Below are 45,434 nucleotides of genomic sequence, written 5' to 3' on the forward strand. Positions count from 1 at the left end.
GTTGCTTGCTCCTTCGTCGCCTACGCAACTGCCGCTGATCGGCGGGACGGCCGCGACCCGCCGCTGCGCGGCGGGACCCTCCTCGAGGTCGGGTCGTGCGGGGCTGGGTTGTCAGATCACGCCCGGGATCAGCGCCTTGCGGTGCGCCGGGTAGTCGACGAACTTCTCCCGGTACCAGCGGTGCGTCGCGAAGGCGCGCGGCACCAGGTTGCCCGCGGTGATCAGGAAGATCGCCACACCCGCCAGCGACCAGGTCAGCAGCGCGAACCCGGCCCAGGCGATCAGTTCGCCCAGGTAGGCCGGGCTGCTGACGAACCGGAAGCCGCCGCCGTACGGGATGCGGTACTCGGCGGCGCCGGGGTTGTCCTTGTCGCGCAGATTGCGCACGATCGCCTCGGACCGCACCAGCAGCGCGAATCCGCACAGATACACGACGAGCCCGATCAGGAACCGAGGGTCGGTGAGCCAGGCGGTGCCGTACTGGTTCTTGTAGTCGTTGCTGAAGAACGCGCCGTTGAGGTAGCCGTGCAGCGAGGTCACGAACACCCCGGCCGCGACCACCGAGAAGTTGAAGCTGCTCTTCTTGCCCGGCACCTGCCGGATCGAGAGCGGGAAGAACCAGCCGCGATTGCCGTAGTGCAGCAGCCAGATCGCCGCCAGCACCAGCGCACCGGTTCGAAACGATCGGGGCCGCTGAAGTAGAACACCGCGAAAACGACGGTAGCGGGCAGTTCCATCAACCACCAGCCCAGCTTGGGGTTGAGATTGAAGCCGATCGAGGTCGAGGCGAAGCGGCCGTAGGGACTCTGCGCGAACAGCCCGCCAACGATCACGAACGCGGCGAAGGCGAAGGCGATGGCCAGCACCGTGTCGTAGGTGGCGTTCCCGGTGTACCAGTCCATCGAGATTCCTTTGTCCAACAGCGCGCCGGGCACGATCGCCGACGCAAAACTAGAACACGTTCTATCATGGATCGGGCAGGGGAAGCGTGACTATGGAGGACCTACATGCCGTTGGATCGGACCGCTGAAGACCTGCTGGCGGCGGTGCAGGCGTCGCCGCGCGCGGTGGCAGCGCACGACAAGAACACCTGGGTCGGCCTGTTCGTCGACAACGCCGCGGTGCACGATCCCTACGGCGCGCGCGAGCACATCGGCCGGGAGGCGATCTCGCGGTTCTACAACGTCTTCATCGCGCCCAACTCCATCGTCTTCCGGGTCGAACGCGACCTCGTCGCCGGGCGCACGGTGGTGCGTGACCTGCACATCGAGACGACCATGTCGACCGGCGCCACCGTCACCGTGCCCATGCACCTGCGCTACGACCTGATCGAATCCGGGGGCGGCTGGCGGATCGCGCGACTGGCCGCGCACTGGGAACTGGCGGTGATGATCCGGCGGCTGCTCGGCACTGGCCCGTCCGGGCTGCTGGCCGGGTGCAAGCTCGGCCCGCAACTGGTCACCGAGCTGGGCACCGGTGGGGCGATGGGCATGATGCGTGGTCTGCGTGGTGTCGGCGCGACGGGCAAACGGGTCGTCGGCCGGTTGTTCGGCGCCGCCGCGGCGGGCGATGTGGCCGGTGTACGGGACCTGCTCGGTGCGCGCGCGGCGGTGGAGCTGCCCGCCGGGCATCCGGTCGACGCGGCGGAGTTCGCCGAGCTCGCGCGAGACATGGAGTGGGACAAGCTGATCGCCGCCGGGCGCACGGTCAGCGCCAGCGTGCGGATCGGCGCGGCGCGCGGCGTGGCCTTCGTCGACTTCGCGGCCGACGAGCCGCGGATCGTGGCCGTGACGGTCTTCCTCGACGGGCCGCTGCCCGGCCGCTAGCCGTTTTGTTCCGGCCGCCGGGCGCGAACCGAGGCGATGGCGGACCGGCGCGCCGCCTGACCCGGGTGCGTTGGCCGATCACCGGCGGTAGGTTGGGGCCAGGCCGAGGTCTGGAGGTTCGTGTGCATCTGCGTGGTGTGGTTCTTCCCGGCGACGAGGAACGTGATCTGTGGGTCGTCGACGGTGTCGTCACCTTCGAGCCGGTGCGCGGGGCTGAAACCCTCTGTCACACAGGGTGGATCGTGCCCGGCCTCGTCGATGCCCACTGCCACGTCGGCATCCGTTACGGCGGCGGCGACGAGACCCGCGACGGTGCGATCGAACAGGCGGAGACCGAACGCGACGCGGGCGCCCTGCTGCTGCGCGACGCGGGCTCGCCGATCGACACCCACTTCATCGACGAGCACGCCGAGCTGCCCCGCATCATCCGTGCGGGCCGCCACATCGCCCGCCCGAGGCGCTACATCCGCGAACTCGGCATCGAACTCGACGACGAACGCGACCTGCCCGAGATCGTCGCCGAACAGGCCCGCTTCGGCGACGGCTGGGTGAAGATCGTCGGCGACTGGATCGATCGATCCGCCGGCGACCTGCGCCCGCTGTGGAGCGACGACATCCTGAAGCAGGCCATCGACGCCGCCCACGCCAACGGCGCCCGCGTCACCGCCCACGTCTTCGGCGAGGACGCCCTGCCCGGCCTGATCAACGCGGGCATCGACTGCCTCGAACACGGCACCGGCATCACCGACGACACCATCGAACTGATGCTCGCCAACGGCACCGCCCTTGTCCCCACCCTGATCAATATCGACACCTTCCCCAGCATCGCCGACGGCGCCACCAAGTTCCCCGTCTACGCCGCCCACATGCGCGACCTGCATCGCCGGGTCCGCGACACCGTCGGCCGCGCCCACGAGGCAGGCGTCCCCATCTACGCGGGCACCGACGCGGGCGGCGGCATCCGCCACGGCCGCATCGCCGACGAGATCGCCGCCCTCACCGGCGCGGGCCTGTCCCCCCACGAAGCCCTCGGCGCCGCCTCCTGGAACGCCCGCACCTGGCTCGGCCGCCCGAGCATCGACGAGGGCGCCCCCGCCGACTTCGTCGTCTACGCCGACGACCCCCGGGCCGACCTGGCCGCCCTCACCGACCCGCAATGGGTCGTCCTGCGCGGCCTCGTCGTCAAAACCCCGAACCCCGTCACCGGCCACCGGTGATTGGTGGGGCGGTCGCGTTTGCGGAGTTGATGGGCGTTGCGCACGCACTACGCGCATCGACCTGGGCGAACTCTGTGTATTTCGCACGTGCTACGCACTCAGCCCTGGACAAGCTCTTATACAGTGGGGTCGAGCGGTACCGCTAACCAGTTTCCACGAGGTTCGTCGGTCACCGCGTACCTCCGGGTATTGCACGAGTTCGGTTCGAGCGAGCGCGACGCGAACGGGAGATCGGACGGAATGACCATGAGCGCCGAGGTTTCGATGTTTCACCCGCTGGGCCCGAATACTGTGGAAGATTGGCTCGTCGAAGAGCAGCCGGCCGATGGATCGCGACTCGAACTCATCTGGGGGTACCTGTACATGACGCCGCCGCCGGGTGGTCCGCATCAGTACGCCTCGTTCGAGTTGGCCGTGATGTTGCGAGATGCGCTGCGGGCAGCGGAACGGTTCGACCTCCACGTTCTTCCTGCTGTGGGTGTTCGTATCAGCACGCCCTTGCGTACCGCGTTCATCCCGGACATCTCCGTGGTGGTCGGTGGGATCAACCATGTCAGCTTCGCGGCCGAGAACATTCTCCTCGCGGTGGAGGTCTGGTCACCCGGAAACACTCGGGAAGAGCGCGATACCAAGATCGCGGCCTACGCCGCCGCGCGGGTGCCGTACTTGTGGATCATCGAGCTGCCCGACGGTAAGCCGGCTCGATTCTGGGGCTACAGCCTGGGGGAGACCGGCTATCGGCAAGAAGTTTTTGCCCGCGACGGGGAAGCCGTGAAAGTGCCCGGCCCGGTACCGGTCGTCGTCGACACCGCGCAGTTGCGCTGAGGCGGCGGCGGTCGAGCCGATTTCAGCTGCGCTCGACCCGTCTGGCACAATGGTCAACCGTCCTTCCTGGACAGTGTCAGCCCGTCTCCGGTTACGTACCGCGCGGCGGTCACACACTCCATGCGCGAAACCGGACCCGCAGACCATGCGGGTCGCCGAATCGCGTGGTGACCAACTATCGAAAGAGGCAGATCAGCATGGCTGTTCGCATCAAGCTCACCCGCCTGGGCAAGATCCGCAACCCGCAGTACCGCGTCGTCGTCGCCGACGCACGCACCCGTCGTGACGGCCGGGCCATCGAGGCCATCGGCAAGTACCACCCGAAGGAAGAGCCTTCGCTGATCGAGATCGATGCCGATCGCGTGGCGTACTGGCTGTCCGTCGGCGCGCAGCCGACCGAGTCGGTGCAGCGTCTGCTGGAGATCACCGGCGACTGGCAGAAGTTCAAGGGCCTGCCGGGCACCGAGGGCACCCTCAAGGTGAAGGCCGCCAAGCCGTCCAAGCTCGACCTGTTCAACGCCGCGCTGGCCGCCGCCGACAACGAGCCCGTCGCCGAGGCCGTCACCCCGAAGAAGAAGGCCGCCAAGAAGGACGAGGCCGCCGAAGAGGCCGCCACCGAGGCTGCCGAGTAATGACTGCCGTTGTTGCCGATGCCGTCGAACATCTGGTTCGCGGCATCGTCGCCAACCCCGATGACGTCCGCGTCGAGCTGATCACCGGCCGCCGCGGACGCACCGTCGAGGTGCACGTCCATCCTGAGGACCTGGGCAAGGTGATCGGGCGCGGTGGTCGTACCGCGACCGCGCTGCGCACCCTGGTCGCCGGTATCGGCGGCCGTGGGATCCGGGTCGACGTGGTCGACACCGACGCCTAGATGGAACTCGTCGTAGGTCGAGTCGCCAAGTCGCACGGCGTGCGCGGCGAACTCGTCGTCGAGGTGCGCACCGACGAGCCGGAACTCCGGTTCGCTCCCGGCGCCACCCTGCACGGCAGGATGCCGAAATCCGCGGCGACCCGTGACTACACCGTGAAGTCGGCCCGAGAGCACTCGGGCCGGCTTCTGGTGTTCGTCGACGGCATCGACGACCGCACCGCCGCCGACGCACTGCGCGGCCTGCTGTTCGTCGTCGACAGCGAGTCGCTGCCGCCGTCCGACGACGAGGACGCCTTCTACGACCACGAGCTCGAAGGCCTGCGCGTCGAACTCGGCGACGGCACCGTCGTCGGCGAGGTCACCGAGGTGCTGCATTCGGCCGCGGGCGAGCTGCTGTCGGTGCGCGCCGCCGACGACGGCCGCGAAATTCTCATTCCCTTTGTCACCGCCATCGTGCCGACCGTGTCGATCGCCGATGGACTGGTGGTCATCACGCCGCCCGAGGGCCTGCTCGATCCGGAGTAATTCGTGCAACTCGACGTCGTCACGATCTTCCCGGAGTATCTCGAGCCGCTGCGGACCGCGCTGCTCGGCAAGGCCGTCGACAAGGGCCTGATCTCGGTCGGCGTGCACGATCTGCGTGACTGGACCCACGACGTGCACAAGTCCGTCGACGATTCGCCCTACGGCGGCGGTCCGGGCATGGTCATGAAGCCCACCGTCTGGGGCGACGCGCTCGACGCGGTGTGCCCCGACGACGCCCTGCTCGTCGTCCCCACCCCGGCCGGTGTGCCGTTCACCCAGGCCACCGCGCAACGCTGGTCCACCGAGAAACACCTCGTCTTCGCGTGTGGTCGCTACGAGGGCATCGATCAGCGCGTGTTCGACGATGCCGCCCGCCGCGTCCGCGTCGAAGAGGTGAGCATCGGCGACTACGTCCTCATCGGCGGCGAGGCCGCGGTGCTGGTGATGACCGAGGCCGTGGTCCGGCTGATCCCGGGCGTGCTCGGCAATCAGCAGTCCCACCAGGAGGATTCGTTCTCCGACGGTCTGCTGGAAGGGCCGAGCTACACCCGTCCGGTCTCGTGGCGCGGCCTGGACGTGCCGCCGATCCTGCTGTCCGGCGATCACGCCAAGGTGGCCGCGTGGCGCCACGAGCGGTCCCTGGAACGCACCCGCGCGCGCAGGCCGGATCTACTGCCGGAGCAGTAACCGCCGGCCTACATCGACGCGGCGCGGGTGGTGATGGCGAACGGGTGCCCGGCCGGGTCGAGCAATACCCGCCAGCGCGGATCCTGTTGCACCGGAGCCGGTTTGGCGCCGATCGCCAGCGCGTGCTGCTCACACAGATCCAGGTCGGCGTCGGCAGCCAGCTCCAGCTGTACCGCGGCGCTGCCCGGCCATTGCGGCGGGAAGTAGTTCTCGACGCGTTGCGCCGCCAGGGTCAATCCCGACGGTATGCGGATACCCACGCTGTGGGCGTCGTTCCACAGCACACGGCCACCGAGCAGCCCGAGGTAGAAGCGGGCGAGGGACTCGGGGTCGTCACAGTCCAGCGAGACGCCGGCCAATTGAAAAGGCTCCGTCATCGGACCGACGGTACCGGTCGGGATGGACGCCGAGATTGTTTTGTCGTAAAGATGTTTGGGTATTCACCGGGGTCATTCGTTGTGTCATCGTCCATGGTGAGGATTACTCGTTCCATCCGGAATGTGTTCGGTGACCGCGGTACTCGGTGCGACGGACGCGGCCGACCGGTCACCGTGCCCATCTGCCCTGGACAGACCGTGCGCCCCTTGGTGATTCGGCGTCCCTGACACTCGGCGCGCTGCGCGCGAGCGAGAGGCGAAACGAGCAGCGGCCGGATCGCCGAACTCGTGCACGGGTGCTCACAGCGACGGAACTTCGCTCGAGAGCGTGACATATTCCACATCAGGGCAGCAGGCGATGACGCCGTGCCAGTGCCACGGCCTCGTGCCGGGTTCGCGCGTCGAGCTTGCTCATAGCCTGCCTCAGGTAGCTCTTGACGGTTTCCGCGCCGAGCGACAGCCGAAGCGCCGCTTCCTGATTCGTGCAACCGAGCGCGATCTGCGCGAGCACGTCGAGTTCGCGCCGCGACAGCCGGGGAACCTCGTCCGACGACTCGCCCGCCAGCACACCGGTCAGCCGATCGCACACACCCGAGAGCCGGTCGCGCATCGCCGCATCACCGGCGGCGGTCGCCATGGCCCGCAGCTCGGCGTGGATCTCGCGCAATTCCTCGGCGACCGCGGGGGTGGCGGCCGGGGCCGGAGCGGTGAGTTCGAGCATCCTGACCCGCCGATCCACCTCGTCGCGGATCGCGATCTCGGTCGCCAGCCGCCTGCCTGCCTGCACGATCACCTCGGTGGTGCGATCACCGAGCGGACCGGCGCCGCGGGTGGCCGCGTAGAGCACGGCACGGGGCCGGTCGGCGACCACGACCGGAACGGCGACCACCGACCGCAATCCCTCGCCGCAGACCGGTCCGTCGTAGTGGTGGGTGATCGAGGACGCGCCCCGGTAGTCGGCCACCGCGGCGGGTCGGTGGTGCTCCATCACCTGCCCGCCGAGCCCGGAGGTACGCAGTACCGACAGGCCGCGCAGCCCGGTGGTGATCGTGCCGACGAACTCGGTGAGCAGCAGCGTGTCCTCGTCGACCGGCCCGCCGAAGACCACCGGAACATTCGCCCGGCGCGCCACCCAGCGGATCTCGGCGCGCAGCGCATCGCCGTCGCGGGGACGCAACAGGGAAGTGGCCGGCATCGGTCACCCCTTTTCGGGGGTAGTGGCGAACGTGAGGTGTGCCACATTCTAGGACAGACCTGGTTACCCGTTGAGGAGAACTGCGATGAGTACCGACCTGGACGCGCGGGTGCGCGACCTGCTCGACTGTTACGACGGACCCGAGGCCTGCGCGGCCGAGCTGCTGTGCGACCGGCATCCGGCCGGTCGGGTCGCGTTCACGGTGGTCGAGTCCGATCTGAGCGCGCACGAGCTGACCTACGGCGAGCTGCGTGAGCGGTCGGCCCGTTTCGCGGCGGCGCTGGCCGAGCTCGGTGTCGGTCCAGGGGATCGGGTGGCGACGTTGATGGCGAAGTCCGCCGATCTGGTGGTCGCGCTGCTCGGTATCTGGCGCCGCGGTGCGGTGCACGTGCCGCTGTTCACCGCGTTCGCGCCGCCCGCCATCGGGTTCCGGCTCGGCGCGAGTCACGCGAAGGTGGTCGTCGTCGATGCCGATCAGGCGTCGAAACTGGCTGTGGGCGAAGACATTCCCGCCGACCCGGAGCGCCGGACGATCGTCGTCGGTGCGGCCGATATTCCCGGCGCGCTGTCGTTCGGCGATCTGCTCGCCACGCACCGGTCCGACGACCCCCGCGCGGCCCCTGTGGTGGTCGGCGGTGACGGCCTGCTGGTCCAGCTGTTCACCAGCGGCACAACCGGTACGCCCAAGGGCGTGCCGATCCCGGTGCGCGCCTTGGCCTCCTTCCACGCCTACCAGGAGTTCGCCCTGGATGTGCGCCCCGAGGACGTCTACTGGAACGCGGCCGACCCGGGCTGGGCGTACGGCCTCTACTACGCGATCCTCGCGCCACTGGCGACCGGCGTGCGCAGCCTGCTTCTGCACGCGGGCTTCTCCGCACCGCTCACCCTGGACGTGATGCGCCGCTTCGGCGTCACCAACTTCGCCGCCGCGCCGACGGTCTACCGCGCGTTGCGCGCGGGCGCGGCCCCCGAGGGGATCACGTTGCGCCGGGCGTCGTCGGCGGGGGAACCGCTCACGCCGGACGTCGTCGCCTGGTCGCGGCGCGCGCTCGGCGTCGCCGTCCGCGACCACTACGGCCAGACCGAACACGGCATGGTCATCTGCCACGCCTGGCACCCCGCCGTCGACCGGCCCGCGCCGCTCGGCTCGATGGGTTCCCAGCTGCCCGGCTGGACCTGCGCGGTCCTGGCCGAGGACGCCGACACCGAGGCCGCGCCCGGCGAGATCGGCCGCGTCGCCATCGACACCGATCACAGCCCGCTGCTGTGGTTCCTCGGCTATCTCGACGCTCCCGAGCGCACCGCGAGCCGCTACACCGCCGACGGCCGCTGGTATCTCACCGGTGACGTGGGCGCGCGCGATGCCGACGGTTTCTTCCGCTTCAGCTCGCGCGACGACGACGTGATCATCATGGCGGGCTACCGGATCGGCCCGTTCGAGGTCGAGAGCGTGCTGGTCCTGCACGATCAGGTCGCCGAGGCCGCCGTCGTCGGGATGCCGGACGAGCTGCGCGGCGAGGTGCTCGAAGCCTTCGTCGTCCTGCGTGACGGCGTCGACGGCAGTGCCGAGCTGGCCGCCGAACTTCAGCAACTGGTCAAGGACAAGTTCGCCGCGCACGCCTATCCGCGGACGGTTCATTTCGTCTCGAGTCTGCCCAAGACCCCGAGTGGCAAGGTGCAGCGATTCGTGCTGCGCGGCAAGGAGATCCGCTGATGACCGAACTGAGCTACACCTGTGGACTCGCCGACACCCCGCTGCTCGGTGACACCATCGGCGCCAATCTCGACCGCACCGTCGCGGAGTATCCCGACAACGAAGCGCTGGTCGACCGTCCGACCGGCCGTCGCTGGACCTATCGCGAGCTCGGCGCGGCCGTCGACGCCGTCGCGACCGGACTGGCCGCGAGCGGTATCGGCGCGGGCGACCGGGTCGGGATCTGGGCGCCCAACTGCGCCGAATGGTTCCTGGTCCAGTACGCCACGGCGAAACTGGGCGCGGTCCTGGTCACTATCAATCCCGCCTACCGCACCAGCGAACTCGGGTACGTCCTCGGTCAGGCCGGCGTTCGGCTGCTGATCGCCGCGCCGGAGTTCAAGACCTCCGACTATGTGGCGATGATCGAGCAGGTGCGGCCGAACTGCCCGGCCCTGGAACAGGTGCTGATCCTCGGCACCGACCAGTGGCAGCAGGTGGCGGCCACCGCGCCCGATGCCGCAGGACTGGCCGCGATCGCCGCGACCCTGTCCACCGATGATCCGATCAACATCCAGTACACCTCGGGGACAACGGGTTTCCCGAAGGGCGCGACGCTGAGCCACCACAACATCCTCAACAACGGCTACTTCGTCGGCGAGCTGTGCGGCTACACCGCGGCCGACCGGATCTGCGTGCCGGTGCCGTACTACCACTGCTTCGGCATGGTCATGGGCAATCTCGCGGCGACCTCGCACGGTGCGGCCGTGGTGATTCCGGCGCCGTCGTTCGATCCCGCCGCGACGCTGGCCGCCGTCGCCGCGGAGCGCTGCACCTCGCTCTACGGCGTGCCGACCATGTTCATCGCGATGCTCGCCGCACTCGACGCCGGTGCCACCGCCGACCTGTCGAGTCTGCGCACCGGCATCATGGCGGGCTCGCCGTGCCCGGTGGAGGTGATGAAACGGGTGATCGAGCAGATGGGGATGGCCGAGGTCGCCATCTGTTACGGCATGACCGAGACGTCGCCGGTGTCCACCCAGACCCGCCGTGACGACAGCATCGACCGCCGCACCGCCACCGTCGGCCGGGTCGGCCCGCATCTCGAGGTGAAGGTGATCGACCCGGCGAGCGGACGCACCCTGCCGCGTGGCGAGGCGGGCGAACTGTGCACCCGCGGCTATTCGGTGATGCTCGGCTACTGGGATCAGCCGGACAAGACGGCCGAGGCGATCGACGCCGCCCGCTGGATGCACACCGGTGACATCGGCGTCATGGACGACGACGGCTACCTCTCGGTCACCGGCCGGATCAAGGACATGGTGATCCGCGGCGGCGAGAACATCTACCCCCGCGAAATCGAGGAATTCCTCTACACCCACCCCGATATCGTCGACGCCCAGGTGATCGGCGTCCCCGACGAGAAGTACGGCGAGGAACTCATGGTCTGGCTCCGCCTGCGCGAGGGTGCCGCCGTCCTCGACGCGGCCGCGATCCGCGACTTCTGCACCGGTCGCCTCGCCCACTACAAGATCCCGCGCTACGTGCACGTGGTCGACGAGTTCCCGATGACGGTCACCGGCAAGATCCGCAAAGCGGAGATGCGGGAACTGGCCAAGGATCTGCTCGCCTGACCTGGGAGTCGGCCGGTTGTCGGGGAAGAGCTGTAGTCTCTGCGGTCGTGACGACAGCGCCCGAGACCGACACAACGACCATCCTCGCCAGCGTGGGCAGGCGGATCGCCGACGAGCTGGGGGTGCGCGAGACCCAGGTCCGCGCCGCCGTCGAATTGCTCGACGGCGGTTCGACGGTGCCGTTCATCGCGCGCTACCGCAAGGAGGTCACCGGCGGCCTCGACGATGCCCAGTTGCGCCAGCTCGACGAGCGGCTCGGCTACCTGCGTGAACTCGACGAACGCCGCGGCGCGATCATCGAATCCATCCGCGGCCAAGGCAAACTCGACCCGGCGCTGCACCAGCAGATCATGCTCGCCGAGACCAAGGCCCGCCTCGAGGACATCTACCTGCCGTACAAGCCCAAGCGCCGCACCAAGGCCCAGATCGCCCGCGAAGCCGGGCACGAGCCGGTGGCCGACGCCCTGATCGGCGACCCGGCCACCGACCCGGCCGGCTACACCGCCGAACAGCTCGATGGCGCCCGCGCGATCCTCGTCGAACGCTTCGCCGAGGACGCCGACCTGGTCGGTGAACTCCGCGAGCTCATGTGGAACCGCGGCCAGGTCACCTCGACGGTGCGCGCGGGCAAGGAGGAGGCGGGCGCCAAGTTCGCCGACTACTTCGAGTTCAGCGAGCCGTTCCACAAACTGCCATCGCACCGGATCCTGGCGCTGCTGCGCGGTGAGAAGGAAGAGGTGCTCACCCTGCACCTGGAACCCGACACCGAAGAGCCCGCGCCCGGCGAGCGCACCATCTACGAGGGCCGCATCGCGGTCGCCTTCGGCATCGCCGATCAGGGCCGCCCGGCCGATCCCTGGCTGCTCGACACCGTGCGCTGGGCCTGGCGCACCAAGCTGCAGGTGAGCATGGGCATCGACACCAGGATGCGGTTGCGGCAGGCGGCGGAGAAGGACGCGGTCGACGTGTTCGCCGCGAACCTGCGCGACCTGCTGCTCGCCGCACCGGCGGGCACCCGCACCACCATGGGCCTCGACCCCGGCTACCGCACCGGCGTGAAGGTCGCGGTGGTCGACGCCACCGGCAAGGCCGTGGCGACCGAGGTCATCTACCCGCACAAGCCGCAGGGCCAGACCGAGAAGTCCCTGGCCGTGCTGGCCGCGCTGGTCGCCCGGTTCGATGTCGATCTCATCGCCATCGGCAACGGCACCGCCTCCCGCGAGACCGATGCGCTTGCCACCGAACTGATCTCGCGCATCCCCGAGAACAAGCCGACCAAGATCGTCGTGTCGGAGGCGGGCGCCTCGGTGTACTCGGCCTCGGCCTACGCCTCGGCCGAACTGCCCGACATGGACGTGTCGCTACGCGGCGCTGTCTCCATCGCCCGCCGCCTGCAGGACCCGCTCGCCGAACTGGTGAAGATCGATCCCAAGTCGATCGGCGTCGGCCAGTACCAGCACGATGTCTCCGAGACCCTGCTGGCCCGCTCGCTGGGCGCGGTCGTCGAAGACGCGGTGAACGCGGTCGGTGTCGACGTGAACACCGCCTCGGTGCCGCTGCTCTCGCGTGTGTCGGGTGTGTCCGGCTCGGTGGCGGAAAGCATTGTGGCGCACCGCGACCAGAACGGGCCCTTCCGCAGCCGGACCGCCCTGCTCGAGGTTCCTCGCCTCGGCCCCAAGGCGTTCGAGCAGTGCGCGGGCTTCCTGCGCATCCGCGGCGGTGACGACCCGCTCGACACCTCCGCCGTGCACCCCGAGGCCTACCCGGTCGTGCGGCGCATCCTCGAGCACACCGGCCGCCCGATGGCCGAGGTCATCGGCAACACCGGCACGCTGCGCGCACTGCGGCCCGCCGACTTCACCGACGAGAAGTTCGGTGTGCCGACCGTCAGCGACATCATCGCCGAGCTGGAGAAGCCGGGCCGCGACCCGCGTCCGGAGTTCAAGACCGCCGAATTCGCCGCGGGCGTGGAGAAGGTCGCCGACCTGGAGCCGGGCATGGTGCTCGAAGGCGTCGTCACCAATGTGGCCGCGTTCGGCGCGTTCGTCGATGTCGGCGTGCACCAGGACGGCCTCGTGCATGTCTCGGCCATGTCGCACACCTTCGTCAAGGACCCGCGCGAAGTGGTCAAGTCCGGTGACGTGGTGAAGGTGAAGGTCCTCGAGGTCGACGTCGCCCGGCAGCGGATCGGTTTGAGCTTGCGGCTCGATGACGAGCCGGGCAAGCCCGCGCAGGGGGACAATCGTGGTGGCGGCGCACCGCGCGGCCAGGGCCGAGGTCAGGGCCGTCCGCAGGGCGGTCGTGGCCAGGGTTCGGAACGTGGCCAGGCGCAGGGTCGCAGCCAAGCTCAGGGGCGTGGCGGCAACCAGCGCAAGCCCGCGGCCGAGCCGAGTGGATCCATGGCCGACGCGTTGCGCCGGGCGGGATTCGGCAAGTAACTCGACGACAGGGCGGGCGGCATGGGACGGTGGTTCGAAGACGAAGTGATCGCGCGCGGCCGCCTGCCCCTGTTGTGCTTCCTACTCGGATTCATCCTCGGTTTCGTGGTCATCCGGATCAGCGTGCGGCTGATCAGGGCGCAGGTGCGGTGGTGGCCGGGCAACATCAAGGCGGGCGACACCCACATCCACCACATGGTGTTCGGCGTCATCACGGTGCTGCTCACCGGCATCGGGCTGATCGCGACCGCCGAGGACTCCACCCAGGTCACCTCGAGTGTGCTGGCCGCCCTGTTCGGGATCGGCGCCGCGCTGGTCCTCGACGAGTTCGCCCTGATCTTCTACCTGCGTGACGTCTACTGGGAGGAACAGGGCCGCACCTCGGTGGACGCGGTCTTCGTCGCCCTCGCCGTGACCGGCCTGCTGCTGCTCGGCGTGCAACCGGCGACGTTTCTCGACTACGACGACTTCCGGCAGTCGCGCGGGTTCGGCGTCCGGATCGCCGTGTTCGGCACCCTCGTACTGAACCTGCTGCTGGCCGGAGTGGTGATCGCCAAGGGCAAGATCTGGACCGGGCTGTTCGGCATGTTCTTCACCCCGCTGCTGCTGATCGGCGCCATCCGGCTCAGCCGCCCTGGCGCGCCCTGGGCTCGGTGGCGCTACGGCAACCGGCCCAAGACGATGGGCAGGGCGATCGCCAGGGAGCGGCGATACCGGCGCCCGGTCGTCCGAGCGAAGATCTTCATCCAGGACCTCATCGCGGGGAAACCCGACGTCGAGCACGCCCGCACCGCGGCCGAGGCAGAGTTGCAGCGCACGGTCGTCGCGGCCCCGCCCGCGCCGCCGCCACACCCGCATCTGCTGCCGCGCCGCCGGGCCGACGCCACGGCCGACACCTCGGCAGGCGAGTGAGGCGCGCCTCACCCGATTTCAGTCCGGGCTGCCGGGTCTGGCACAATAAACCGGTTGCCTTGGACGAGTCATGTCCGAGAGCACTCCTGTTCTGAGCATGAACCGGTCGAGCGCGCGAGTGCCGCCAGGTTCCTCTGTTCGCGCAAAGAATCCGAAAAGGTGGAAAATGAACACCCTTGATTTCGTCGACGAGAAGTCGCTGCGTAGCGATGTCCCCGACTTCCGTCCGGGCGACACCCTGAACGTGCACGTGAAGGTCATCGAAGGCTCGAAGGAGCGCATCCAGGTCTTCAAGGGCGTCGTGATCCGGCGTCAGGGCGGCGGCATCGGCGAGACCTTCACGGTCCGCAAGGTGTCCTTCGGTGTCGGTGTCGAGCGCACCTTCCCCGTGCACAGCCCCAACATCGACCACATCGATGTCGTGACCCGCGGTGACGTGCGTCGCGCCAAGCTGTACTACCTGCGCGATCTGCGCGGCAAGGCCGCCAAGATCAAGGAAAAGCGCTGACACAGCGGTAGCTGATTCCAGCACAGAGTTTTCCGGTAGCCCGGCGCTCCGACTTCGGTCGGGTCGCCGGGCTACTCTGTTCGGCGTGGCAGACGAAAGTGGGTCGGTGTCGGTGTCCGATTCGGGTGACGAAGGTGGACGGCGCAAGAGACAGCGCAGCGAGAAGAAGCAGCGCCCGTTCTGGCAGGAGCTGCCGATACTGATCGTGATCGCGGCGGTCATCGCCGCGCTGATGGTCACTTTCATCGGGCGGCCCTACGTGATCCCGTCGCAGTCGATGGAGAACACGCTGCTGATCGGCGACCGCATCTATGTCGAGAAGATCAGCTATTACGGCTCCGAACCCGGCCCCGGCGATGTCGTGGTCTTCGTCGGCCCGCCCTCGTGGAACGGGCACTACAAGTCGATCCGCTCCGACAACACCGTCGTGCGTGGCATCCAGAACTTCCTGTCCTACTTCGGCCTGGTCCCGCCGGACGAGAACGATCTCGTCAAGCGCGTCATCGCCGTCGGCGGGCAGACCGTGCAGTGCTGTGATCCGCAGGGCCGGGTGATGGTCGACGGCAAACCGCTCGACGAGCCGTACATCAAGAAGGACTACCCCTGGTTCACCGACCGCCCCAACGCGGTCTATCCGGCGGGCCGGGTGTTCGGACCGGTGAAGGTGCCCGAGGGCAACCTGTGGGTGATGGGCGACAATCGTAACGAGTCGGCCGATTCCCGCGCCCACGTCAGCGACGATCTGCAGGGCACCGTGCCGGTGGACAATGTGCGCGGCAAGACGGTGTTCAAGATCTGGCCGCCGAGCCGGATGGGCCCGGTACGCAGCCAGAACCCGCAGGAAAACTGACACGCGACGAGACACGGGGACAATCGAACTGTGGGGCAGGATCGGACCAACTGGCCGCCGCGGGTGGTGATGCGCAGGGCCGGGGGACTACGCACACTCGAGGCGGCGCTCATCCGCGGCGGCCTCGGCCCGGTGGCCGGCGTCGACGAGGCGGGCCGCGGCCCGTGCGCCGGGCCGCTGGTGGTCGCCGCGTGCCTGCTGGCGCCCAAGGCCTACGACAAGCTGTCCGGGCTCGACGACTCCAAGAAACTGACCGAGGCGGCCCGTGAGGAGCTGTTCCCGGTCGTCCAGCGGTTGGCGCTGGCGTGGAGCGTGGTGGTGGTGCCCGCCTGGGAGATCGACTCCATCGGCATCCATGTCGCCAATATCGAGGGCATGCGCCGGGCGGTCGCCGGTCTCGGCCGCGTCCCCGGTTACATCCTGACCGACGGTTTCAAGGTTCCCGGCCTGCCCGCACCGTCATTGCCGGTCATCGGCGGCGACGGCACGGCGGCCTGTATCGCCGCGGCGAGCATCCTGGCCAAGGTGACCAGGGACCGGATGATGGTCGAGCTCGACGGGCAGCTGCCCGGATACGGATTCGCCGCGCACAAGGGCTACAACACGCCCGAGCACACCGCCGCGCTGCGGCAGCTCGGACCGAGCACCGAACACCGCCGGTCCTGGCGCAATGTGCGCGAACTCGACGTGCCGGGCGGTAGCCGAGTGGCTTCCCGCGCCGCGCATGCGCGATGATGTCCACTATGAACGCGGCGCTGCTAGAAGGAGGACGGCCCACCCGATGAGTGCTGAGGACCTCGAGAAGTACGAAACCGAGATGGAACTGTCGCTGTACCGCGAGTACAAGGACATCGTCGGCCAGTTCTCGTACGTGGTGGAGACCGAACGTCGCTTCTACCTGGCCAATTCTGTCGAATTGCGGCCGCAGAACGCCGACGGCGAGGTCTACTTCGAAGTGCGGATGAGCGATGCGTGGGTGTGGGACATGTACCGTCCCGCGCGCTTCGTCAAGCACGTGCGAGTGATCACGTTCAAGGACGTGAACATCGAAGAGCTGGAGAAGCCCGACCTCCGTCTGCCGGAGTGAGGGCGCACCGCCGGCCTGGGGTTGTCCACAGGCCGGCGGTTGTCCACAGGTTTGTTGTCCGCCCAGGTCGGCGGGCGGCTGCCGACGGTGCGAGTCGGCATGCTTCGACTCGTGGCAGACAAACAGGCGCTCGGCGCATACGGGGAGAAGCTGGCCGCGCAGTACCTGCGTGAGTCGGGAATGGAGATCGTCGCCCGCAATTGGCGATGCCGGTACGGCGAGCTGGACCTGATCGTCCAGGACCCGACGATCACGGCCTTCGTCGAGGTGAAGACGCGATCGGGGCTGGGATTCGGGACACCGGCCGAATCGGTCACCTTCGGCAAACAGCAGCGGATCCGGCGGCTCGCGCTGCTGTGGCTGGCCGAGCAGGAAGGGCCGTGGCGGCGCATCCGGTTCGACGTGGTGTCGGTGCTGGTCCCGCGGGGGCACCGGCCGGTCATCGACCATCTGGCCGGGGCGTTCTGATGGCGCTCGGTCGGGCGTTGTCGGTGGCAGTGACCGGCGTCGACGGCCAGCTGGTGGAGATCGAGGCCGATATCGGTCAAGGTCTGCCTTCGGTGAATCTGGTCGGGCTGCCCGACACGGCGCTGCAGGAATCGCGCAATCGAGTGCGCTCCGCGGTCGCCAATACGGGGGAGAAGTGGCCGGACGGGCGGGTGATCCTGGCGCTGTCTCCTGCCACGCTGCCGAAGGTGGGCAGCGTCTACGACCTGGCGCTGGCGGTCTCGGTGCTCGACGCCTCCGGCGCCGTGCCGGGGGAGCGGCTGGCCAAGACGGTGCTGCTCGGTGAGCTGGCACTCGACGGCAGGGTGCGCCGGGTGCGCGGGGTGCTGCCCGCCGTCATCGCGGCGCGTACCGCGGGATTGCCGACCGTGGTGGTGCCCGCGGAAGCGGTGGCCGAAGCGGGGCTGGTCGAGGGGATCGAGGTGCTCGGCGCGACGAGTTTGCGGGCGGTGGTCACCTGGTTGCGTGGCGAAGGCAGCCTGCTGGAACCGGACGGGATCGTGCCGGGGGCGCAGGCGCCCAGCGGGGACCTGAGCGATGTGGTCGGCCAGGACGAGGCGCGCTGGGCGCTGGAAGTCGCAGCAGCCGGTGGTCACCATTTGTTGTTGACGGGGCCGCCCGGCATCGGCAAAACGATGCTGGCGCAACGGCTTCCGGGTTTGCTGCCGCCGCTGTCGGAGGTCGAGTCCCTCGAAGTCACCGCGATCCATTCGATGGCGGGGTCGCTGTCCGCGGAGCAGCCGTTGATCACCCTCGCGCCCTTCGTCGCCCCGCATCACTCGACCTCGGTGACCGCGATGATCGGCGGCGGTTCCGGCATGGCCAGACCAGGGGCGGTCAGCCGGGCGCACCGGGGCGTGCTGTTCCTCGACGAATGCGCGGAGATCGGCACGAAAGTGCTGGAGGCACTGCGCACTCCGCTCGAGGAGGGAGAGGTGCGGATCGCCCGGCGCGACGGTGTCGCGCGTTACCCGGCCCGGTTCCAGCTCGTGCTGGCCGCGAACCCCTGCCCGTGCGCGCCCGCCCGGGATGTCGACTGCATTTGCGCGCCGCTGGCTCGGCGCCGCTACCTCGGCAAGCTGTCCGGTCCGCTGCTGGACCGCATCGATATCTGGGTGCAGATGCGCGGCCAAGCGGGCGCGACTTTCGGCGACGAGCAGGCCGAGACCAGCGCCACCGTGGCGGCACGGGTGGCGCAGGCCAGAGCACTGGCCGCGCAGCGCTGGAGTGCCGACGGCTGGGCCACGAATGCCGAAGTGCCCGGACATATTCTGCGACAACGGTTCCGGCTGCCGCGCGAATCGATCGCGCCGATCGAGACGGCATTGCGGCTGGGCCGGATGTCGGCCCGTGGCGCGGACCGGGCGATCCGGGTCGCCTGGACGGTCTGCGACCTGCGCGGCGGAGAGCTCCCGACTGTTCAGGATGTGTTGTCGGCCTTGAACTTCCGGCAGCGGGGCGCGCAGTGAGCGGGCTGGGGGATCCTCGGACCGCAACGGTGGACCTCGACGTCGACGAGCGCAGACTCGCGTGGGTGTACCTGTCTCGGGTGGTGCAGGGGCCGTGTGCGCCGTTGTCGGCCTTGATCGCCTCGGTCGGAGTGTGCGAGGCGGCGCGGGCCGTGCGTGAGCACGAACTGCCGGAAGCATTGCGCGGACCGACGGCCGCCCGCCGTGAGATCGATACGGCAGCAGCGGATTTAGATGCGATAGCGCGGCTGGGTGGACGGGTCATCACGCCGGATGACGACGAATGGCCAGGCTGGCGGATGCTCGGACTGGATCAACTCGACACCGACCGCGATCGCGAAGGAGCGGTGCCGCTCGTGTTGTGGGCACGCGGCCCACTGTCGCTACAAGCCGCGTCCGAACGTGCTGTCGCCGTGGTCGGTTCGCGATGCAGCAGCGGCTACGGCGTCCAGGTGGCCGGCGAGATCGCCTGCGACCTGGCCGCGCGGGGCTGGACCATCGTCTCCGGTGCGGCATTCGGCATCGATGCGGCCGCACACAGGGCGGCCCTCGCCGTCGGCGGTTCGACCGTCGCCGTCCTCGCGTGCGGCGTCGACCGGCCGTACCCCGCCCAGCACGACCGCCTGCTCGCCGCCATCGCCGACACGGGCCTCGTCCTCAGTGAATATCCGCCGGGAACGAGCGCGCAGAAACACCGCTTCCTGGCCCGAAACCGGCTCATCGCGACGCTCGGCGACGGCGTCCTCGTCGTCGAAGCAGGCCTGCGCAGCGGTGCCCGCAACACCGTGAAATGGGCCCGCCGCCTCGGGCGACCCGCCATGGCGGTCCCCGGCCCTGTCGGATCCGCCTCGTCGGCCGGCTGCCACCGCATGATCCGTGAAGGTGAAGCGCTCCTCGTCACCCGCGCCGAAGACGTCATCGACGAGGCAGGCCCACTCCGCCTCCCGGTAGCCGACGCGACCGTCGACCCCGCGGCTCACCTGCGCGGCGCCGAAGCCGACGTCTACGCGGCCCTGCCCGCCATCGGCTCCCGCCTGCCCCTCGAGCTGGCCCAGCAATCCGGCCTCGATCTCGCCACGGTCCGCGCCGTCCTCCCCGGCTTGGAGCTTGCCGACCTGGTTGGCCGCGATTCCGGTGGATGGTTCCGGACTCGGGGCCGCGGCACCGAGCGCGATCGAACGATGCCGACCCGACCAGGGTGAGCTCTGGTGCCGGGACGTGCACCATCGGCGCGGGGTGATGGTGGGCTGTCTGGTGCGGCGTGGTGGGTTGCGTGGGGTGATGGAAAGGGTCACGGTGGGGGAATGGACGTGCTGCCCGATGATCTGACCGCGCTGCTCACGGAGTTCGGGCGGCATCTGCGGTTGGGGCGGAATCGGTCGGCGCATACGGTGCGGGCCTATCTCGGGGATGTGCGGTCATTGCTGGAGCATCTGTATGCGCGCTCGGCCGATTCGGCGGTGCGTGAGCTGGATCTGCCGTTGTTGCGTTCGTGGCTGGCCGAGCTCGCCGCGTCGGGGGCCGCGCGGACGACGTTGTCCCGGCGCGCTTCTGCCGCAAAGACTTTCACCGCGTGGCTGACCGAGACCGGACGCTTGGCCCTCGACCCGGGGTTGCGGTTGCAAGCGCCGCGAGCACATCGGGTGCTGCCCGCGGTGCTCGCACAGGGGCAAGCCGTGCAGGCAATGGATGCTGCGGAATCTGGTGCAGCCCAGCAGGATCCGATGGCCCTGCGGGATCGGCTGATCGTGGAGGTGTTGTACGCCACGGGAATCCGTGTCAGCGAGCTGTGTGGGCTCGATATCGACGACATCGATCGGGAACGCCGGCTCGTCCGGGTTCTCGGCAAGGGAAACAAGGAACGTTCGGTACCGTTCGGCGGTCCCGCCGACACCGCGCTCGACGCCTGGCTCCGTGCGGGCCGCCCAACCCTGGTCAACGAGCACTCCGGCCGAGCGCTCCTCCTCGGACAACGCGGCCGCCGCCTGGACCAACGCCAAGCCCGCACCGTCGTCCACGAGGTCGTGTCGGCCATCCCCGGCGCACCCGGCATGGGCCCGCACGGACTACGCCACACCGCCGCCACCCACCTCCTCGAGGGCGGCGCCGACCTCCGAGTCGTCCAGGAACTACTGGGCCACGCCAGCATGGCGACCACCCAGCTCTACACCCACGTCTCCGTAGAACGCCTCAAACGAGTACACGACCAGGCCCACCCTCGCGCGTAATCGGCGTACCCGCACGCGTGGCTGGTGCCGCCCGCGCGTGTGACTGGTGCCCTCGCGCGTGTGGCTGGTGTGCCCGCGCGTGTGGCTGGTGCCGCCCGCGCGTGTGGCTGGTGCCCTCGCGCGTGTGGCTGGTGTGCCCGCGCGTGTGGCTGGTGCGCTCGCACGCGTGGCTGGTGCGCACGCGCGTGTGACTGGCGCGCACGCACGCGTGACTGGCGCGCACGCACGGGTGGCCGGTGCGCTCGAACGGGTGGCCGGTGCGCTCGGGGCGCGTGACCGGCGTACCCAGGCGTGTGCGCGGTGCGATCCCGCGTGGGTGACCGGCGCGCCCGCGCGGTGGCGTTGCGGTTGTGTCCCGGGTCGGCACGGCAAGATGGGGAACGGAGGTGGTGGTGATGGCGTTGCCCGAGGTCGGGGGCGAATCCGAGGACGGTGAGGAAGAGGTCGACTATCGGTTCACCCTCGCCAACGAGCGAACGTTTCTGGCCTGGATCCGGACTGCGCTCGGCCTGCTCGCCGGCGGTGTCGCCGTGCACACCCTGGTCCAGCCACTGCGCCTGGCCGGGCTCGGCGGTGTCATCGCGGTGAGTTGCCTGGCGATGGCACTCGCGGTGGCGCTCGGCGCTTTCCGGCACTGGCGCCGGGTCGATGTCGCGATGCGGGTAGGGCGCCCGCTTCCCGGCACGATCCTGGTTCCCGTGCTGTCGGCAGGCGTGGCACTCGTCGCCGCGCTCGCCTGCCTGGCGGTGCTGTTGTCATGACGGCGCCTACCTTGGCCATGGAGCGCACCGCGCTGGCCTGGCGCCGTACCTCCCTCGGCGCGGCGGGCTGCGCCCTCCTGTTCGCCCACCAGATCACCCGCGACGGCTGGCCGACCACCACGCTCCCGTTGGCCGCTGCCCTGGCGGCCCTGTTGCTGAGCTTCCTCGGCTGGTCACGCGGTCGTGCACTCCATCACGGGCAGGTGACCGCGGGCGCCCGTGTTGTGGTGACCACAACGCTCGTGGTGGTAGTCATCGCGCTTATCGCCCTCAGCGGCGTGCTCGTCGACCGGCTGTTCGACTGAGCCGTCGCAGAACCATTCAGCCTGGCGACTGCACGAACGCAATCGCGTCGGTGCCGCCCGCGCCCAGCCTTGTCCCTGCAGCGTCGGTCGCCCTCATCGCCTGCCAGGACTCGCGCATGCAGTTGCTCGACGACGGCTTCCCCACCATGCCTACCGCGGTGAGAACTCGCTCGACGCTCACCGGACCGGCAATTAGGCTCGTCGAGCATGACTCCCGGAGTGTCGGACCAGCCCGATTCAGCCCTGCGCGAGCGGCTCCGCGCCGCCTTGAAGCCCGCGATGAGGGCCCGTGACCGCAGTGCGATCTCGGCACTGCGCTCCGCGCTGGGAGCGATCGACAATGCCGAGGCGATCGACGCGGCAGACGTGAAAGCCGGTGCGCTGGAAGACAGTGCGGTGGGCCTCGGCGCCGCCGAAGCCCACCGCCGCGACCTCACCGAAGCCGACATCGCCGACATCGTGCGCCGCGAGATAAGCGAAAGACGAGACGCCGCAGCCGAATACGGACGGCTCGGCGCCACCGACCGCCGCGACTCCCTTACCGCCGAAGCGGACACCCTCGCCGCCCTCCTCTGATCGCCGCGGTCGCGAGGAGTCATCGCCTTGATCAGGTGGGCTCAGTCGCCCGTGGGCAGGGTGTTCAGGTAGCGGTGGGCGAACCAGCGCTGGATCAGCCGGACGACGGGACCGCCCAGCCGCACATACCAGGTACCGGGTCGTGAGAAGGCGGTGACCAGTCCGTACACCGCGTCGTCCGTGGGGTCGTATTCGACAGCGAACAGTTCCTCACCCACCTCGGGATGTCCGGGGAGCGTGCCGTAGGCGAACCCCCGCCTATCTGGTTCGTCCAGAACGTAGACCACCCGGCAGGGCGCGACGATGCCGATCGGGCCGAGCCCGATCCGGACCGTCAATTCCGTTCCCGCCACCGCGGTTTCGGTATCCGCGCGATCGAAGACACCGGAACCCTTCTGTATCCCGAAGTCGAGGATGTGCGTGGCGGCCCGGTCGAACAGATCACGGCCGTGGCCCAGCGGCCGCCGATGCTCGAACCGGTGGTAGCCCGGCGGAAAGGTCGCACGGGTGGCGCCCACCTCGGGGTAGGTGAAAGGCGCTGATTCCTCTGACACACCCTGATTGTCGTCCCGCGATCGAGGTCGATGTACTCGGTGTGGCCGAGTGGTTCGTCACAGCACCGCCTCCAGCGGCTTCAACCGGACCGGCACCTCGTGCAGCAGACCCAGCGGATCGACATATTCGCGCCTGCCGTGCTCGCTCGCCTCCCGCCGCGCACCCCAATGCAAACACGCGGCGGCCGGACACCCCTCATGCCCGGCCGCCAACGTGCCGATCGGCGTACCCCTGCTCACCCGTCTACCCACCGTGACCTGAGCTTCCACCGGCTCGTAGGTCGTGCGCAGACCGCCGGGATGGTCGATGGACACCACCGGTTTGTCCGCGACCACCCCCGCGAACACGACGATGCCGTCGCCCGCGGCGAACACCACCTGCCCTGCGGTACCCGCCAGATCCACCCCGCGATGCCCGGGCAGCCAGTTCCGCTCCGGTTTGTCGAAGCGTCGTTCGACGGTCGGTCTCGGTCGCAACGGCCACCCGAACAACCCCACGTCCGCCGCACCGACCGGCGCAGCGCCCCCGAGCATCACCGCCACCAGCCACAGCGCCGCGACACCGTGCCCAGCCACCCGACCTTCGCCGGTGACGAACCGATGGCGTCCACCCCGCGAGACCCGGCGCCGCAGAGAAATGCCCACACCGCACTCAGCGATGCGGCCGAGGCGCGGGCACACGCTGTGGCGTGGCGAGCGTCCGCACGAGATCACGCAGCACGGCAGGCAACTCCGCCGCCGACCCGCTCCCACCGCCACGGATGACGATCTCGACCTCGACCGGTGCTGCCGGGCGCCCCGACTGCCCGCGCGCCGCGGACGGCGGCACACCGGTCAGATCGTGGACCGTCACCCGAACCGGAACCGGTGCGGGCACCGCACCGTCGCGCGGGGGAGCCCCGTGCCTCTCGGGCGCTACGGCACCACCGCCGCCCGAGCACACCGGCGTGACCGGCGCCCGATCACCGGGAAGCGCCGCCGCGGGCGCAGCCAGCACCCCCGCGGCGCACACCAGCGGAAACGTGGAGATCAGAGTTCGTGTGAAGGTGTTCATGCCCCTACTCTCGGTGCAGAACAACCCGCCCGGCGGCCCGGTTCGCCGAATGTGGACAACTCCGCCAGATGTGGATATCGCGCACTTCACCGCGGGTACGGGCGGTCCGCGCACGGGGCGATTTCGGCCCTGGCGCAGGTCCGCGTAGACTGATCAACGCGGTTTGTGCTCAGCAGCGAGTGTGTGCACAGCACGGACCGACTTCGCGCGCCACCCGTGCTCGTCCATCCGGTCGTCGCTCGCTATGCAGACGGTCCGCGAGGGCATGTCAGCGCGAGTTCTCCAGCGGATGAACAGTGAAATCGTCGGCTGGTCCCGGTTTTCCGATCGGGTCCGGCGGTTTCGGTGGCGCCAGGGCAGTCGATCGCCGATCGGCTGCGTCAACCGGCAACGAAAGAGAGATACGGGAGCTATGGCTGTCGTAACTATGAAGCAGCTGCTCGACAGCGGCGCGCACTTCGGGCACCAGACTCGTCGGTGGAACCCGAAGATGAAGCGGTTCATCTTCACCGACCGCAACGGCATCTACATCATCGACCTGCAGCAGACGCTGACCTACATCGACAAGGCCTACGAGTTCGTCAAGGAGACCGTCGCCCACGGTGGCACCGTTCTCTTCGTCGGCACCAAGAAGCAGGCCCAGGAGTCGATCGCGGCCGAGGCGACTCGCGTCGGGATGCCCTACGTCAACCAGCGCTGGCTGGGTGGCATGCTCACCAACTTCTCGACCGTCCACAAGCGCCTGCAGCGCCTGAAGGAGCTCGAGGCCATGGAGCAGACCGGTGGCTTCGAGGGTCGCACCAAGAAGGAAATCCTCATGCTGACGCGTGAGATGACCAAGCTGGACCGCACCCTCGGTGGTATCCGCGACATGGCCAAGGTGCCCTCGGCCATCTGGGTCGTCGACACCAACAAGGAGCACATCGCCGTCGGCGAGGCTCGCAAGCTGAACATCCCGGTCATCGCGATCCTGGACACCAACTGCGATCCCGACCTGGTCGACTACCCGATCCCGGGTAACGACGACGCGATCCGTTCCGCCGCTCTGCTCACCAAGGTCGTCGCCTCCGCGGTGGCCGAGGGCGTGCAGGCCCGCGCGGGCCAGGCTTCCGGCGACGCGAAGCCCGAGGCCGGCGCCGGTGAGCCGCTCGCCGAGTGGGAGCAGGAGCTGCTGGCTCAGGCGACCCCGGCCGCCGAAGCTGCCGTCGAGACGCCCGCCGAGGCCGAGGCCGAGGTCAAGGCCGACCCGGCGCAGCACACCCCGGCCGACTTCTGAGCTGATCGGTAGCTCTACGTTCACCTTGCCGGCCCTTCTGAATTCAGAAGCGGTCGGCAAGGTGGTGTAAACACCCAAGCACCCCACACACGAGGAGGCTCGCCCCCGATGGCGAACTACACCGCTGCTGACGTGAAGCGGCTCCGGGAGCTCACCGGCTCCGGCATGATGGACTGCAAGAACGCGCTGGCCGACTCCGACGGCGATTTCGACAAGGCCGTCGAGGTGCTGCGCATCAAGGGCGCCAAGGATGTCGGCAAGCGTGCCGAGCGCGCGACCGCCGAGGGTCTGGTCATCGCCAAGGACGGCGTCATGGTCGAGATCAACTCCGAGACCGACTTCGTCGCCAAGAACGCCGAGTTCCAGGAGCTGGCCGAGGCCGTCGTCACCGCTGCCGCCGCCGGTAAGCCCGCCGACCTCGACGCCCTCAAGGCGCTCAAGCTCGACAACGGCACCGTCGACGAGGCCGTGCAGGCGCTGGCAGCCAAGATCGGTGAGAAGCTGGAACTGCGTCGCGTCGTCTCCTTCGACGGCCCGGTCGCCACCTACCTGCACAAGCGTGCTTCGGACCTGCCGCCCGCCGTCGGCGTGCTGGTCGAGTACACCGGTGAGGGTGACGCCGCCGCCGAGGCCGCCCGCGCCGCCGCCATGCAGGTTGCCGCGCTCAAGGCCCGCTTCGTCACCCGTGACGAGGTCCCGGCCGAGCTGGTCGAGAACGAGCGTCGCGTCGCCGAGGCCACCGCCCGCGAAGAGGGCAAGCCGGAGGCCGCGCTGCCGAAGATCACCGAGGGCCGCGTCAACGGCTTCTTCAAGGACGTCGTCCTGCTCGAGCAGGCGTCGGTCACCGACTCGAAGAAGACCGTCAAGGCCCTCCTGGACGAGGCCGGTGTCACCCTGACCCGCTTCGCCCGCTTCGAGGTCGGCCAGGCCTGATCCGCCTGAACCAGAGCCCCTCGGGAGCAGCCTACGTCTGCACCCGAGGGGCTCTTGCCGATTCTTGACGGCAGCTGCCCCCGGTTCTGGGGTCTGCGCGTCGCGCAAGGGGGTCTTGTGCGGTGGCGGGAACCGGATAAGGCAGGATGGATGCCGCTCAGTGCGGCCGATTCGCGTGCCCGCAGTTCGACCGATCTCAACCTCGCCGAAGGAGACGAACACCCATGACCGACCCGGGTAACGACCGCCCTGGATACAACCGGGTGCTGCTCAAGCTGGGTGGGGAGATGTTTGGTGGCGGCGGGGTCGGTCTCGACCCCGATGTCGTGCAGACCGTGGCCGAGCAGATCGCCGAGATCGTCGAGACCGGTGTGCAGGTGGCCGTGGTGATCGGCGGCGGCAACTTCTTCCGCGGCGCCGAGCTGGAGGAGCGCGGCATGGAACGCGCCCGCTCGGACTACATGGGCATGCTCGGCACCGTGATGAACAGCCTTGCGCTCCAGGACTTCCTGCAGCAGCAGGGGGTGGACACGCGCGTGCAGACCGCCATCACGATGGGCCAGGTCGCCGAGCCGTACCTCCCGCTGCGCGCCAAGCGGCACCTGGAGAAGGGCCGCGTCGTGATCTTCGGTGCCGGTATGGGCATGCCCTACTTCTCCACCGACACCACCGCGGCCCAGCGCGCGCTCGAGATCGGCGCCGACGTGGTGCTGATGGCCAAGGCGGTCGACGGCGTGTTCGACGCCGACCCACGCGTGGAGAAGAACGCGAGCATGTACACCGAGATCACGTACAAGGAAGTGCTCGAGAAGGGCCTGAAGGTGGCAGATGCCACGTGCTTCAGTCTCTGCATGGACAACCAGATGCCGATTCTGGTGTTCAATCTGTTGACCAAGGGCAATATTGCCCGCGCAGTCGCCGGTGAACACATCGGCACCTTGGTTCGGTCCTGATCCCGCAACCGCGGAAGATGACGATGACGACGCTGTGGAGGAACCGGTCGTGATTGATGAAGCGCTCTTCGATGCCGAGGAGAAGATGGAGAAGGCCGTCTCGGTGGCGAAGGACGACCTCGGAACCATCCGCACCGGCCGCGCCAACCCGGGCATGTTCGCCCGCGTCGTGGTCGACTACTACGGTTCGCTGACGCCGATCACCCAGATGTCGAGCATCACCGTGCCGGAGCCGCGCATGGTGGTGATCAAGCCCTACGAGCAGAGCCAGCTCGGCCCGATCGAGAACGCGATCCGCAACTCCGATCTGGGCGTGAACCCGACCAACAACGGTGACATCCTGCGCATCACGGTGCCGCAGCTCACCGAGGAACGTCGCCGCGAGATGGTCAAGATGGCCAAGGGCAAGGGCGAGGACGCCAAGGTCTCGATTCGCAACGTCCGTCGCAAGGCGATGGACGAACTCGGCCGGATCCAGAAGGATGGCGAGGCGGGTGAGGATGAGGTCGGGCGCGCCGAGAAGGAGCTCGACAAGACCACCGCCAAGTACGTGGGCCAGATCGATGAGCTGGTCAAGCACAAGGAAGCCGAACTGCTCGAGGTCTGACGCAGATCTCGCCAGTCCCGCTCGTGCGGGGGATGAACGGAACGACGAGTTGAGCGACGGGACAATCGTGGCCGAAGACGCCGCCGCCACCGGAGCGGCACCGGAGCCGACGCCGGACCAGGTCGAGGAGACCGGCGCGGTGCCGCAGACATCGGACGACGCGGCGCCTGCCGAGCCGCAGGCGCCCACGTCGCGCGCGGGTCGCAACCTGCCCGCGGCCCTCGCGGTCGGGCTCGGGCTCGGCCTGTCGCTGATCGCGATCCTGCTGTTCGCCCCCAAGGTGTTCATCGGGGTGGTCGGCGCGGCGGTCGGCGTCGCGACCTGGGAGGTCGCCAAGCGGCTGCGCGAGGCCGATGTCCTTGTCCCGCGGATCCCGCTGCTGATCGGTGGCCAGGCGGTGTTCTGGCTCGGCTGGCCGTGGGGCGCCCAGGGCGTTGTCGGCGCGTTCGCCGCGACGGCGCTGGTCTGCATGGTGTGGCGGCTGTTCGACCATGGGCTGAGCACCGCGCCCAAGAACTTCCTGCGCGACACCGCGATCACGTTGTTCACGCTCACCTGGATCCCGCTGCTCGCCGCGTTCTCGACGCTGCTGCTGCTCGAACCCGACGGCAACCTGCGGGTGCTGACGTTCATGATCCTGGTCGTCTGCTCCGATGTCGGCGGTTATGTCGCCGGCGTGCTGTTCGGCAGGCATCCGATGGTGCCCGCGATCAGTCCCAAGAAGTCGTGGGAGGGATTCTGCGGCTCGCTGGTGTTCAGCGTGATCGGTGGTCTGCTGACCGTCACCCTGCTGCTCGAGGCGAACTCGATGATCGGTGTCGTGCTCGGTGTCGGCCTGGTCGTCGTCGCGACCTGCGGCGATCTGGTCGAGTCGCAGATCAAGCGGGAACTGGGCATCAAGGACATGGGGACGATGCTGCCCGGCCACGGCGGCATCATGGACCGCCTCGATTCGATGCTGCCCTCGGCCTTCGTGTCGTGGCTTGTGCTCAGCGCGCTGCTGTAGAGCGCCAGGTCAGGGCTTCTTGGCGGCATGGCGTAGCTGCAGGATGCGCACGCCACCGACCAGACCCATCACCAGCGCGCCCGCGATCACCGACAGCAGCACGGTGATGCCGATCGGGAGCGAGAAGTGCCAGAACAGCAGGTCGACCGTGACCTTTTCGAGGTTCTGGATGATGAAGATCAGCACGATGATGCCGATGAGCGCGGCCGCGAGCAGGGCGATCCAGGCGTAGCCGGTTTTCGAACCGTGGACCCCGGGCGGGGTGGCGCGTTTCGCGGGCGCCCGCTCGTCCCGGCGATGCTTGGCCTCGGTGTGCTCGGTCGTCGGTGCCGCGGGCTCCTGCTCGGCCGGTGACGCCCCTGATTCGGCATTGGTGGACATGGTTCGATCATTGCCGACAGCTATCACCCGTGCACGCATCTTCTCGATAACGGCGTTCGGCGTGGCGGCCCGCCGACCGGGCCCGCTGCTTCGTTTGGGACAATGGTCGAATTATGGCCATCTCCCTGCCCCTCGTGTTCGATGCCCCGCGTCGCGGTATGCCGCCGCGCCACCTCGCCGATCTCGACGCGGACGAACGCAAGGTCGCGGTGCAGGAGCTGGGACTGCCGAAGTTCCGGGCCGATCAGCTGGCCCGCCAGTACTACGGCAGGCTGCAGGCCGATCCGGCGCAGATGACCGATCTGCCCGCCGATGTGCGCGAGAAGGTCGGCGAGACGCTGTTCCCGCCGCTGCTGTCGGTGGTCCGCCATCTCGCCTGCGACGAGGGTGACACGCGCAAGACGCTCTGGCGTGCCCACGACGGCACCCTGCTCGAGAGCGTGCTCATGCGCTACCCCGACCGCAACACGCTGTGTATCTCGAGCCAGGCGGGCTGCGGCATGGCGTGCCCGTTCTGCGCGACCGGCCAGGCCGGACTGAACCGCAATCTGTCGACCGCCGAGATCGTCGACCAGGTGCGTGCCGCCGCCGCCTCGCTGCGCGACGGTGAGGTGCACGGTGGTCCCGGCCGGCTGTCCAACATCGTGTTCATGGGGATGGGCGAGCCGCTGGCCAACTACAAGCGGGTGGTGAACGCGGTCCGCCGGATCACCTCGCCCGCGCCCGACGGCCTCGGCATCTCGCAGCGTTCGGTGACGGTGTCGACCGTCGGCCTCGCCCCCGCGATCCGCAAGCTGGCCGACGAGGATATGTCGGTGCGGCTCGCGGTCTCGCTGCACACCCCCGACGACGAACTGCGCGACACCCTGGTCCCGGTGAACAACCGCTGGTCGATCGCCGAAGTGCTCGACGCCGCCCGGTACTACGCGGACAAGTCAGGGCGCCGGGTGTCGATCGAGTACGCGCTGATCCGCGACGTCAACGACCAGCCGTGGCGGGCGGACATGCTCGGCAAGAAGCTGCACAAGGCGCTCGGCCCGCTCGTCCACGTGAACCTGATCCCGCTCAACCCCACCCCGGGCAGCGAGTGGGATGCCAGCCCGAAGCCGGTCGAGAAGGAATTCGTGCGCCGCGTGATCGCCCAGGGCGTGTCGTGCACGGTGCGCGATACCCGCGGCCAGGAGATCGCCGCCGCCTGCGGTCAGCTCGCCGCCGAAGGCTGATCGGCTATTCGATGCTGATCGGCCGCACGAAGTCGTCGTAGGGCAGCGGGCCGTCGACGAAGGCCCGCACCGACATCGAGTTCAGGGTGATGTCGCCGCCGTGGTTGTCCAGGAAGGCGATATCGGAGGCGTCGCGGCCGGTGGCGATGCGGACCAGGCTCGAGCGCGGCGCGAGACAGGTCGGATCCAGGGTGCGCCACGCGCCGTCGACGTAGGCCTCGGCGACGGCGTGGAAGTCCATCGGCACGCAGCCGGGGGCATAGACCGCCGCCACCCGGGCTGGGACGCCGACCGCGCGCAGCAGCGCCACCACCAGGTGGGAGAAGTCGCGGCAGACGCCGGTTCCGGACAGTAGCGTTTCGACCGCGCCGTCGATCGGCGCGCTGCTGCCCGAGACGTAGGAGATGCGCCTGCCCACCCAGGCCGCGACGCGGGCGGGCATGTCCGGATCAACGATGCCGTAACCGAATTCGGCGGCGGCGAAGCCGAGGAGCTTGTCCGATTCGGCGTAGCGGCTGGGGCGTCGGTACAGCGCGATCTCATAGTCTGTCGCCGGTGCGGGAACGGCTACGCCGAACACCGTCGCCTGATAGTCGAGGCGGAGCGTGCCTGCGCGTGCCTCGAGCACATGGAGCCGGGAATGGTGCGGTCCGATCACCTCGCGCGGGGTGAGGAACTCCCCGTCGAGCACGCACGTCATGGACTCGACCAGGTCGATGCCCGGTTGCCGGGCGACGGCGATCTGCCATTGCAGGACCGTGTCGGCGTGGACCGCGATCTCCAGGGTGGCGGAAACGTCACGTTTCACCGCTCCAGCCTGCCAGGCGGACAGGCGCGGGGCGACTCGAACACGACCTCGTGCCGGATCGCGGCCCTGCTGGCCCGGCTCATGACGCCGGGACTGCGCACGGAGCTCGAACACGTTGCGGCCCAGGCGTTACCGGGGTGGGACCGGATCGAGGCCCGCGTCCGAGATGGTTGACTATGGCGCGCGGAACAGCCTCTGTCACAGTCACTCTCGAACTCGAGGCGGGCAATGCCTCCCTCATGATCCTCGGCAAGATGCTCGGTCCCACCGGCATCCCGCCGTTCGAAGTCAAACGCCGGTACGACGCGGCGACCGCGGATCGGCGTGGGGAGATCATCCCCGCGGTCATCACGATCGATGCCCGCAAACGCTGGACCATGCGGCTCAAGACGCCGCCAACCGCTTCGCTGATCCGCAAGGCCCTCGGCACGCCCGGTTCACCCCAGCCCGGCCACAAGCCGGTCGGCGCACTCTCGCGAGAACAGTTGCGGCGCATCGCGATCCGCAAACTTCCCGACCTGAACACCACCGACGTGGAGGCGGCGATGCGCATCGTCGCGGGGACCGCCCGATCGATGGGTGTGCGGATCGAGGACTGACCTCTGCCGCCGAACTCGATCCTGTGCTCGTCTGCGCGGGGACACAGATGCCCGGCGCGACCCGTCCAGACGTTAAGTTGGTGACGGCCGAAGCGGCGGATGCCCGCCGTCGGCGTGGAACCGATTCGGCGGGACAACGGGGGAAGCATGCTTGCGACGGGCGACGTCTTCGCCGGATACGCGATCGAACGCAGGCTGGGTCAGGGTGGCATGGGGTCGGTGTACCTGGCCCGCCACCCCCGGCTACCGCGGCAGACCGCGCTCAAGCTGCTGAATCCGGAGTTGTTCGCCGACACCGAGATTCGTGCGCGATTCGAACGCGAAGCCGATCTGGCGGCACAGCTGGAGCACCCGAACATCGTCACGGTATACGACCGCGGCGTCGACGACGGGCGGCTGTGGATCAGCATGCAGTTCGTCGACGGTGTCGACGCGGCGACCATCGAGCACCCCGTTCCCGCTGAGCGGGCCCTGCACATCGTCGAGGGCACCGCGGCCGCGCTCGACCACGCCCACCGCAACGGCGTCCTGCATCGCGACGTGAAACCCGCCAATATCCTGCTGGCCGGCGCGGACGGCAGGGACCGGGTCCTGCTCACCGACTTCGGCATCGCCCGTCCGCGCGACGACGTCCACCACCTCACCCAGACCGGCACTTTCACCGCCACGCTGGCCTATGCGTCGCCGGAACAGCTCACCGGTGCCCATCTGGACCATCGCTCCGACCAGTACTCGCTGGCTTGCACGCTGTACTCGTTGCTGACCGGCGTCGCGCCGTACGAGGCGACCAATCCGGTCCTGGTGATCCAGGGCCACTTGCAATCGCCGCCGCCGTCGGTGCGCGGGCACCGGCCCGAACTGCCTGCGGCACTGGACGCGGTGCTCGCCCGCGCACTGGCCAAGCGCGCGTCCGATCGCTTCGACTCCTGTGCGGAATTCGCCGCCGCGGCCCGTCGTGCCCTGGGCGGGACCGGTGCACAACCCACGGTCTTCGCCGGGTCGTCGATGCCGCAGTTCGCTCAGCCGAGTCCTTACGGTCCGGCACTCCCGGCACCGCAACACGCAGCGCCGCAACCCTATCCGGGGCTCGCTCGGCCGCCGTCGGGAAATCCGGCGCCGCCGTATCACGGCTACGCACCGCGGCCGGGCGCCGCTGGTCCGCGCCCGTATCCGCAGGGCCAGGCTCCGCCGCCGCGCAGGCGCACCGGTCGACTGGTCGCCCTGGCGATCGTGTGCGTGCTCCTGCTGGGCGGCGGCGTCTGGGCATGGCAGGACGACACCGGATTCGTTGCGCAGCAACTCGAGCGATCCCGCGGCCACCGCGACCTGACCGCCATGTCCGAGACGTTCCCCGGAATGCTGCCTGCGTCGTCGGACAAGAACGACGGATACGGGGGCACCACGTGCAAGGGCGCGCCGGTGTGGAAATCGTTCTACGCGATCGACAAAGGCGCGGAGCGGAGTTTCAACGGCTGGCAGGCTCGATGGGAGTGTCTCGGCCCCGGCGACGACACCTTCGCCTACCGCTTCTACAGTTTCGGCACCGTCGATGCCGCCCGGTCCGCGGTGAGCGCCTTCACCGCGGCGTCGACCGATCGAGGTACGGTCACCGTCGGCACGCGGCAGGAACATCGACTCATCTGCACCGACCGGTACGACGGCGAGAAGGCCACGGTCATCTCGACTTTCACCAATCCTGACCATGCCCGTTTCGTGCTGCTGGCGATGCCGGCGGCGCGCGGCAACAAGGGCGACAACCAGCGGTGGCTCGACGATCTGGTCACGCGGATGGCCAAAGCCCCCCTGTGACAGAGGGCGCCGTTTGGTAGGGTCCACACCCGTCGGACGACGAGCGAGATTCGGGGGTCAGAGTGGTTTCTGACGGGACGGTATTCGCCGGATACACGATCGACCGGCAGCTGGGCCGTGGCGGGATGGGGTCGGTGTATCTGGCCAGGCATCCGCGGCTGCCGCGGTGGACCGCGCTGAAGCTGCTGAATCAGGAGCTGTACTCCGACTCCGAGATCAGGGCCAGGTTCGAGCGGGAAGCCGACCTGGTCGCCCAGCTCGACCATCCGAACATCGTGACCGTCTTCGACCGCGGCGTCGAGGGCGATCAGCTGTGGATCAGCATGCAGTACATCGACGGGGTCGACGCCTCCACGCTGGACCCGCGGACCTTACCGCCGGACCGGGCGGTGCAGATCATCGGCGAGACCGCCGCCGCGCTGGACTACGCGCATCGCGCGGGCGTACTGCACCGCGACGTGAAGCCGGCCAATATCCTGCTGGCACGGTCCAACAGCCAGGAACGGGTGTATCTCACCGATTTCGGGATCGCCCGGCTGCGCGACGACTCCGGGCACCTGACCGAGACAGGGTCGTTCACCGCCACGCTCGCCTACGCCGCGCCCGAGCAGCTCACCGGCGCCGCCCTCGATCACCGTGCCGACCAGTACGCGCTGGCCTGCACGCTGTTCTCGCTGCTGACCGGCACCGCGCCGTACGAGGCCGCGAGCCCGGCCGCCGTCATCACCGGGCATCTGCAGGCCCCGCCCCCGCCGGTGAGCCCGCGCCGGGCCGGGCTGCCGCCGGTGCTCGACGCCGTGATGGCGCGTGCGCTCGCCAAGCGGCCCGCCGACCGGTTCACCTCGTGCGAGGAGTTCGTCGACGCCGTGCAACGGGCACTGCGCACCGGGACCACCGGAGCGCGGCCGACGGCGGCACCCACGTCGGGGGCGCACGCCCAGCCGTTCGTCGGGATGACGCCGATGAGCCCGGTCAACGTGCCGGGCGCACCGCGTCCGGCGCCGGTGAACCCGTACCAGCCGATGGCCCCTCGCCCCGTCGCCCCGGCGGCCTGGCAGCAGCGGCCGCCGATGCGGCCACCGGCACCGTATCCGGCACCGTCGCGTGGCGGGTGGGGATCGATGTTCGGCACCTTCCTGATCTGGATCGCCGTCATCGGGTCGGTCATCGGCGTGGTCTGGTTGCTGTCGAACCTGTGATCGGGCGGCAGGCCGCCGCGGCGGGTGCCATATTCTGGTCAGAATGAGCGACTTCGATGTCACCGCCGCCGACTCCGTCGACCTCGCCCGGCTGCGTCGCTTCGTCGCGGTCGCCGAGGAACTGCATTTCGCGCGGGCCGCGAAGGGCTTGCGGATCTCCCGGCAGGCCTTGAGCGCCACCGTCATCGAGCTGGAGAACGAGCTCGGGACAAAGGTTTTCGTGCCGGGTGCCTCGCCGACCCAGCTGACCGAGGACGGCGCCGCGCTGCTGAACCATGCCAGGGCGTTGATCAGCGCGCAGGAGCAGGCCGAGCGCGAGCAGAAGCCGGAAGCGCCTGCGAGTCTGCGGGTCGGGTTCGTGCCCGGTGTCACCGTGTCGAAGTGGGCGCGGATCTGGGGTGACCGGCTGCCGGAGCATCCGCTCGAGGTCGTCGGGGTCGCGCAGGGGGAGCAGGAGTCCGCGCTGCGCGAGGGCCGGATCGATCTGTGCTTCGTGCGGTTGCCGATCGACCGGACCGCGATGAACGCGATCCCGCTGTGGCAGGAGACGCCGGTCGCGGTCGTGCAGAAGGACGACGCGCTCTCGCTGCTGGAGACGATCAGCCCCGCCGATCTGGCCGAGGAACGCGTCCAGGACGGCAGCGACATCGACCAGGCCGTCGACACGCTCGCGCTGGTCGCCGCCGTCGGCGGCGCGACGATCGTGCCGCAGTCGATCGCGCGCCTGCATCACCGCCGCGATCTGGTGTACCGCCCCATCAGCGACACCGAGTTCACCGAGATCGCCCTGGCCTGGCCCGCGGGCACCGACAGCGCACTGCTCGAGGAGTTCGTGGGGATCGTGCGCGGCCGCTCGGCGAACAGTTCCCGCGGTGTCGCCGCCGCGGAACCGGAGCGGCGCGCCGCGGCGAAACCCGCGCGCAAGAACACGCCCAAGAAGCCGGCGGCCAAGCAGCAGCCCACGCGTCAGGCCAAGGGGCGCAAGCCGGGCGCCCGGCGCGGTCGCTGACCTGCGGATACACGAAAACGCCTGCGGCGCAACGATGTTGCGGCCGCAGGCGGAGGTTTCGTGCCGGAGTGCTACCTCGGGACGCGCCGGGTGAGCGAGTCGACGACCATGATCCCCGCGAGCAGACCGGCCAAGCCGATGAGGAAGATGTCCTCCACGTGGCCCTGGTGGTTGCCGATGGTCATGCCGAGCAGGGCCACGACGACGACCCAGCCCGCGATGCGGAAGGTCTTGCGCGACTCACCGCTCCAGCCCCATGCGGCCGAGGGCACCTCGGCGGGGTCGACGCTGGTGGCGACGGCGCGCTCGGTGCTGGCTTTTTCGAGGTCCGTGGCGGCCACGATCGCTCCTTAGGGCTCGAGTTCTGGTTGGGCGAGTGGTCATATCGTGGCATACGACCGTCCGTCGTAGCCAGCAGCCCTGCCACAATGGGGCCGTGTCCCACCCAGCAACGCGTGCCGCACAAGGCCGCTCCACGTCCGCCGACCGGGTGAAGGTGCTGCTCCTCGGCAGTACCGGTTCGATCGGTACCCAGGCGCTAGAGGTGATCGCCGCCAACCCCGACCGCTTCGAGGTGGTCGGCCTCGCCGCGCGCGGTGGCAACACCGCCCTGCTCGCGGAGCAGATGGCGGCCACCGGCACCCGCAATGTCGCCGTCGCCGATCCCGCCGCCGCGCGGGCGCTCGACCTCGAGCTCGGCGGCCCCGAGGCCGCGACCGAACTCGTGCGCCGCACCGACGCCGATGTCGTGCTCAACGCCCTGGTCGGCTCGCTGGGCCTCGGCCCTACCCTGGCCACGCTGGAAGCGGGGACCCGGCTCGCGCTGGCCAACAAGGAATCTCTCGTCGCCGGCGGTTCGCTGGTGACCCGCGCGGCCGCGCCCGGCCAGATCGTCCCGGTCGATTCCGAGCACTCCGCGCTCGCGCAATGTCTGCGCGGCGGCCGGGCCGAGGAAGTCGCGCGTCTGGTTCTCACCGCTTCGGGCGGGCCGTTCCGCGGCTGGACCGCCGAGATGCTCGAATCGGTGAATCCCGCCGAGGCCAAGACCCACCCGACCTGGTCGATGGGCCCGATGAACACCCTCAACTCGGCGTCGCTGGTGAACAAGGGCCTCGAGCTGATCGAGACCCACCTGCTCTTCGGTGTCCCCTACGACCGCATCGACGTCACCGTGCACCCCCAGTCGATCGTGCACTCCATGGTCACCTTCACCGACGGCTCCACCCTCGCCCAGGCCAGCCCGCCGGACATGAAGCTGCCCATCGCCCTTGCTCTCGGCTGGCCCGACCGGGTCCCCGGCGCGGCCGCCGCGTGCGACTTCGGCACCGCGTCGACCTGGACGTTCGAACCGGTCGACGACAAGGTCTTCCCCGCCGTGCGCCTGGCCAGGCAGGCGGGCGAGGCGGGTGGCAGCGTCACCGCCGTCTACAACGCCGCCAACGAGGTCGCGGTGCAGGCCTTCCTCGACGGCAAGATCAGCTTTCCCGCGATCGTGCGCACCGTCACACAGGCGGTAGAGGCCGCCGACCGCTGGCAGGCGGAACCCGATACCCTGGACGACGTCCTCGCGGCCGACCGCTGGGCACGGCAGTACGCCACGGAAATCATCGCGTCCTGACACGACGCGAATCGACACAGGAGCCAGATGGTATTCGCGCTGGGGTTCGCGCTGTTCGCCCTCGGTATCACGATCTCGATCGCGCTGCACGAGTGCGGGCACATGTGGGCGGCGCAGGCCACCGGCATGAAGGTGCGCCGCTACTTCATCGGTTTCGGACCCAAGGTGTTCTCGTTCCGCCGTGGTGAGACCGAGTACGGCCTCAAGGCACTGCCGCTCGGCGGCTTCTGCGACATCGCGGGCATGACCGCGCTAGACGAGCTCGAGCCCGAAGAGGTCGACCGGGCGATGTATCGCCAGTCGACCTGGAAGCGCCTGGTCGTGATGTTCGGCGGTATCGCGATGAACTTCCTGCTCGGCTTCGTGCTGCTGGTCGTCCTGGCGATCGGCTGGGGTCTGCCGCAGCTCGAGCAGCCGCCCGCGACGTCGCTGGGCTCGATGAGCTGCGTCGCGCAGCAGAATCCCGATCAGACGATGCAGCCGTGTGCCGGCGCGGGTCCGGCGCAGCGGGCCGGTCTGCAGCGCGGTGACGTCGTGACCGCCGTGAACGGTGTGCCGGTGACGACCTGGGTGCAGTTCCAGGCCGAGACGCAGAAGCAGACCGGCACCTTCACCTACACGATCGAGCGCGACGGCAAGACGCTGACGGTGCCGGTGACCCCGGAGCGCACGATGCGGTACCCGAAGGAGGGCCCCAGCCGCGAGGTGAGCGCGGTCGGTGTCGGCCCGGACTTCGCGGAGCCGCAGCAATACGGCCCGATCGCCGCGATCCCGGCGACCATCTCGTTCACCGGCGACTTCTTCATCGAGACGGTGAAGTCGCTGGCGAAGATGCCGCAGAAGGTGTCGGCGCTGTGGGAGGCGGTCACCGGCGGTGAACGTGATCCGGAGACCCCGGTCAGCGTCTACGGCGCCAGCCGCATCGGTGGCGAGACCGCCGAACGTGGCCTGTGGGGCATGTTCATCCTGGTCCTGGCCAGCCTGAACTTCTTCCTCGGCGCGTTCAACCTGCTGCCGTTGCTCCCGCTGGACGGCGGGCACATCGCGGTCGTGCTCTACGAGAAGGCCAGGGACACGATCCGGTCGTGGCGTGGCAAGGCCCCAGCCGGTCCGGTGGACTATCTGAAACTGCTCCCCGTGACGTATGTGGCGGTGGTGATCGGTGGTGCGTTCATGCTGCTGACCCTGGCCGCCGACATCGTCAACCCGATCCGCCTACCCTGATCCGCGTCAGCCCGTTGTCGTGCCCCTCACAGGGCGCCCCTGGTACCGGCGCGACTAAGCTCGGCAGCAACAATCCCGGTCGAATCGACACACGTACGAAAGAAGGCAGCCGAACGTGACCAGCACAATCGGATTGGGGATGCCCGCCGCCCCCGTTGCTGTTCTCGCACCGCGGCGCAAGACCCGCCAGCTGAAGGTGGGCAATGTCGGCGTCGGCAGCGACTCGCCGATTTCGGTGCAGTCGATGACCACCACCAAGACCCATGACATCAACGCGACGCTGCAGCAGATCGCCGAGCTGACCGCGTCGGGCTGCGACATCGTCCGGGTGGCGTGTCCGCGCCAGGAAGACGCCGACGCGCTCGCCACGATCGCGAAGAAGTCGCAGATCCCGGTGATCGCCGACATCCACTTCCAGCCGCGCTACATCTTCGCCGCGATCGACGCCGGGTGCGCCGCGGTCCGGGTGAACCCGGGCAACATCAAGGAGTTCGACGGCCGGGTCGGCGAGGTCGCCAAGGCCGCGGGCGCCGCGGGCATCCCGATCCGCATCGGCGTCAACGCCGGTTCGCTGGACAAGCGGATGCTGGAGAAGTACGGCAAGGCCACCCCGGAAGCGCTCGTCGAGTCGGCGCTGTGGGAGGCGAGCCTGTTCGAGGACCACGGGTTCGGCGACATCAAGATCTCGGTCAAGCACAACGACCCGGTGATCATGGTGGAGGCCTACCGGCAGCTGGCCGCGCAGAGCGATTACCCGCTGCACCTCGGCGTCACCGAGGCGGGCCCCGCGTTCCAGGGCACGATCAAGTCGGCGGTGGCCTTCGGCGCGCTGCTCAGCGAGGGCATCGGTGACACGATCCGGGTCTCGCTGTCGGCGCCGCCCGCCGAGGAGGTCAAGGTCGGCGGCCAGATCCTGCAGTCGCTGAACCTGCGCCCGCGCAAGCTCGAGATCGTGTCGTGCCCGTCGTGCGGTCGCGCCCAGGTCGACGTCTACACCCTCGCCGACGCGGTCGCCGCGGGCCTGGACGGGCTCGAGGTGCCGTTGCGGGTCGCGGTGATGGGCTGCGTCGTGAACGGTCCCGGCGAGGCGCGTGAGGCCGATCTCGGTGTCGCCTCGGGCAACGGCAAGGGCCAGATCTTCGTCAAGGGCGAGGTCATCAAGACCGTGCCGGAAGCCCAGATCGTGGAGACGCTGATCGAAGAGGCGATGCGCATCGCCGAGGAGATGGGCGAGCAGCCCGGCGGCGAGCCGGTCGTCACCGTCGGGTGAGACGGCGGGCCGGAGGCGGTAGCGCAGCGTTACCCCGTAGGCCCTCGCGAACCCGACGATTCGATGCAGCCGGGTGACCTAGCCGCGCTTTCACGGTCGGGTGTCGGATTCCGCGGACCCGTACCACTCGGCGTGCTTTCGTGGCAGGCTGGTGCCGTGCGGAGTCTGCTGGAGCCGACGCGACGGTCCAAAACCGCGCCTGCGCGCCCGGTGTCCGTCCGAGATCTGGCCGAGGTGCTGCGTGTCCTGGACGCAGACCCGGTGGCCTCCTGCATGATCGCCGCCAGGGTCCAGGAGTTCGGTCTGGACGCGCGCTCCGGTCTCGGCGAGTTGTGGAGCCGCGGCGGGCCCGCGGATTCGCTGTGCTTCTCCGGCGCGAACCTGATGCCGCTGCGCGGTGACCAGCAGGCCCTTCGCGCGTTCGCCGAACGCGCGGCGCGCTGGCCGCGGGTGTGTTCCTCGGTGGTCGGCAGGCAGGAACTCGCGCTGCCGCTGTGGGAACTGCTGCTGCCCAAGTGGGGGCCCGCCCGGGATCTGCGTGCCGATCAGCCACTGCTCGCGCTCGCCTCGCCCGCGCTGGCCAGGCCCGACGGCGGAGTGCGCCGGGTCAGGCCCGACGAGATCGATCGCTACCTGACCGCCGCCATCGCGATGTTCATCGAGGAGGTCGGCGTCGACCCGCGCGCGGGCGACGGCGGCCGCGGCTATCGGCGGCGGATCAAGAGCCTGATCGAATCAGGAAGGGCCTGGGCACGTTTCGAGGACGGCGTGGTCGTCTACAAGGCCGAGATCGGCGCGCTGTCGCGGCGGACCGGCCAGATCCAGGGCGTGTGGGTGCATCCCGAGTTCCGTGGCTCCGGCGTCGGCACGGCGGGCACGGCCACGGTCGCGAATGCTGTTGTCGCGACGGGACGTACGGCCAGTCTGTATGTCAACGACTACAACCAGATCGCCCGACGTGCCTACAGCCGTGTGGGTTTCCGCCAGATCGCCACCTTCGCCACGGTGCTCGTCGACTGAATCCTCCGCGCGTGTACGGCGCCGTCATCCGGGGTTTGCCGCCCGGTCGCCGCTACGATCGGTGCCGATGAGGACACGGATGGTAACCACGTTCGCGGTGGCCGCCCTCGCGGTGGCGGCGACCGCCTGCTCCTCCGGCCCGCAGGGACCGGTGCCCGCCGCCGACGCCTTCGCCGAGGCGTTCGCCGACCGCGATCTCGTCGCGGCCGCCGGGCTGACCACCTCGCCCGAGAAGGCAACGGCCGCACTGACTTCGACGTGGCAGGCGCTGCAGGCCGAGAAGCTGGAGATCAGGACCGGCGACGCCCGCGTCAGCGGTGACACCGCCACGGTCGACTACACCTACGCCTGGACCCTGCCCAAGGGACGCCAGTGGACCTACACCGGCGAACTGCAGATGGGCCGCAGCGGTGGCCGCTGGCTGGTCCGCTGGACCTCGGCCGACATCCACCCCAAACTCGGCGACACCCAGGCGCTGGAACTGCGCACCGCGCCTGCGCCGCGCGCGCGGGTCAACGAATCGGCGGGCAGCGATGTCCTGGTGCCGGGCAAGGTGTCCCGCGTTCGCTTCGACGTGGCGAAGGCCGCCGACCCGGACCGGGTGGCCGGGGCACTCGCCGCGGCACTGAGCCGGATCGATCCGGTCGCCTATACCCCGCAGTCGATCCTGACCGCCGCGCGCAAGGCCGAGGGGCCGCATTCGGTGATCCTGCTCAACGAGTACGAGGCCGAGACCATCGGTGGTGAACTGATCGGGTTGCCCGGGGTCACCCTGACCCAGGAGTGGGACATGGTGCCCACCGATCGCAAGTTCGCGCCCGACCTGCTGACTCAGGTCCGCAAGACGGTGATCGCCGAGGTCGACGGCAAGGCGGGCTGGAGTGTGGTCACCCGCAATGCCAACGGCGCCGATCTCGATGTGCTGCACGAGGTTCCGGCCCAGCCCGCACCGTCGTTCGCGCTGAGCATCGACCGGTTCGTGCAGAACTCCGCGCAGCACGCGGTGGACCTGCGCACCGAGCAGACCATGATGGTGGTGATCCGCCCGTCGACCGGTGCGATCCTCGCGGTCGCCCAGAACAAGTACGCCGACCGGGACGGTCCGGTGGCCACGAGCGGTCAGTATCCGCCCGGCTCGATCTTCAAGACGGTGACGGCCTCGGCCGCGATGGCGACGGGCATCGCCACGCCGGAGACCGTGCTGCCGTGCCCGAGCCACACCACCATCGGCGAGCGCACGATCCCCAACTACAACCTCTTCTCCGTCGGCGAGGTGCCGATGGCGACCGCCTACGAACGATCCTGCAACACCACCTTCGCGCGACTGGCGAGCAGGCTCGACAGCACCGCCCTCACCGAGGCCGCCGCCCGTCTCGGCATCGGCCAGGATTACCAGGTGGAGGGGCTGCCGACCATGTCGGGCTCGGTGCCACCCGCCGAGGAACTCGTGCAGCGTGCCGAGGACGGCATCGGCCAGGGCCGGGTGGTGGTGAGCCCGTTCGGGATGGCGGTGATGGCGGCGACGGTCGCGCACGGGTCGGCGCCGGTGCCGTATCTGATCGCGGGCCGGCCGACCGAGATCACCGGTGACCGGCCCGCGATCGACCAGGCCGTGGTTGACGGCCTGCGCTCGATGATGCGCATGGTGGTCACCGGCGGCACCGCCGAACGGATCAGGGATCAGGGCGAGGTGTATGGCAAGACCGGCGAGGCCGAGGTCGACGGCGGGTCGCACTCGTGGTTCGTCGGCTACCGCGGGGATATGGCGTTCGCGACGCTGCTGGTCAAAGGTGGCAGCTCCGACAATGCCGTCGCCGTCACCCGGGACATGTTCGCCGCGCTGCCACCCGGCTACTGAGCGGGGGTCTCGGTCGCCAGCCGCACCACCGCGAGGGAACTGCTCTCGGAATGGGCTGTCGCCATGTTGTGCGAGACGTTGTAGCTCGCAGCGGGTTCGGGTGCGGCGTTGGTGCCTGCGCCCTCGAGAAGGTCGATGGCGGCCGCGCCGCCCAGAATCATTCCGGCAGTGGTCAAGATCAGGGTGGAACGCCTCATGGTCCGTCTCCCTCGTTCAGGGTTTCGACGTGCTTTCCCGGGCAGCCTTTCGATTGTCTAGCGGTTAGCTGTTGCTTGAACCGTAGAACGGTGATCACAGCCGCAACAGGCGGCGAGAGCAAGCGACACCTAATTGTTGCGTTATGTGCGGGCGTGTTCGAACACAACCGGTATGTGACCGTGATGAAACGGTGAATGATCGGTATCGATCGCGCGAATGCGCAGTTCAGTGGCCGTGTCTGGGTAATATTTCGAATTCGGCGGCGGTCACCCGCGTTGCAGAGTTGCGGCCAGATGATGTTGCAGGGACTCACCGACGGCGGCCATTCGCAGCGTGTAGTCGATGGTGTCGCCGGTCACGTGGAATGAGCGGCCGAGGGCGGTAACCGATTTCGCCGATCCGGAGCGGCCGATATTCGTCGAGTTCAATTCGAGGCGAATTCCGTCGACGGTTTCGGTGATCGTGCCCTCGCTGATCTCGGTGATCCCGGTGGGGTGGGCGAGCATCAGCTCGACCCGGCCGGGCGCTGGACAGCGCAGGTAGCCGGTCTCGGCGTGCATCGGCCTGCCGTCGGACGCCGACTTGGTTCGCTGCCGGTAGGTGATGAACGGCTTGCCGAGATGCCCGAAGATGATCTCCTCGACATAGTCGAACGGTTCGATGGTCGGGTACTCGCCGTGGCCGCGGCCACGCCAGCTGCCGAGCAGCGGTGCCAGGGCGGCGATGTCGGGGTGCGGGGCGACGGGGGCGGAGGGTTCGACCACGGGCGACAGCTTAGACCTGGCACGGGTGCGACGGTCACGGCACGCCGAGGCCGCCGTCAGGCTAAGGTCAGCCTCGCCTGAAACGCCGTCCGGCGGAGGCGAAAGGATAGAACGTGAACGGACATGTGAGGGGTACCCGCGGGGTACGGTCCGGGCTGGTGCGCGGTGTGGTTCTCGGTGCGGCCCTGCTGCTTGCCGCGGCGTGCTCGAGCAGCGAGACCGCCGGCGACGATGTCGCCGCGCTCGACGGCAACCGGTACAGCCAGACCAACCTGGCGGCCAACAAGGACTCCTACCACGCCCAGTTCACTTTCCCTGACCTGGTCAACGCCTGGGGCCTGGCCGATCGCCCCAAGGGCGCGGGCGGTCACTTCTGGGTCGGCGCAGGCGGCAAGTCCTACCAGTTCGTCGGTGACGTGCACGCGGCGTCGGACCCCAAGCTGCAGAAGCTGTTCCAGGATCAGCTCAAGCTCGTCGGCGTGCCCGGCGCCGACGCCGACACCTCCGACAAGAGCGCGGGCAAGACCACCGGCGTGGTCTTCAATCCGGCGCCGATCACCTCCGACCTGTTCGCCGTGCGCGACCAGTGGGTCGATGTCGACGGCATGCCGCTCCCGCTCGGCGGCTCCTCGCGCTTCATCTTCGCCACCGACTCCGGCAAGCTCTCGGCCTGGACCGAGCAGGCACCCGACGGCGCGATCGTGCGCCGCGACGGCGGCGCGAACCAGGTGTTCGACGGATCGGCGCAGGGCATGGCGTTCTTCGGCATCGCGCTCGCCCCGTCCGGTGACAAGCTGCTCGCCGCCGACTTCGGCACCGACCCGCAGGTCCGCACGTTCGACAAGTTCTGGCAGCCGGTGGCGACCACCGGTTTCGCCAACCCCTTCGCCACCGGCGACGTGATCGACCCGGCGACGCCCGAGAAGGGCAAGAAGGTCAAGCCGGGCGACCCGGCGCCGTTCAACATCACCACCCTCGGCAGCCGCGTGTTCGTGTCCTACGCGGTGACAAAGCCCGACGAGAAGGATCCGAAGAAGTTCGACAAGGCCGAAGAGGACGCCCTCGACGCCGAGGCCGACAAGGCCTCGAACGGCAAGCCGGACAAGGGCAAGGTCGCCGAATTCGACGCCGCGGGCAAGCTGGTGCGGATCATCGACGACGGCGGCAGGCTCAACGCGCCGTGGGGCGTCGCGATCGCGCCGTCGAACTTCGGCGCGCTCTCGGGCAAGCTGCTGATCGGCAACTTCGGTGGCCTCGGCCGCGTGCTGGCCTACGACGACACCACCGGCACCTTCGTCGACTACCTGCGCGACGGTGACGCGAAACCGGTCGAGATCGCCGGGCTGTGGGCGCTGATGTTCGGCAACGGTGAGAGCCTGGGGGATGCGAACGCGCTGTACTTCACGGCGGGACCCGAGGACGAGAAGGACGGCCTCTTCGGCAGCCTACGAGTGCAGTAGGGCGGACAATTCGAGTGTCCGGTGGGTGATCGCTTCCGTCCTGGCTTGTTGTGCGGGACAGTGGAGGCGGAATGATTGCCGGGTGTGCGCCATCGCGTGCGGCGGTGTCTTCGTTCC

Annotated in this window: 48 protein-coding genes and 1 pseudogene; 38 read left to right on the forward strand and 11 right to left on the reverse strand. The window is 69.0% G+C overall.

All coding sequences use genetic code 11. The features are described from left to right. Positions 1-111: 111 nt before the first annotated feature. Positions 112-902: pseudogene (locus tag ACWF9G_RS30880) on the reverse strand (3-oxo-5-alpha-steroid 4-dehydrogenase). 105 nt (positions 903-1,007) lie between these two features. Between ACWF9G_RS30880 and ACWF9G_RS30885 the strand changes: the two are divergent. The 7 genes from ACWF9G_RS30885 to trmD all read left to right on the forward strand — a co-directional run bounded on the left by ACWF9G_RS30885 (position 1,008) and on the right by trmD (position 5,954). Continuing rightward, on the forward strand, positions 1,008-1,826 hold the full coding sequence (locus tag ACWF9G_RS30885; RefSeq protein WP_452519631.1) for a nuclear transport factor 2 family protein: 819 nt from the start codon (positions 1,008-1,010) through the stop codon (positions 1,824-1,826). Positions 1,827-1,948: 122 nt separating this feature from the next. After that, complete coding sequence (locus ACWF9G_RS30890) at positions 1,949-3,043, forward strand: metal-dependent hydrolase family protein (RefSeq protein ID WP_452519632.1); 1,095 nt, start codon at positions 1,949-1,951, stop codon at positions 3,041-3,043. A gap of 246 nt (positions 3,044-3,289) precedes the next feature. Next, on the forward strand, positions 3,290-3,868 hold the full coding sequence (locus tag ACWF9G_RS30895) for a Uma2 family endonuclease (RefSeq protein WP_379304660.1): 579 nt from the start codon (positions 3,290-3,292) through the stop codon (positions 3,866-3,868). Positions 3,869-4,065: 197 nt separating this feature from the next. Further along, a complete protein-coding gene (gene rpsP / locus ACWF9G_RS30900) occupies positions 4,066-4,500 on the forward strand; it encodes a 30S ribosomal protein S16 (RefSeq protein WP_379030953.1) in 435 nt (144 codons plus the stop codon). Further along, positions 4,500-4,742, forward strand: a complete 243-nt coding sequence (locus ACWF9G_RS30905) for an RNA-binding protein (RefSeq protein ID WP_019048210.1) — start codon at positions 4,500-4,502, stop codon at positions 4,740-4,742. The genes rpsP and ACWF9G_RS30905 overlap by 1 nt, the downstream gene beginning before the upstream one ends. After that, positions 4,743-5,267, forward strand: a complete 525-nt coding sequence (gene rimM / locus ACWF9G_RS30910) for a ribosome maturation factor RimM (protein WP_379304661.1) — start codon at positions 4,743-4,745, stop codon at positions 5,265-5,267. Positions 5,268-5,270: 3 nt separating this feature from the next. Further along, positions 5,271-5,954, forward strand: coding sequence for a tRNA (guanosine(37)-N1)-methyltransferase TrmD (trmD, locus tag ACWF9G_RS30915; RefSeq protein WP_452519633.1), 684 nt, complete (start codon positions 5,271-5,273; stop codon positions 5,952-5,954). A gap of 8 nt (positions 5,955-5,962) precedes the next feature. On the opposite strand, the gene ACWF9G_RS30920 is transcribed toward trmD, so the two are convergent. After that, positions 5,963-6,331, reverse strand: coding sequence for a VOC family protein (locus tag ACWF9G_RS30920; protein WP_189024392.1), 369 nt, complete (start codon positions 6,329-6,331; stop codon positions 5,963-5,965). 343 nt (positions 6,332-6,674) lie between these two features. After that, a complete protein-coding gene (locus tag ACWF9G_RS30925) occupies positions 6,675-7,526 on the reverse strand; it encodes a response regulator transcription factor (protein WP_452519635.1) in 852 nt (283 codons plus the stop codon). A gap of 85 nt (positions 7,527-7,611) precedes the next feature. On the opposite strand from ACWF9G_RS30925, the gene ACWF9G_RS30930 reads away from it, so the two are divergent. From ACWF9G_RS30930 to ACWF9G_RS31000, 15 genes are all read left to right on the forward strand, one after another. Continuing rightward, a complete protein-coding gene (locus ACWF9G_RS30930) occupies positions 7,612-9,240 on the forward strand; it encodes an AMP-binding protein (RefSeq protein WP_379304667.1) in 1,629 nt (542 codons plus the stop codon). Then, complete coding sequence (locus ACWF9G_RS30935) at positions 9,240-10,853, forward strand: AMP-binding protein (protein ID WP_452519637.1); 1,614 nt, start codon at positions 9,240-9,242, stop codon at positions 10,851-10,853. The genes ACWF9G_RS30930 and ACWF9G_RS30935 overlap by 1 nt, the downstream gene beginning before the upstream one ends. Before the next feature lie 47 nt (positions 10,854-10,900). Next, positions 10,901-13,291: a Tex family protein gene (locus ACWF9G_RS30940; protein ID WP_452519638.1), complete on the forward strand. Its 2,391-nt coding sequence runs from the start codon at positions 10,901-10,903 to the stop codon at positions 13,289-13,291. Between the two features lie 21 nt (positions 13,292-13,312). After that, positions 13,313-14,203: a hypothetical protein gene (locus tag ACWF9G_RS30945; protein WP_379304673.1), complete on the forward strand. Its 891-nt coding sequence runs from the start codon at positions 13,313-13,315 to the stop codon at positions 14,201-14,203. 166 nt (positions 14,204-14,369) lie between these two features. After that, positions 14,370-14,711, forward strand: coding sequence for a 50S ribosomal protein L19 (gene rplS / locus ACWF9G_RS30950; RefSeq protein ID WP_019048201.1), 342 nt, complete (start codon positions 14,370-14,372; stop codon positions 14,709-14,711). Between the two features lie 85 nt (positions 14,712-14,796). Further along, positions 14,797-15,561 (forward strand): signal peptidase I, encoded by a 765-nt coding sequence (gene lepB / locus ACWF9G_RS30955; protein WP_452519640.1) that lies wholly within the window; start codon positions 14,797-14,799, stop codon positions 15,559-15,561. A gap of 30 nt (positions 15,562-15,591) precedes the next feature. Further along, positions 15,592-16,296: a ribonuclease HII gene (locus ACWF9G_RS30960; protein ID WP_379304677.1), complete on the forward strand. Its 705-nt coding sequence runs from the start codon at positions 15,592-15,594 to the stop codon at positions 16,294-16,296. Positions 16,297-16,342: 46 nt separating this feature from the next. Then, the gene (locus tag ACWF9G_RS30965) at positions 16,343-16,648 is read left to right on the forward strand and encodes a DUF2469 domain-containing protein (protein WP_011210678.1); all 306 of its coding nucleotides are present in this window, start codon (positions 16,343-16,345) and stop codon (positions 16,646-16,648) included. Between the two features lie 111 nt (positions 16,649-16,759). Then, positions 16,760-17,116, forward strand: a complete 357-nt coding sequence (locus ACWF9G_RS30970; RefSeq protein WP_379304679.1) for a YraN family protein — start codon at positions 16,760-16,762, stop codon at positions 17,114-17,116. After that, positions 17,116-18,624, forward strand: a complete 1,509-nt coding sequence (locus tag ACWF9G_RS30975; protein WP_452519642.1) for a YifB family Mg chelatase-like AAA ATPase — start codon at positions 17,116-17,118, stop codon at positions 18,622-18,624. The genes ACWF9G_RS30970 and ACWF9G_RS30975 overlap by 1 nt, the downstream gene beginning before the upstream one ends. A 29-nt stretch (positions 18,625-18,653) precedes the next feature. Then, positions 18,654-19,826 (forward strand): DNA-processing protein DprA, encoded by a 1,173-nt coding sequence (gene dprA / locus ACWF9G_RS30980; protein WP_452519643.1) that lies wholly within the window; start codon positions 18,654-18,656, stop codon positions 19,824-19,826. Between the two features lie 102 nt (positions 19,827-19,928). Beyond that, a complete protein-coding gene (locus ACWF9G_RS30985) occupies positions 19,929-20,852 on the forward strand; it encodes a tyrosine recombinase XerC (RefSeq protein WP_379304685.1) in 924 nt (307 codons plus the stop codon). A gap of 395 nt (positions 20,853-21,247) precedes the next feature. Further along, complete coding sequence (locus ACWF9G_RS30990; protein WP_452519645.1) at positions 21,248-21,613, forward strand: YidH family protein; 366 nt, start codon at positions 21,248-21,250, stop codon at positions 21,611-21,613. Beyond that, positions 21,610-21,918: a DUF202 domain-containing protein gene (locus tag ACWF9G_RS30995; RefSeq protein WP_452519646.1), complete on the forward strand. Its 309-nt coding sequence runs from the start codon at positions 21,610-21,612 to the stop codon at positions 21,916-21,918. The genes ACWF9G_RS30990 and ACWF9G_RS30995 overlap by 4 nt, the downstream gene beginning before the upstream one ends. Before the next feature lie 207 nt (positions 21,919-22,125). Beyond that, positions 22,126-22,494 (forward strand): GatB/YqeY domain-containing protein, encoded by a 369-nt coding sequence (locus tag ACWF9G_RS31000; protein WP_452519648.1) that lies wholly within the window; start codon positions 22,126-22,128, stop codon positions 22,492-22,494. A gap of 41 nt (positions 22,495-22,535) precedes the next feature. On the opposite strand, the gene ACWF9G_RS31005 is transcribed toward ACWF9G_RS31000, so the two are convergent. The 3 genes from ACWF9G_RS31005 to ACWF9G_RS31015 form a co-directional block, all read right to left on the reverse strand. Continuing rightward, entirely contained in the window at positions 22,536-23,048 is a 513-nt protein-coding gene (locus tag ACWF9G_RS31005; protein ID WP_452519650.1) for a DUF1990 family protein, read from the reverse strand. Between the two features lie 57 nt (positions 23,049-23,105). Beyond that, positions 23,106-23,582 carry a M23 family metallopeptidase gene (locus ACWF9G_RS31010; RefSeq protein ID WP_452519669.1) on the reverse strand — a complete coding sequence of 159 codons (477 nt, stop codon included), beginning with the start codon at positions 23,580-23,582 and terminating at the stop codon, positions 23,106-23,108. Between the two features lie 118 nt (positions 23,583-23,700). Continuing rightward, positions 23,701-24,102 (reverse strand): hypothetical protein, encoded by a 402-nt coding sequence (locus ACWF9G_RS31015; RefSeq protein WP_452519652.1) that lies wholly within the window; start codon positions 24,100-24,102, stop codon positions 23,701-23,703. 412 nt (positions 24,103-24,514) lie between these two features. Here ACWF9G_RS31015 and rpsB point away from each other — a divergent pair, with 412 nt between their 5' ends. The 5 genes from rpsB to ACWF9G_RS31040 all read left to right on the forward strand — a co-directional run bounded on the left by rpsB (position 24,515) and on the right by ACWF9G_RS31040 (position 28,877). Beyond that, positions 24,515-25,378, forward strand: a complete 864-nt coding sequence (gene rpsB, locus ACWF9G_RS31020; RefSeq protein ID WP_189024364.1) for a 30S ribosomal protein S2 — start codon at positions 24,515-24,517, stop codon at positions 25,376-25,378. 108 nt (positions 25,379-25,486) lie between these two features. Further along, entirely contained in the window at positions 25,487-26,311 is an 825-nt protein-coding gene (gene tsf / locus ACWF9G_RS31025; protein ID WP_379304697.1) for a translation elongation factor Ts, read from the forward strand. 224 nt (positions 26,312-26,535) lie between these two features. Then, positions 26,536-27,264, forward strand: coding sequence for a UMP kinase (pyrH, locus tag ACWF9G_RS31030; protein ID WP_378852259.1), 729 nt, complete (start codon positions 26,536-26,538; stop codon positions 27,262-27,264). Positions 27,265-27,313: 49 nt separating this feature from the next. Further along, positions 27,314-27,871: a ribosome recycling factor gene (frr, locus tag ACWF9G_RS31035; RefSeq protein WP_030202900.1), complete on the forward strand. Its 558-nt coding sequence runs from the start codon at positions 27,314-27,316 to the stop codon at positions 27,869-27,871. A 49-nt stretch (positions 27,872-27,920) separates the two neighbouring features. Beyond that, the gene (locus tag ACWF9G_RS31040; RefSeq protein ID WP_452519654.1) at positions 27,921-28,877 is read left to right on the forward strand and encodes a phosphatidate cytidylyltransferase; all 957 of its coding nucleotides are present in this window, start codon (positions 27,921-27,923) and stop codon (positions 28,875-28,877) included. Between the two features lie 9 nt (positions 28,878-28,886). Here ACWF9G_RS31040 and ACWF9G_RS31045 read toward each other — a convergent pair whose 3' ends face one another. Further along, entirely contained in the window at positions 28,887-29,258 is a 372-nt protein-coding gene (locus tag ACWF9G_RS31045; RefSeq protein WP_379304700.1) for a LapA family protein, read from the reverse strand. Positions 29,259-29,371: 113 nt separating this feature from the next. Here ACWF9G_RS31045 and rlmN point away from each other — a divergent pair, with 113 nt between their 5' ends. Continuing rightward, on the forward strand, positions 29,372-30,481 hold the full coding sequence (gene rlmN / locus ACWF9G_RS31050) for a 23S rRNA (adenine(2503)-C(2))-methyltransferase RlmN (RefSeq protein WP_379030882.1): 1,110 nt from the start codon (positions 29,372-29,374) through the stop codon (positions 30,479-30,481). A gap of 4 nt (positions 30,482-30,485) precedes the next feature. Here rlmN and ACWF9G_RS31055 read toward each other — a convergent pair whose 3' ends face one another. Next, positions 30,486-31,289, reverse strand: coding sequence for a transglutaminase-like domain-containing protein (locus ACWF9G_RS31055; RefSeq protein WP_452519656.1), 804 nt, complete (start codon positions 31,287-31,289; stop codon positions 30,486-30,488). A gap of 176 nt (positions 31,290-31,465) precedes the next feature. Here ACWF9G_RS31055 and ACWF9G_RS31060 point away from each other — a divergent pair, with 176 nt between their 5' ends. The 4 genes from ACWF9G_RS31060 to ACWF9G_RS31075 all read left to right on the forward strand — a co-directional run bounded on the left by ACWF9G_RS31060 (position 31,466) and on the right by ACWF9G_RS31075 (position 35,905). Next, positions 31,466-31,888, forward strand: a complete 423-nt coding sequence (locus ACWF9G_RS31060; RefSeq protein WP_379030876.1) for an uL11 family ribosomal protein — start codon at positions 31,466-31,468, stop codon at positions 31,886-31,888. Between the two features lie 147 nt (positions 31,889-32,035). Then, the gene (locus ACWF9G_RS31065) at positions 32,036-33,697 is read left to right on the forward strand and encodes a protein kinase domain-containing protein (protein ID WP_452519657.1); all 1,662 of its coding nucleotides are present in this window, start codon (positions 32,036-32,038) and stop codon (positions 33,695-33,697) included. A 62-nt stretch (positions 33,698-33,759) separates the two neighbouring features. Next, entirely contained in the window at positions 33,760-34,896 is a 1,137-nt protein-coding gene (locus tag ACWF9G_RS31070) for a protein kinase domain-containing protein (protein WP_452519658.1), read from the forward strand. Between the two features lie 43 nt (positions 34,897-34,939). Then, positions 34,940-35,905, forward strand: coding sequence for a LysR family transcriptional regulator (locus tag ACWF9G_RS31075; protein ID WP_452519660.1), 966 nt, complete (start codon positions 34,940-34,942; stop codon positions 35,903-35,905). A 71-nt stretch (positions 35,906-35,976) separates the two neighbouring features. On the opposite strand, the gene ACWF9G_RS31080 is transcribed toward ACWF9G_RS31075, so the two are convergent. Next, positions 35,977-36,246: a DUF2631 domain-containing protein gene (locus ACWF9G_RS31080; protein WP_379304711.1), complete on the reverse strand. Its 270-nt coding sequence runs from the start codon at positions 36,244-36,246 to the stop codon at positions 35,977-35,979. Positions 36,247-36,341: 95 nt separating this feature from the next. Between ACWF9G_RS31080 and dxr the strand changes: the two genes are divergently transcribed. From dxr to ACWF9G_RS31105, 5 genes are all read left to right on the forward strand, one after another. Beyond that, complete coding sequence (dxr, locus tag ACWF9G_RS31085) at positions 36,342-37,523, forward strand: 1-deoxy-D-xylulose-5-phosphate reductoisomerase (protein ID WP_452519661.1); 1,182 nt, start codon at positions 36,342-36,344, stop codon at positions 37,521-37,523. A gap of 27 nt (positions 37,524-37,550) precedes the next feature. After that, a complete protein-coding gene (locus ACWF9G_RS31090; RefSeq protein ID WP_452519662.1) occupies positions 37,551-38,747 on the forward strand; it encodes a M50 family metallopeptidase in 1,197 nt (398 codons plus the stop codon). A 115-nt stretch (positions 38,748-38,862) separates the two neighbouring features. Next, positions 38,863-40,017: a flavodoxin-dependent (E)-4-hydroxy-3-methylbut-2-enyl-diphosphate synthase gene (gene ispG, locus ACWF9G_RS31095; RefSeq protein ID WP_452519663.1), complete on the forward strand. Its 1,155-nt coding sequence runs from the start codon at positions 38,863-38,865 to the stop codon at positions 40,015-40,017. Positions 40,018-40,173: 156 nt separating this feature from the next. Next, on the forward strand, positions 40,174-41,037 hold the full coding sequence (locus ACWF9G_RS31100; protein ID WP_379304719.1) for a GNAT family N-acetyltransferase: 864 nt from the start codon (positions 40,174-40,176) through the stop codon (positions 41,035-41,037). Between the two features lie 67 nt (positions 41,038-41,104). Then, on the forward strand, positions 41,105-42,895 hold the full coding sequence (locus ACWF9G_RS31105) for a penicillin-binding transpeptidase domain-containing protein (RefSeq protein WP_379304721.1): 1,791 nt from the start codon (positions 41,105-41,107) through the stop codon (positions 42,893-42,895). Here ACWF9G_RS31105 and ACWF9G_RS31110 read toward each other — a convergent pair. Both ACWF9G_RS31110 and ACWF9G_RS31115 read right to left on the reverse strand, forming a co-directional pair. Then, positions 42,889-43,092 carry a hypothetical protein gene (locus tag ACWF9G_RS31110; protein ID WP_379304723.1) on the reverse strand — a complete coding sequence of 68 codons (204 nt, stop codon included), beginning with the start codon at positions 43,090-43,092 and terminating at the stop codon, positions 42,889-42,891. The two genes, ACWF9G_RS31105 and ACWF9G_RS31110, sit on opposite strands and share 7 nt — an antisense overlap. A gap of 267 nt (positions 43,093-43,359) precedes the next feature. After that, entirely contained in the window at positions 43,360-43,857 is a 498-nt protein-coding gene (locus ACWF9G_RS31115; RefSeq protein WP_452519666.1) for a peroxynitrite isomerase, read from the reverse strand. Between the two features lie 113 nt (positions 43,858-43,970). Between ACWF9G_RS31115 and ACWF9G_RS31120 the strand changes: the two genes are divergently transcribed. After that, on the forward strand, positions 43,971-45,317 hold the full coding sequence (locus ACWF9G_RS31120) for a TIGR03118 family protein (RefSeq protein WP_452519667.1): 1,347 nt from the start codon (positions 43,971-43,973) through the stop codon (positions 45,315-45,317). The last annotated feature ends 117 nt before the right edge of the window (positions 45,318-45,434 follow it).

The organism is Nocardia sp. NPDC055029 (assembly GCF_053608525.1).

Excerpts from the sequence above, each read along its gene's own strand:
- ACWF9G_RS30930 (WP_379304667.1), top strand. The coding sequence starts at position 7,612 with ATGAGTACCGACCTGGACGCGCGGGTGCGCGACCTGCTCGACTGTTAC.
- ACWF9G_RS31075 (WP_452519660.1), top strand. The coding sequence starts at position 34,940 with ATGAGCGACTTCGATGTCACCGCCGCCGACTCCGTCGACCTCGCCCGG.
- tsf (WP_379304697.1), top strand. The coding sequence starts at position 25,487 with ATGGCGAACTACACCGCTGCTGACGTGAAGCGGCTCCGGGAGCTCACC.
- ACWF9G_RS31065 (WP_452519657.1), top strand. The coding sequence starts at position 32,036 with ATGCTTGCGACGGGCGACGTCTTCGCCGGATACGCGATCGAACGCAGG.
- ACWF9G_RS30905 (WP_019048210.1), top strand. The coding sequence starts at position 4,500 with ATGACTGCCGTTGTTGCCGATGCCGTCGAACATCTGGTTCGCGGCATC.
- rpsP (WP_379030953.1), top strand. The coding sequence starts at position 4,066 with ATGGCTGTTCGCATCAAGCTCACCCGCCTGGGCAAGATCCGCAACCCG.
- rpsB (WP_189024364.1), top strand. The coding sequence starts at position 24,515 with ATGGCTGTCGTAACTATGAAGCAGCTGCTCGACAGCGGCGCGCACTTC.
- rimM (WP_379304661.1), top strand. The coding sequence starts at position 4,743 with ATGGAACTCGTCGTAGGTCGAGTCGCCAAGTCGCACGGCGTGCGCGGC.
- ACWF9G_RS30935 (WP_452519637.1), top strand. The coding sequence starts at position 9,240 with ATGACCGAACTGAGCTACACCTGTGGACTCGCCGACACCCCGCTGCTC.
- ACWF9G_RS31045 (WP_379304700.1), bottom strand. The coding sequence starts at position 29,258 with ATGTCCACCAATGCCGAATCAGGGGCGTCACCGGCCGAGCAGGAGCCC.
- ACWF9G_RS30895 (WP_379304660.1), top strand. The coding sequence starts at position 3,290 with ATGAGCGCCGAGGTTTCGATGTTTCACCCGCTGGGCCCGAATACTGTG.
- ACWF9G_RS31105 (WP_379304721.1), top strand. The coding sequence starts at position 41,105 with ATGAGGACACGGATGGTAACCACGTTCGCGGTGGCCGCCCTCGCGGTG.
- ACWF9G_RS30885 (WP_452519631.1), top strand. The coding sequence starts at position 1,008 with ATGCCGTTGGATCGGACCGCTGAAGACCTGCTGGCGGCGGTGCAGGCG.
- ACWF9G_RS31060 (WP_379030876.1), top strand. The coding sequence starts at position 31,466 with ATGGCGCGCGGAACAGCCTCTGTCACAGTCACTCTCGAACTCGAGGCG.
- ACWF9G_RS30975 (WP_452519642.1), top strand. The coding sequence starts at position 17,116 with ATGGCGCTCGGTCGGGCGTTGTCGGTGGCAGTGACCGGCGTCGACGGC.
- ACWF9G_RS31090 (WP_452519662.1), top strand. The coding sequence starts at position 37,551 with ATGGTATTCGCGCTGGGGTTCGCGCTGTTCGCCCTCGGTATCACGATC.
- ACWF9G_RS30985 (WP_379304685.1), top strand. The coding sequence starts at position 19,929 with ATGGACGTGCTGCCCGATGATCTGACCGCGCTGCTCACGGAGTTCGGG.
- rplS (WP_019048201.1), top strand. The coding sequence starts at position 14,370 with ATGAACACCCTTGATTTCGTCGACGAGAAGTCGCTGCGTAGCGATGTC.
- ACWF9G_RS31110 (WP_379304723.1), bottom strand. The coding sequence starts at position 43,092 with ATGAGGCGTTCCACCCTGATCTTGACCACTGCCGGAATGATTCTGGGC.
- ACWF9G_RS30925 (WP_452519635.1), bottom strand. The coding sequence starts at position 7,526 with ATGCCGGCCACTTCCCTGTTGCGTCCCCGCGACGGCGATGCGCTGCGC.
- ACWF9G_RS30995 (WP_452519646.1), top strand. The coding sequence starts at position 21,610 with ATGACGGCGCCTACCTTGGCCATGGAGCGCACCGCGCTGGCCTGGCGC.
- pyrH (WP_378852259.1), top strand. The coding sequence starts at position 26,536 with ATGACCGACCCGGGTAACGACCGCCCTGGATACAACCGGGTGCTGCTC.
- ACWF9G_RS30945 (WP_379304673.1), top strand. The coding sequence starts at position 13,313 with ATGGGACGGTGGTTCGAAGACGAAGTGATCGCGCGCGGCCGCCTGCCC.
- ACWF9G_RS30990 (WP_452519645.1), top strand. The coding sequence starts at position 21,248 with ATGGCGTTGCCCGAGGTCGGGGGCGAATCCGAGGACGGTGAGGAAGAG.
- ACWF9G_RS31015 (WP_452519652.1), bottom strand. The coding sequence starts at position 24,102 with ATGAACACCTTCACACGAACTCTGATCTCCACGTTTCCGCTGGTGTGC.
- ACWF9G_RS31000 (WP_452519648.1), top strand. The coding sequence starts at position 22,126 with ATGACTCCCGGAGTGTCGGACCAGCCCGATTCAGCCCTGCGCGAGCGG.
- ACWF9G_RS31010 (WP_452519669.1), bottom strand. The coding sequence starts at position 23,582 with ATGCTCGGGGGCGCTGCGCCGGTCGGTGCGGCGGACGTGGGGTTGTTC.
- ACWF9G_RS30965 (WP_011210678.1), top strand. The coding sequence starts at position 16,343 with ATGAGTGCTGAGGACCTCGAGAAGTACGAAACCGAGATGGAACTGTCG.
- ACWF9G_RS30920 (WP_189024392.1), bottom strand. The coding sequence starts at position 6,331 with ATGACGGAGCCTTTTCAATTGGCCGGCGTCTCGCTGGACTGTGACGAC.
- rlmN (WP_379030882.1), top strand. The coding sequence starts at position 29,372 with ATGGCCATCTCCCTGCCCCTCGTGTTCGATGCCCCGCGTCGCGGTATG.